We start from the raw sequence: 56,614 nt of genomic DNA on the forward strand, positions 1-56,614 counted from the left end.
AGCGCCGATGGTACTGCAGGGGGGACCCTGTGGGAGAGTAGGACGCCGCCGAACTCCTTTTGATAGAAGAGCTGGTCCCTGAACTTCGGTTCAGGGACCAGCTCTTTTTTGTTTTGCGTCACTTGCCGTTCACGTTGTGCAGCCAACATCCGCCGTATGGGGACAGTTGGAATGTTGCGCGCCGCGGGTGTCGGTACCGGTGACGAGGTCGTCGTGCCGGCCTACGGCAACGCCGAGGTCGCTGAAGCCGTCGTCGACGCGGGAGCCATGCCCGTCTTCGCCGACATCGAGCCGTCGACGTACTGCCTCGACCCGGACGCCGTTGCCGCCGTGGTGACCCCACGGACGGCGGCCGTCGTCGTGGTCCACCGCTTCGGGAACCAGGCCGATGTGGCCCGGCTGAGGGGCGTGGGGCAGCGGCATGGGCTTCTCGTCCTGGAGCAGGACGAGTTGGAGGTGCCCCCCGACGGGCAGGCCCGGCGGCGGGCGCACGCCGCGTACCTCAGCGGGCGGCTCAGTGGGGTCGTGACCCCGACCGGCGGTGCCGGGCACAGCTACCAGCAGTACGTAGTGCGGGTGCCCGGGAACGGGCGGCCCGACCGGGACGCGTTCGCACGCGCCGTACGGGCCAAGGGAGTTGACTGCCGGGTGCCCGTGAAGACGCCTGTGCACCGGATGCCGCGGTTCTGGCGGGACGTCGTGCTCCCTGAGACCGAGCGGGCCGCGGACGAGACGCTGGCGCTGCCGGTCGACGCGTCGCTGTCGCGGCGGGATCTGCAGCGCGTGGTCTCGGCGTGCAATGCGCTGGGCGGGCTTCTTCAGCCGGCGTTCTAGGGCTGAGGCGTCTTCTTGGGGTGGGTCTTGAAGAATTCCCACAGCAGGTCGGTCGCATTGATGCCCGCTGTCGGATCGGACATGGTGCCGCCCGCGCCGTCGGGCCAGGCGTGGCCCATGTCGGGCAGGCGGTAGACGACCACGTCCGAGCCGTCCCGGCACTTCGCCGTGGTCTTCTTGATTTTGTTCTTGAGTTTCTGGGGCGTGGCCGACTGGCAGTCCAGGCGTTTCTGCCAGTTCGTGATGCCTTCGTCCATACCGGAGTAGTACTTGTCGAGACCACCGATGAAGGTGATCACCGAGACCGGTGTCTTCGGCATGTACGACGCCCTTTCCGCGTCGGTGCCGAGATAGCCGCCGCTGACCGGGGCGATCGCCGCGAAGGTGTCGGGGAGTTCGACGGCGAGTTTGTACGCCATGTCGCCGCCGTTGGAGATGCCGGCCGCGTAGATGCGGTCCGGGTCGGCTTTCCAGGTGCCGGTCAATGTTTTCGTCATCGTACGAATGAAACCGACGTCGTCTGCGGTGCCGCAGCAGATGAGGGCGTTGAAGCCCTGGTTGAGGCCGTCGGGGTAGGCGACGAGGAAGTTCTCCTTGTCGGCCTTGGCGTTGAGGCCGCTGATCTCTGCGGCGGCCCGGCCGTTGCCCGGGTAGGGGTGCATGGCGATGACGAGGGGGAGTCGGGCGGAGGGCTTGTAGCCGGGTGGGGCGTGGACCGTGTAGACGCGTTTGTCGCCCTTCCAGGATGTGGTGATCTTCTGGTCGCCGGGGTGTGGGGTCTCGGTGGCCGGTGACTTCTTCGTGGGCTTCGTGTCGGGGCCGTCGGAGTCGTCGGATCCGCAGGCCGCGAGCGGCAGGAGGAGGGCGGTGAGCGCCGCTGACACGGCGTACCGCAAGGACGTGCCCGGTCGGGTCGGCATGCGCGCAGGCTGACAGCGCGGGTGCGGTCGGTCCAGAGGAACGGGCGGTTCGAGGCACCTTCGATTTCGGGTATGATCTATCTCGTTGCCGACGCGGGAAACCGCGAAGGACAACAGGCCCCTATAGCTCAGTCGGTAGAGCGTCTCCATGGTAAGGAGAAGGTCAGCGGTTCGATTCCGCTTGGGGGCTCAACTCATGAAGGCCCCCGCCCAGTTGGGCGGGGGCCTTTTGTGGTTCCTGGGCCCGGGCGCCCCTCGGCGCCCGGGGAGTGTCAGTCCTTCTGGAGGCCGGGGACGCGCATCGCGAGGATCGCCATGTCGTCGGAAGGGGCGTCCGTGGCGAAGCGCTCCACGGCGCGCATGATGCGGGCCGCGACCGCGCCGGCCGTCAGGCCCGTGCAGGTGGTGAGGACGTCCGCCAGGCCGTCGTCGCCGAGCATGCGGGTGCCCTCGCGGCGCTCGGTGACGCCGTCGGTCACGCACAGCAGGACGTCGCCCGGGTCGAGCGTCATCGTCTGTTCGTAGAGCTCGAGGTCGTCCATGACGCCGAGCAGGGGCTGCGGTTCCGCGTACGGCTCGACCGTGCCGTCCTGGCGCAGGCGGAGCGGGAGCGGATGTCCGGCACAGACGATCTTGAGGATGGCCGAGCCGTCCTCCTGGGGCCACAGCTCGCCGTACAGGAGGGTGAGGAAGCGGCTGCGGGCGCCCTCGTCGAGGATCGCCGCGTTCAGGCGCTCCAGGACGGCGGGGCCGCCGAAGCCCTCGCGGGCGAGCAGGCGCAGGGCGTGCCGGGCCAGGCCCGTGACGGCCGCCGCCTCCGGGCCCGTGCCGCAGACGTCGCCGATCGCGAAGCCGTACGCGCCGTCGCGGATGGGGAAGAGGTCGTAGAAGTCGCCGCCGACTTCGTTGCCCTCGCCCGCCGCGCGGTAGATGACCTCGACCTCGACGCCGGGGACCTGCGGGAGTCCTGGCGGCAGCAGGCTGCGCTGGAGGGACTGGCTGATGGCCATGCGCTCGGAGTAGAGGCGGGCGTTGTCGAGGGCGAGGGCCGCTCGGCGGGAGAGATCTTCGGCCAATTCGAGGATCTCTTGGCGGAAGTGTTCGTCGGAGGGCTTGCCGAGCGTGAGCATGCCGATGACGCGGTTGCGGGCGACCAGCGGCAGGACCACGGTCTCGCCGCCCACAGCCGATGCCGTGGAGAGCGTCGTGCCGATTCCGGAGCCCAGGGTCATGGGTTCGCCGAGGCCCAGGCTGCGCATGGAGGTGCGCAGGGCCGCCTGGTGCGCGGCTTCGGAGGGGGCCGCCCAGACGCGGGCGCCGGGGGTGGGCACCGGGTCGGGCGGGGCGATCTTGGAGAGGAGCGCCTTGAGGCCGTCGATGCGCTCCTCGTCCTCGTGCAGGACGTACGAGAGATAGGGCTCGGCCGACTGGTCCGCGATGGTGTAGACGGCGCACCAGGTGGCGAGCGTGGGGACCGTCATCTGGGCCATCAGGGCCAGGGTCTGGTCCCGGTCGAGGGTGCCCGCGAGCAGGTCGGAGGCCTCGACGAGGAAGGAGAGCGAGCCGCGGCGGAGTCGCTCCAGCTCGCCCAGGCGCGCGGATTCCACGGCCAGGGCGATGCGGTCGGCGGCGAACTGGAGGCGGAGCGCCTCCTCGTTCGAGTACCGGTCGGGGGACTCGGCGGCGACGCCGAGGGAGCCGGTGAGGCGGCCCTCGACCTTGAGGGGGACGGTGACGACGGAGCGCATGCCCGTGCCGCCGAGGAGCGGGACGGCGCCGGGGACGACGGTGAGGTCCTCGTGGACGGCGGGCATGCGGGCCGAGCCGTAGCGGCCGGGGCCCGCTTCCACGGGGACGCGGGCGAAGCGCTGGCGGGCCGACGGGAGGCCGGTGGAGGCGCGGACCTCCAGCTCGGTCTCGTCGTCGGTGGCGAGCAGCAGGAAGGCGGCGTCGCCGTCGAGCATGTCGCGGGCGCGTTCGACGGTGCGCTGGAGCAGTCCGTCGAGGTCGTCGGGGGCGGGGGAGCCGATGAAGACCTCGAAGGGGTCCGTGGCGTTCGGCTCGCTGAGCGTGCTCTGCTCGGGGTTCGCGCCGCGGATCGGGGTCTGGAGCACCGCGCGCTCCTCGTCGCGTACGAGGAGGCAGACGGTGGAGGGTTCGCCGTCGGTGTCGCGGACGCGCAGGTGCGAGGCGTAGACGGGGATCACGCAGCCGTTGGAGCCGCGGATTCCGTAACTGCCTTCCCAGCGGGAGAGTTGGAGGGCCTCGGCGATGCCGGTGCTGGTGCCCGGGGTGTGCGGCCAGGCCGCCAGGTCGTTGAGGGGTTTGCCCATGACCTGCTCGGCGACGTACCCGAAAAGTTCCTCGGCGTCCTCGTTCCAGGCCGAGATGGCGCCGACCCGGTCGATCTGGACGACGGCGACGCGGACGCGGCCGTCGGCGATCGGGAGGAGGTTGGCCGGCAGGGAGGGGCCCGCGGTGCGGGTGCCCACCGGGCGGTCGGGGAGGTCGAGTTGGAACCAGACCTGTTTGTGGGTGGGGGTGTAGTCGACGCCCCAGCGGGTGGCGAGTGCGGCGCAGAGCTGAAGGCCGCGGCCGCCCTCGCGGTCGGGGCTGCCCATGTTGACGGAGGACTGCTGGAGCGGGATCTCGCGTTCCGGATAGCGGTCGGAGACCTCGATGCGTACGGCGTCGTCGGAGCGCAGGCACAGGACGTCGGCGGCCGTGCCCGCGTGCACCACGGCATTGGTCACCAGCTCGCTGGTGAGGACGACGGCGTCGTCGACGATGTCCGTGAACCCCCAGCCCTGGAGGGTGTCGCGCACGAAGGAGCGGGCCGTCGCGACGGAACGTCCGACGGGGTCGAAGGTCGCAGCCGCGCGCGCGGTGATCACAGCACTCCTCGTACGAGTATCGACAGTATCGACGCCCAGGTCTCCCGAACTCATGGTGCGGCCGCCCCTCCGATGCCCGCTTGTTCGTGTACCACCGCCCTGGCCGGGCAGGACCGGGGTGGTTGGACAGCCGGATGCAAGGTTACTTACCTTCGCCGTCCATGCTGATGCCGGTCGTCAGTGTTTCCGCCCGGAGGGTGTGCGGACGGTGTGCGAAGCTGCCGAACTGTTATGGCCTGGTTCAGCCATGGTGAAACACTGGGCAAGCTTCATGAAGAGAGCCCAGAACAACCCGAGCAGTACCGGTCGACCCTTGCGGGAGGGACACAGTGGAGTCTGGCGCAGCGACGCGGGGCACTAAGACGCGCGCGAAAGACGGACAGTCCCTGAACAAACAGCGCAAACCACGCAATGGGGCGACCGCCTCCGTGGACGCGGCGGCGCTGAACAGGCTCCTGGCCGCCCTGGTGGCGATGCGGGACGGAAATTTCCGCAAGCGCCTGACGGTCTCCGGCGACGACGTGATGTCGGAGATCGCGGCTGTTTTCAATGAGGTCGCCGACCGGAATCTGCATCTGACCGGTGAGCTGTCGCGGGTGCGGCGCATGGTCGGACGTGAGGGAAAACTCACGGAACGTCTCGAGGGCGGAGCGAGCGAGGGCTCGTGGGCCGCCGCGATCGATGCCTCGAACGCGCTTGTCGACGATCTTGTACGTCCCGTCTCCGAGGTCGGCCGGGTCCTCTCCGCGGTGGCCGAGGGCGACCTGGAGCAGCGGATGGAGCTCCGGGCGCAGGCGGTGGACGGGAACGGCCATCCGCTGCGCGGCGAATTCCTGAAGGTCGGCAGGACCGTCAACAACCTCGTCGACCAGCTCTCCACGTTCACCGACGAGGTCACGCGCGTGGCCAGCGAGGTCGGCACCGAGGGCAAGCTCGGCGGGCAGGCCAGGGTGCGCGGGATGTCCGGGTCGTGGAAGGACCTCACGGACTCCGTGAACACCATGGCGTACCGCCTGACCGCTCAGGTGCGGGACATCGCGCTGGTGACGACGGCGGTCGCCAAGGGTGACCTGTCGCGGAAGGTCACCGTCCATGTCGCGGGCGAGATGCTGGAGCTGAAGAACACCGTCAACACGATGGTGGACCAGCTCTCCTCGTTCTCCTCCGAGGTGACCCGGGTGGCCCGCGAGGTGGGCACGGAGGGTGAGCTCGGCGGCCAGGCGCAGGTGCCCGGCGTGGCGGGCGTGTGGAAGGACCTCACCGACTCGGTGAACCTCATGGCCGGCAACCTCACCGCGCAGGTGCGGGGGATCGCCCAGGTCACGACGGCCGTCGCCAACGGCGATCTGTCGCGGAAGGTCACGGTGAGCGCACGCGGCGAGGTCGCCCAGCTCGCCGAGACGATCAACCAGATGACCGAGACGCTGCGGACGTTCGCGGACGAGGTCACGCGCGTGGCCAACGAGGTCGGTGCCGAGGGGCAGCTCGGCGGTCAGGCCAACGTGCCGGGTGCGGCAGGGACTTGGAAGGATCTGACCGACTCGGTCAACACGGTCTTCCGTAATCTCACCACGCAGGTGCGGGACATCGCGCAGGTGACGACGGCGGTCGCGAACGGTGATCTGTCGCAGAAGGTCACCGTCGACGTCTCCGGCGAGATGCTCCAGCTGAAGAACACCGTGAACACGATGGTGGACCAGCTGTCGTCCTTCGCCGACCAGGTCACGCGGATGGCGCGCGACGTGGGCACCGAGGGGCGCCTCGGCGGTCAGGCGCGCGTGCCGGGCGTCTCCGGTACGTGGAAGGACCTCACCGACTCCGTCAACTTCATGGCGGGGAACCTGACTTCGCAGGTACGTCAGATCGCCCAGGTGACGACGGCCGTGGCGCGCGGCGATCTCTCGCAGAAGATCGAGGTCGACGCGCGCGGCGAGATCCTGGAGCTGAAGAACACCATCAACACGATGGTCGACCAGCTCTCCGCCTTCGCCGACCAGGTGACCCGGGTGGCCCGCGAGGTGGGCACCGAGGGGCGCCTGGGCGGTCAGGCGCAGGTGCCCGGCGTGGCCGGTGTGTGGCGCGATCTGACGGACTCCGTGAACGGCATGGCCGGGAACCTCACCGCGCAGGTGCGCAACATCGCGCAGGTCGCGACGGCGGTGGCCCGCGGTGACCTGTCGCAGAAGATCGACGTGGACGCGCGCGGCGAGATCCTGGAGCTCAAGAACACCCTGAACACGATGGTGGACCAGCTGTCCGCCTTCGCCGAGCAGGTCACGCGGGTCGCCCGCGAGGTGGGCACGGACGGCATCCTCGGCGGTCAGGCCGAGGTCCAGGGCGTCTCGGGCACCTGGAAGGACCTCACGCAGTCCGTGAACGGCATGGCGAACAACCTCACCCTTCAGGTGCGGAACATCGCCGAGGTCACCACGGCCGTCGCCATGGGCGACCTCTCCAAGAAGATCACCGTCGACGCGAAGGGCGAGATCCTCGAACTCGTCACGACCGTCAACACGATGGTCGACCAGCTGTCGTCGTTCGCGGAGCAGGTCACGCGGGTGGCCCGCGAGGTGGGCACGGAAGGGCAGTTGGGCGGTCAGGCGCGGGTGCCGGGCGTCACCGGCATCTGGAAGGACCTGAGCGACAACGTCAACCTGATGGCCAACAACCTGACCAGCCAGGTGCGGAACATCTCCCAGGTCTCGGCGGCGGTCGCCAACGGAGACCTCACCAAGAAGGTCACGGTCGAGGCGCGCGGCGAGGTCGCGCAGCTCGCCGACACGGTCAACACGATGGTGACGACGCTGAGTTCGTTCGCCGACGAGGTCACGCGGGTGGCCCGCGAGGTGGGCACCGACGGCATCCTCGGCGGTCAGGCGCGCGTGCCGGGCGTCTCCGGTACGTGGAAGGACCTCACCGAGTCCGTGAACTCGATGGCGTCCAACCTGACCGGGCAGGTCCGCAACATCGCGATGGTCACCACCGCGATCGCCAAGGGTGATCTGACCAAGAAGATCGACATCGACGCGCGCGGCGAGATCCTGGAGCTCAAGACCACCATCAACACGATGGTCGACCAGCTGTCGTCGTTCGCCGAGCAGGTCACCCGGGTCGCTCGCGAGGTGGGCACGGAAGGGCAGCTGGGCGGCCAGGCACGCGTGCGTGACGTCGACGGCACCTGGCGCGACCTCACCGAGTCCGTGAACGAGATGGCCGGGAACCTGACCCGTCAGGTGCGTGCCATCGCCGAGGTCGCCACCGCGGTGACCCGCGGCGACCTGAACCTGAAGATCGACGTCGACGCGGCGGGCGAGATCCAGGTCCTGCAGGACAACATCAACTCCATGATCGCCAACCTGCGCGACACCACCCTGGCCAACAAGGAACAGGACTGGCTCAAGGGCAACCTCGCCCGGATCTCCGGTCTGATGCAGGGCCGGCGCGACCTGGAGGACGTCGCCTCGCTGATCATGAGCGAGCTGACGCCCGTGGTCTCCGCGCAGCACGGCGCCTTCTTCCTTGCGATGCCCACGGACGACGGCAACGATCTCGGGGGCGACCACGAGGACGCGTACGAGCTGCGCATGCTGGGCAGCTACGGATACTCCATGGGGTCCATGCCGACGTCGTTCCGGCCCGGCGAGACCCTGATCGGCACGGCCGCCAAGGAGCGGCGCACGATCCTCGTGGAGAACGCGCCGTCCGGCTATCTGCGGATCGCCTCCGGCCTCGGCGAAGCGCCGCCCGCACAGGTCATCGTGCTTCCGGTGCTCTTCGAAGGGACCGTGCTCGGCGTGATCGAGCTGGCCGCCTTCCAGCCCTTCACGCAGATCCAGAAGGACTTCCTCAGCCAGATCGCCGAGATGATCGCGACGAGCGTCAACACCATCAGCGTCAATACGAAGACCGAGGTCCTGCTCAAGCAGTCGCAGGAGCTCACCGAGCAACTGCGGGAGCGCTCGGCCGAGTTGGAGAACCGGCAGAAGGCACTGCAGGACTCGAACGCGGAGCTGGAGGAGAAGGCCGAACTCCTCGCCCAGCAGAACCGTGACATCGAGGTCAAGAACACCGAGATCGAAGAGGCGCGGCAGGTCCTGGAGGAGCGCGCCGAGCAGCTCGCGGTCTCGATGCGCTACAAGTCCGAGTTCCTCGCGAACATGTCGCACGAGCTGCGCACCCCGCTCAACTCCCTGCTGATCCTCGCCAAGTTGCTCGCCGACAACGCCGATGCGAACCTCACCCCCAAGCAGGTCGAGTTCGCCGAAACGATCCATGGCGCGGGATCGGACCTGTTGCAGCTCATCAACGACATCCTCGATCTGTCGAAGGTCGAGGCGGGCAAGATGGACGTCTCCCCGACGCGCATCGCCCTGGTCCAACTCGTCGACTACGTAGAGGCCACTTTCCGCCCGCTGACCGCAGAGAAGGGCCTCGATTTCTCCGTACGCGTCTCCCCGGAGCTGCCCGCGACGCTGCACACGGACGAACAGCGCCTGCTCCAGGTGCTGCGCAACCTCCTCTCCAACGCGGTGAAGTTCACCGACTCCGGAGCGGTCGAGCTGGTCATCAGGCACGCCAACAACGACGTGCCCAACGCGATCCGCGAGCAGCTCCTCGAGGCGGGTTCGCTGCGGGACGCGGACGCCGATCTGATCGCCTTCTCGGTGACCGACACCGGCATCGGCATCGCGGCCAGCAAGATGCGGGTCATCTTCGAGGCGTTCAAGCAGGCGGACGGCACGACCAGCAGGAAGTACGGCGGCACCGGCCTCGGTCTCTCCATCAGCCGGGAGATCGCGCGGCTGCTCGGCGGCGAGATCCACGCCCAGAGCGAGCCGGGCCGCGGCTCGACCTTCACGCTCTATTTGCCGCTGCACCCGAGCGAACTGCCGCCCCAGGGCTACACGCAGCTCGCGCCCGCGCCCGGACCGCGCGAACTGCCCGCCCTGGAGGAGGCCCCGGCCACCGAGGACGTGGTGCGGCCCGACAGCGCTCCGGTGCACCAGGAGGCGGCCACGGGGCCCGCGGCGCTCTTCCGCAGGCGACGCCGTCCCGCGCCCGCACAGGAGCCGCCGGCCCTGCCGGGACAGCCGGTGGCGGGAGCCCAGGACCAGCGGCCGCAGGAGCAGTGGCCGTCCGCGACGGGGCAGACTCCGTCCGCGCGGCCCGGTATCCACTTCGGCGGCGAGAAGGTGCTGATCGTCGACGACGACATCCGCAACGTCTTCGCGCTCACCAGCGTCCTGGAACAGCACGGCCTGTCGGTGCTGTACGCGGAGAACGGCCGCGAGGGCATCGAAGTCCTGGAACAGCACGACGACGTGACGGTTGTTCTGATGGACATCATGATGCCGGAGATGGACGGGTACGCGACGACGACGGCGATCCGCAGGATGCCGCAGTTCGCCGGGCTCCCGATCATCGCGCTCACCGCGAAGGCGATGAAGGGCGACCGGGAGAAGGCGATCGACTCCGGCGCTTCCGACTACGTCACCAAGCCGGTCGACCCGGACCACCTGTTGTCGGTGATGGAGCAGTGGATGCGCGCGCAGTGACCGAGAACCGGCTTGGTCACACGGAGTTGCTGACAGAGTGTGGCCGAGGCCGTGTAGAACCACGGTATTCGGGGAACCTTCTGGTCTCCCACTGCGTTTCTGCTACGTGCACAGTGACATCGCGGTGACAGGGTGTGGCGACAGGCGGGGTGCGGCTACCATGACCGGCACAAGGACGGACGGCGCAAGGGAGTCGTCCTCTGGGGCGGCGCCCGGTGTACCGCCGGGGCGAGGAGGGCGGGCCATGGTGCAGAAGGCCAAGATCCTCCTGGTCGATGACCGGCCGGAGAATCTGCTGGCGCTGGAGGCCATCCTCTCTGCGCTCGATCAGACACTGGTGCGGGCATCGTCCGGGGAGGAAGCGCTCAAAGCACTACTCACGGACGACTTCGCGGTCATTCTGCTGGACGTCCAGATGCCGGGAATGGACGGCTTCGAAACCGCCGCGCACATCAAGCGGCGGGAGCGGACCCGGGACATCCCGATCATCTTCCTCACCGCCATCAACCACGGGCCGCATCACACCTTCCGCGGCTATGCGGCGGGCGCGGTGGACTACATCTCCAAGCCGTTCGACCCGTGGGTGCTGCGCGCGAAGGTCTCGGTCTTCGTCGAGCTGTACATGAAGAACTGCCAACTGCGGGAGCAGGCAGCCCTGCTGCGGCTCCAGCTCGAGGGCGGCGGCAAGTCCGCGGCGGGCGACGCCAAGGAGCCCGCGGGTCTGCTCGCCGAGCTGTCGGCGCGTCTCGCGGCCGTCGAGGAGCAGGCCGAGGCGCTCTCCAAACAGCTGGACGACGAGTCGGCGGACGCGGCAGCGGTCGCCACCGCCGCCCATCTCGAACGCAAACTCACCGGACTGCGCCGGGCCCTTGACGCCCTGGAGCCGGGCACGGGAAGCGGCGCACCCTCGGTCCCTTCGCAGAACTGACGTGCCGTCGTGGCCCGCGGGCCCGTTGATTCCCCGTCAGTTGACGGCCCTCACAGGGGCGACACAAACGGGTGAAGCGGTGGGCACACGTGTCCGCAGTGGTCCGCACCGGTAACCTCACACCCATGGCCTCACGTCAGTCCGCAGCCAAGAAGACGCCCGCGAAGAAGGCGGCCGCGCCGACGAAGGCTCCGGCGAAGAAGGCCGCTGCCAAACCGCCCGCCAAGAAGGCGGCGGCAAAGAAGGCGCCCGCGAAGAAGGCACCGGCCAAGAAGTCCGCCGCGAAGAAGCCCGCGCCCAAGCCGGCGCCCAGCCCCACAGGGGGCGTGTACCGGCTCGTGCGCGCCGTCTGGCTCGGCATCGCGCACGGGGTCGGCGCGATGTTCCGCGGCATAGGGCGGGGCGCCAAGGGCCTCGACCCGGCCCACCGCAAGGACGGGCTCGCGCTGCTGCTGCTCGGCATCGCGCTGATCGTCGCCGCGGGCACCTGGTCGAATCTGCGCGGTCCCGTCGGTGATCTCGTCGAGGTCCTGGTGACCGGGGCGTTCGGCCGTCTCGACCTCCTGGTGCCGCTGCTGCTCGGCGCCATCGCCGTACGCCTGATCCGGCACCCGGAGAAGCCCGAGGCGAACGGCCGCATCGTGATCGGCCTGTCCGCCCTGGTCATCGGCGTGCTCGGCCAGGTCCACGTGGCCTGCGGATCGCCCGCCCGCAGCGACGGCATGCAGGCGATAAGAGACGCCGGAGGCCTGATCGGCTGGGGCGCCTCCACTCCGCTGATCTTCACCATGGGCGAGATCCTCGCCGTACCGCTCCTGGTGCTCCTCACTGTCTTCGGGCTGCTCGTCGTCACGGCGACGCCCGTCAACGCGATCCCGCAGCGGCTGCGGCTGCTCGGCGTGAAGCTCGGCGTGATCCAGGAGGAGCCCGAGGCCGACGCGTTCACGGACGACGACGAGCGCTACGAGGAGCAGTGGCGCGAGGCGCTGCCCGCGCGCTCCTCGCGGCGGCGCTCCGCCGCACCCGACGAGTACGCCCCCGAGCAGGCCGAGCAGGAGGCGCTCGCCAAGCGCCGCAGGCCGCGCAGGAATTCCGTACAGCCGGACATGGACCGCCCGATGGACGCCGTGGACGTGGCGGCCGCGGCGGCCGCCGCCCTGGACGGCGCCGTGCTGCACGGCATGCCGCCCTCCCCACTGGTCGCCGATCTGACGCAGGGCGTATCGGGGGAGCGGGAGGAGCGCGAACGGCGCGAGGAGCGGGAGCAGGCGGCCCCTGTGCCGACCGCGCGCGCCACGGACGCCCCCGTGCCCGGCAAGCTCAGGAAGAAGCCGGAGGAGCCCGCTGAGAGCCTCGTGCCGGACCTCACCAAGTCCGCGCCCGAGGCCCCGCGCGACCTTCCGCCGCGCGCCGAGCAGCTGCAGCTCGCCGGGGACATCACGTACTCGCTGCCCTCGCTCGACCTGCTGGAGCGCGGCGGTCCCGGCAAGTCCCGCAGCGCGGCCAATGACGCGGTCGTCGACTCGCTCTCGAACGTCTTCGCGGAGTTCAAGGTCGACGCGGACGTCACCGGCTTCACGCGCGGCCCGACGGTCACGCGGTACGAGATCGAGCTCGGCCCCGCCGTGAAGGTCGAGAAGATCACGGCGCTCGCCAAGAACATCGCGTACGCCGTCGCGTCCCCCGACGTCCGGATCATCTCGCCGATCCCCGGCAAGTCCGCGGTCGGCATCGAGATCCCGAACACCGACCGCGAGATGGTGAACGTCGGCGACGTGCTGCGCCTCGCGGACGCGGCCGAGGACGACCACCCGATGCTGGTCGCGCTCGGCAAGGACGTCGAGGGCGGTTACGTCATGGCCAACATGGCGAAGATGCCGCACATCCTGGTGGCCGGAGCGACCGGTTCCGGCAAGTCGTCCTGCATCAACTGCCTGATCACTTCGATCATGATAAGGGCGACGCCCGAGGACGTCCGGATGGTCCTCGTCGACCCCAAGCGCGTGGAGCTCACCGCGTACGAGGGCATTCCGCACCTGATCACGCCGATCATCACCAACCCCAAGCGGGCCGCCGAGGCCCTCCAGTGGGTCGTACGCGAGATGGACCTGCGCTACGACGACCTCGCGGCGTTCGGCTACCGGCACATCGACGACTTCAACCAGGCCATCCGCGACGGCAAGCTCAAGACGCCCGAGGGCAGCGAGCGGGAGCTGAAGACGTACCCGTATCTGCTGGTGATCGTCGACGAGCTCGCGGACCTGATGATGGTCGCGCCGCGCGACGTCGAGGACTCGATCGTGCGCATCACACAGCTCGCGCGCGCGGCGGGCATCCACCTGGTGCTCGCCACCCAGCGTCCCTCCGTGGACGTCGTGACCGGCCTGATCAAGGCGAACGTGCCGTCCAGGCTCGCCTTCGCGACCTCCTCGCTCGCCGACAGCCGCGTCATCCTCGACCAGCCGGGTGCGGAGAAGCTCATCGGAAAGGGTGACGGTCTGTTCCTGCCGATGGGCGCGAACAAGCCCACCCGTATGCAGGGCGCCTTCGTCACCGAGGACGAGATCCACGCGATCGTCCAGCACTGCAAGGACCAGATGGCGCCCGTCTTCCGGGACGATGTCACCGTCGGCACCAAGCAGAAGAAGGAGATCGACGAGGACATCGGCGACGACCTCGATCTGCTCTGCCAGGCCGCCGAGCTGGTGGTCTCCACCCAGTTCGGGTCCACGTCGATGCTCCAGCGCAAGCTGCGCGTCGGCTTCGCCAAGGCCGGGCGGCTGATGGACCTCATGGAGTCGCGCTCCATCGTCGGGCCGAGCGAGGGCTCCAAGGCACGTGACGTTCTTGTGAAGCCTGACGAGCTGGATGGCGTGCTGGCCGTGATCCGCGGGGAGGCTCAGCCATAAGGGTGGGTGACTCACCCGTAAGGGATCGGCAGGCAACCGTTTCCCTTCGGCACACGTCAAGTTGAGGGGAAGAACAGCACGATGTCCCACCATCAGGATGTCCGGCCATTCTGATGGCGTACAAACTCCGTCCGCCCGGTTGCCCCACCCTTTCCCGACCCCCCTAAACTGAACGTCCGGCAGGTGGCTACACGCTCGAAAGGCGCCCCCGTGTCCATCGGCAACTCCCCTGAAGACGACCGCCCTTCAGACGACCGCCCCGCAGACGAAGGCCCGGCGGGTGCTCACCAGGCCGACGACCGGCCCTCGATCGGTCACGTCCTGCAGCAGGCGCGTATCGATGCGGGCCTGACCGTCGACGAGGTCAGTTCGTCCACCCGTGTGCGCATCCCGATCGTGCACGCGATCGAACAGGACGACTTCTCGCGGTGCGGCGGCGATGTGTACGCGCGCGGGCACATCAGGACGCTGGCGCGTGCCGTCGGACTCGATCCCGCCCCGCTCCTCGCCCAGTACGACGAGGGGCACGGCGGACACCCGCCCGCTCCCACGCCGGCGGCGCCCCTCTTCGAGGCCGAGCGCATCCGCTCCGAACCGCGGCGCCCCAACTGGACCGCCGCCATGGTCGCCGCGATCGTCGCCGTGATCGGGTTCGTCGGGTTCACCGCGTTCAGCGGCGGGGACGACGGCGACGGCTCGAAGTCGGTCGCCGAGGGCTCCACGCCCACCCCCACCAAGCCCACCCAGAAGCCGAAGCCGAACAAGCCCGCCGACCCCAAGCCCGACCCCTCGGACAGCGCCATCGCCGGCGTCCCGCGCGACAAGGTCACGGTCAAGGTCGCCGCGGCGGACGGCCGCAGCTGGATCTCCGCCAAGGACCACAACGGCCGCACCCTCTTCGACGGCGTGCTGGAGCAGGGCCAGGACAAGACGTTCCAGGACAAGCAGAAGATCGACCTCGTCCTCGGCGACGCGGGCGCGATCGAGCTGTACGTGAACGGCAAGCAGGTCGACAACGAATTCGAACCCGGCCAGGTCGAGCGCCTCACGTACACCAAGGGCGACCCCGAGGTCGGCTGAGCAGCAGGTCACGGCGGGGCCGCGGTGACGGCCCGATGACGCCCCGGCGGCCGTGGGCCGACCGCCGGGTAACCCTGGCGGCGGGGGCCGAGGCGGGGACGAAGTAGTCTTGAGACCATGCCCGAACGCCGCACCGTCGCCCTTGTCACTCTTGGCTGCGCCCGTAACGAGGTGGACTCGGAGGAGCTCGCAGGCCGCTTGGAGGCGGACGGCTGGCAGCTCGTCGAGGACGCCGAGAACGCTGACGTCGCCGTCGTCAACACCTGTGGCTTCGTCGAGGCCGCCAAGAAGGACTCCGTCGACGCCCTCCTCGAAGCCAATGACCTCAAGGGGCACGGCAAGACGCAGGCCGTCGTCGCGGTCGGCTGCATGGCCGAGCGGTACGGCAAGGAACTCGCCGACGCACTGCCCGAGGCCGACGGCGTGCTCGGGTTCGACGACTACTCCGACATCTCCAACCGCCTGCAGACCATCCTGAACGGCGGCAGCGTCGAGGCCCACACCCCTCGTGACCGGCGCAAGCTCCTGCCGATCAGCCCGGCCGAGCGCCAGGGCGCCCAGGCGGACGTCGCGCTTCCGGGGCACGCCCCCGTGGAGCCCGCGGTGATCCCGCAGGACCTGCCCGAGGGTGTCGCGCCCGCGTCGGGGCCGCGCGCCCCGCTGCGCCGGCGCCTGGGCACCAACCCCGTCGCCTCCGTGAAGCTGGCCTCCGGATGCGACCGGCGGTGCTCCTTCTGCGCCATTCCCTCCTTCCGCGGCTCCTTCATCTCGCGCCGCCCCTCCGACGTCCTCGGCGAGACCCGCTGGCTCGCCGAGCAGGGCGTCAAGGAGGTCATGCTCGTCTCCGAGAACAACACCTCGTACGGCAAGGACCTCGGCGACATCCGGCTCCTGGAGACGCTGCTTCCCGAGCTCGCGGCCGTCGACGGGATCGAGCGGATCCGCGTCAGCTATCTGCAGCCCGCCGAGATGCGGCCCGGCCTCATCGACGTCCTCACGTCGACGGAGAAGGTCGCCCCCTACTTCGACCTGTCCTTCCAGCACTCCGCCCCCGGCGTGCTGCGCGCCATGCGGCGCTTCGGCGACACCGACCGCTTCCTGGAGCTCCTGGAGACCATCCGGTCCAAGGCGCCGCAGGCCGGTGCGCGGTCGAACTTCATCGTGGGCTTCCCCGGCGAGACCGAGGCGGACCTGGCGGAGCTCGAGCGGTTCCTGACGGGCGCGCGCCTGGATGCCATCGGCGTCTTCGGGTACTCCGACGAGGAGGGCACCGAGGCGGCCACGTACGACAAGAAGCTCGACCAGGACGTCGTCGACGAGCGGCTCGCGCACATCGCCAGGCTCGCGGAGGAGCTCACCTCGCAGCGCGCGGACGAGCGGCTCGGCGAGACCGTCGAGGTGCTCGTCGAGTCCCTCGACGAGGAGGAGGGCCCGCTCGGCAGGGCCGCTCACCAGGCCCCGGAGACCGACGGCCAGATCCGCTTGACGGGTGCCACGGGTGGGGCCGGCCTGGAGGTCGGTCGTATGGTCGTGGCAAAGGTCGTCGGCACGGAGGGCGTGGACTTGGTGGCTGAGTGTCTCGAGGAGGCCGGCAGATGACCGGAGTCCCGGCATCCGCGTCTGGCGGCTCCGGCGCGCAGCCGGTGCGCGGCGGGAAGCTGGGCGCCGCGGCCGTCAACCAGGCGAGCCTGTGGAACGTCGCGAATCTGCTGACGATGGTCCGGCTGCTGCTCGTGCCGGGCTTCGTGATGCTGCTCCTCGGCAATGGCGGGTACGACCCGGCCTGGCGGTCCTTCGCCTGGGCCGCCTTCGCCGTCGCCATGATCACCGACCTTTTCGACGGGCATCTGGCGCGCACGTACAACCTGGTCACGGACTTCGGGAAGATCGCTGACCCGATCGCCGACAAAGCGATCATGGGGTCCGCGCTGATCTGTCTGTCCTGGCTCGGGGACCTGCCGTGGTGGGTGACCGGGGTCATTCTCGGGCGCGAGCTCGGGATCACGCTGCTGCGGTTCTGGGTGATCCGTTATGGAGTCATTCCGGCCAGCCGCGGCGGCAAGATGAAGACGCTCGCGCAGGGCACGGCGGTCGGGATGTACGTCCTCGCGCTGACCGGCCCGCTCGCGACGCTGCGGTTCTGGGTGATGGCGGTCGCCGTCGTGCTGACCGTGGTGACCGGACTCGACTATGTGAAACAGGCCATCGTGCTGCGCAGGCAGGGCATGGCCAGGGAGAGCGAGTCCGCCGACGAGGCGGCCCGGGAGGACGCGAAGTGACGTCCCCGGGGCCCTCGGCCGCCGCGGTGTCGGCGAGCAGGCTGCTGCGCCTCCTCGCGGCGCGCGGCGAGACCCTCGCGGTCGCCGAGTCGCTGACCGGGGGCCTGGTGGCCGCCGAGATCACGGCGGCGCCCGGGGCGTCGAAGGTCTTCCGGGGGTCCGTCACCGCGTACGCCACTGACCTCAAGCGGGATGTGCTCGGTGTCGACGGCGCCCTGCTGGCCGAGCGCGGAGCCGTGGATCCCGAGGTCGCGCGGCAGATGGCGGCCGGTGTGCGCAAGGCGCTCGGCGCGGACTGGGGGATCGCGACCACCGGTGTCGCGGGCCCGGATCCGCAGGACGGACAGGCCGTCGGGACCGTGTACGTCGCGGTCTCGGGTCCGGATTTCGAAGGCATGCGCGGTTACGCCGACGGCGGACCCGACGGGAAAGTGACCGCTCCGCGGTTGAACGGGGACCGTTCGGAAATTCGTATGGAGAGTGTACGGAGCGTGCTCATACTGCTTCTCGAGCGGCTCTCCGGCGAACGTGCCGAGAATGGGCGGGCACAGGATACGGAACAGAACGGGGGGAATTGATGTTTGCAGCCCTGAGTGAACACGACATCGCTCCCCGCACGGCCGCCGCGCAAGGCGGTACGGTGGGGCGTGAAGGATGCGGCTACGCGGTCCGAGGAGGGAGCCACCGATGATTCTGCTCCGTCGCCTGCTGGGTGACGTGCTGCGTCGGCAGCGCCAGCGCCAGGGCCGTACTCTGCGCGAAGTCTCCTCGTCCGCCCGAGTCTCGCTCGGCTATCTCTCCGAGGTGGAGCGGGGGCAGAAGGAGGCTTCCTCCGAGCTGCTTTCCGCGATCTGCGACGCGCTTGACGTACGGATGTCCGAGCTCATGCGTGAAGTGAGCGATGAACTGTCGCTCGCTGAGCTGGCTGAGTCTGCAGCAGTCACGGAACCGGTGCGCACGCCGGTTCGCCCGATGCTCAATTCCGTCTCCGTGGCAGGTGTGCCACCGGAACGGGTGACGATCAAGGCGCCAGCGGAGGCGGTGGACGTCGTCGCCGCGTGATGCCGCGCTGATGGTGTTCGCTGTCTGAGCGCTCATGCTTGTGAAAGCCCCGGCCGGGTACCCGGCCGGGGCTTTCGTGTTCCTGGACGGGGTGAAGCGCCCCGAAGTGACCTATATGGCTCTTATATGCCATGGTTGATGGGGATTTCTCTTGTTCACAGATGAGTTGGAGGAGACAGATGTACGTCGTGAAGAGCCCGCTGTCCGATGCGGATCTGAAGACGGTCTCGGACGCCCTGCAAGGTGCTCTCGTGGACCTGGTCGACCTGTCCCTGGTGGCCAAGCAGATCCACTGGAACGTGGTCGGCCCGCGCTTCCGCTCCGTCCATCTGCAGCTCGACGAGGTCGTGGACACGGCCCGGCAGCACTCCGACACGGTGGCGGAGCGCGCCTCGACCCTCGGCGTCTCGCCCGACGGGCGTGCGGCGACCGTGGCGCAGAGCAGCGGGATCGGCAAGGTCGCGGAAGGCTGGGTCAAGGACGCGGACGCGGTGGGGACGCTCGTGGACGCGCTCGGTGCCGTGATCACGCGGATGCGTGAGCGGGTCGAGGCGACCGGCGACGCGGATCCCGTCAGCCAGGACATCTTCATCGGGATCACGGCCGATCTCGAGAAGCACCACTGGATGTTCCAGGCGGAGAACAGCTGACGGCCGTTGTGGGTCCCCTCGGGTGCGGGAGTGACCCGAGGGCGGCCAGGGAGTGCGGGGGCGCCCTCGCGCGGTACGGGGGTGTCCCCGTGTCGTGCGGGGGCGCTTCTGTGCGCTGTGGTGCTTCCGGTGCGCTCGGTGCGCCCTCCCGCTGGGTGAACCGGGACGTTTAGCGTCGATTCCACGTCGGGCGGGAGGTGACAGCCGTGGCAGCAGCCGTGAGCGGGGCAGCGGCCGTGACGTGGCGGGTCGTGCGCTGGCTGCCGGCCCTGGGGCTCGGTGCGCTCTGGTGGTGGGGCGTGCTGAGGCTCGCCCTCGCGCCCGACGCGGGGGTCCTTGAAGGTGCGGTCGCGGCTGGGGGATGGGGCCTGAGCGTACTGCCGGTGCACTGTGTGCCGAAGATGCGGGCGAGCGGTGTGGCAGGGGCCGGGCGGCGTGCCCGGCGGCCGGACGGGGCGCTGCGCTGGCCCGGGGAGCGTACGGCCGCGGCGTGGTGGGCCCGTGCGGGCGCGGCGGCGGGGCGGGCGAGGGTGTGGGTGCGAGGGCAGGGCCGGGGGCGGCTGTGGGGGCGGGTCACCACGGCATGGCGACGCCGCCGTTCGGGCGGAGGATCTGGCCGGTCGTGAAGGACGAGGCGTCCGACGCCAGATGCAGCACGGCGTGCGCGATGTCGTCCGGTTCGCCGACGCGGCCCAGGGGCGACCTGCGTGCCATGACGCTCTCGGTGTGGGTCTGCGCCTCGGCGTCGTGGCGGTGCGTCATGGGGGTGCGGATCCAGCCCGGCGCGACGGCGTTGACGCGGATGCCGTGCGGACCCACCTCGGTGGCGAGGGTCTTGGTGAGCTGGACGACGGCTGCCTTCGCGGCGCCGTAGCAGAGGAGACCGGGGCCGCCGGTGTCCACGGCTCCGGAGGCCATGGTGATGATGCTGCCCTGGGGGAGGCGGCTTTCGGTGGCTGGGGTGCGGGGGGTGTTCTGCACTGCGGTACCGGCCGCTTCGATCATGATGCGGGCCGCGGCCTGGCAGGCGTACAGAACGCCCTTGAAGTTGATGCTCAGGACGCGGTCGAGGTCCTCGTCGCGGGTCTCCAGGACCGGGCTGCTGTGCATGATCCCGGCGATGGCCGCCATGATGTCGAGGCGGCCGTCGGACGCCGCGGCCGCGGCGGACACGGCCTCGTCGACCTGCGCCTTGTCGGCGACGTCCAGCGGATGGACGTGGGCGGTGCCGCCGGCCGCCTTGATGAGGGTCGCGGTCTCGTGGAGTCCCTGGGCGTCGCGGTCGGCGCAGTGGACGGTGGCGCCCGCCTCCGCGAGGAGCAGGGCCGACGCCCGGCCGATGCCGCTGGCGGCGCCCGTGAGGAAGGCGACGCGTCCGGTGAGGTCGTACGCCGTGAGGGGCATGACGGGACGGTACGGCGGGATCTGACGGGTCGTCAACTGGTGGGCCGGGGTGGGCTTCAGGGAGTGGGGCCCCGCTGGCAGGTGGGGCACCAGTACGTGGGGCGGCTGCGGGAGCCGTCGCCCTGCTCGGCCGTCCGGAGCGGGGTCGCGCAGCGCAGGCAGGGGCGGGGTGCGCGGCCGTAGACGTACAGGCGCTGGTCGGGGCGGGGGCGGCCGGTGGTGGTGCGGGCGGGGCGGTCGCGGTTGGCTTCCAGGAGCTTGTGGGCGAGGGCGGGCAGGCGGGCCGCCGTCTCATCGGGGAGCTCGCCCACGGGGAGCCACGGGGTGACGCCGAGGAGAAAGCAGAGCTCGCTCTTGTAGATGTTGCCGATGCCCGCGAGGTTGCGCTGGTCCAGGAGGGCTTCCCCGACGGCGCGTTCCGGACTCGCCAGGAGGTTGGCGAGGGCCCGTTCGGGATCCCAGTCGGGGCCGAGGAGGTCGGGGCCCAGATGGCCCACGGCCTTGTCCTCGTCGGTGGTGCGCAGCAGTTCCAGGACGGGCAGGCGGTAGCCGACGGCGGTGCGGTCGGCGGTGCCGATGATCGCCCGGATCTGGTGCCCGGGACCGCCCCGCCAGCGCTCACCGGGGGCGTACACGCGCCAGGAGCCGTCCATGCGGAGGTGGGAGTGGAGGGTGAGGCCGCCCTCGATGCGGGTGAGGAGGTGCTTGCCGCGCGGGGTCACGTCCAGGACGGTGCGCCCGGTCAGGTCGACCGTCGCGAGCTTGGGCACACGCAGGTCGGAGCGGGTGATGCTGCTCCCGGCGAGCGCGACGTGCAGCCGCCGGGCCGCCTGGTGGACGGTGTCTCCTTCGGGCATGGGTTCCAGGGTGGCATGGCGGGCGTCGTGCGGGTGACGCCCGCGCGGTGCCCGGGTCAGGCGCGGAGGCGCAGGCCGCGTGGGGTGGCGTGGAAACCGGCTCCTTCCAGGAGGGGTGCGAAGGGGGAGGTCAGGGCCGATGTGCCGTTGACGCGCTCGACGGTGACCGTGCCGAGCGAGCCCGCGCGGGCCGCCGTGGCCAGGGATTTTGCGGCGGCGTGCAGGCGGGGGTCCTCGGTGATCGGGCTCTCCGGAGCGGCGGGCCAGGCCAGGAGGGTCTTGCCGCCGCGCTCCATGTAGAGGGTCAGCTCTCCGTCGACCAGGACGACCAGGGAACCGGCCTTGCGCCCGGGCTTGTGTCCCGCGTCGTTCGGCGGCTCGGGCCAGGGCAGCGCGGCCCCGTACGCGTTGGCCGGGTCGGCGGCGGCGAGGACGACGGCCGCCTGGGCGTCGGAGGGGCGCGAACCGTCCGTCCGCTCCCGGGAGTTCGCCGTGGCGCGCAGGCGGTCCACCGCGCCGTCCATCGCGAACTGGGCGGCGCCGAGACCCTCGACGACATAGCCGCGGCGTGCCTGGCCGCTGTCCTCGAAGGCCGACAGGATGCGGTACGTCGCCGAGAAGCCGCCCTCGACGCCTTCGGCGGCCACCGCGCCACGGGTGACCACGCCGTGCCGGTCGAGGAGGGTGCGGGCCAGGGCGTGGGCGCGCAGGGTCGGGTCGGGCTCGCGGAGGGGGAGCAGGGACCAGCGGCCCGCGACCGTCGGGGGGCCGGTGCGGGAGGCGGGGCGGGCGGCGGCGGTCAGGCTTCCGTAGCGCCCGCGCGGGATGCTGCGTTTGGCGCGGTGGGCCGTGGCGCCCGCGGTGCGGCCCGAGCCCAGGAGCGAACGCATCGGGGCGAGCGTGTCGTTCGTGAGCCGGCCCGACCAGGCCAGGTCCCAGACCACGTCGGCCAGTTGGGGATCGGTGGCGTCCGGGTGGGTGGTGGCGCGGACCTGGTCGGCGATCTGGCGGAAGAAGAGGCCGTAGCCCCCGGAGAGGGCGTCCAGGACGGACTGGTGCAGCGCGGTGAGCTCCAGGGGGTGCGGGGGCGGGAGCAGCAGGGGAGCGGCGTCTGCCAGGTAGAGGGAGACCCAGCCGTCCTTCCCGGGGAGGGATCCCGCGCCGGCCCAGACCACCTCTCCTGCGGCGGTGAGTTCGTCGAGCATCGCGGGGGCGTACCCCGAGACCCGGGAGGGCAGGACGAGCTTCTCCAGGGCGGAGGCGGGGACAGTCGCGCCCTGGAGCTGCTCGATGGCCCGCACCAGGCCGTCGACACCGCGCAGGCCGTGCCCGCTCAAGTGCTGCCACTGGGGCAGGAACTGGGCGAGTGCGGCCGGTGGCACAGGCTCCAGCTCGTGCCGCAGGGCCGCCAGGGAACGGCGGCGCAGTCGGCGCAGGACGGCCGCGTCGCACCACTCCTGGCCGATGCCCGCGGGATGGAACTCTCCTTGTACGACACGGCCGTTCGCCGCGAGGCGGTGCAGCGCGCCTTCCGTGACCGCCGCTCCGAGTCCGAAGCGGGCGGCGGCGGAAGCGGACGTGAACGGGCCGTGGGTGCGCGCGAACCGGGCGAGGAGGTCGCCGAGCGGGTCCTTGACCGGCTCCGTGAACGCCTCGGGCACGCCCACCGGCAGGGCCGTGCCGAGGGCGTCGCGCAGGCGGCCCGCGTCCTCGATCGCCGCCCAGTGGTCGGCCCCGGCGATCCTGACCCGGATGGCCCGGCGGGCGGACGCGAGCTCCGCGGCCCACTCCGGCTCGGCGCCGCGCTCGGCCAACTCGCCCTCGGTGAGCGGTCCGAGGAGTCGCAGCAGGTCGGCGACGCCCTCGGCGTCCTTGACGCGGCGGTCCTCCGTGCGCCACTGGAGCTCCTGCTCCAGCTCCGTCAGGACGTCCGCGTCGAGCAGCTCGCGCAGCTCGGCCTGGCCGAGCAGCTCGGCGAGCAGCCGGGAGTCCAGGGAGAGGGCCGCCGCGCGCCGCTCGGCCAGGGGCGAGTCCCCCTCGTACAGGAACTGCGCCACGTATCCGAAGAGCAGCGAGCGGGCGAACGGGGAGGGCTCGGGGGTGGTGACCTCGACGAGGCGGACGCGGCGGGACTCGATGTCACCCATCAGTTCCGTGAGGCCCGGTACGTCGAAGACGTCCTGAAGGCACTCCCTGACGGCTTCGAGGACGATCGGGAACGAACCGAACTCGCTGGCCACCTGGAGCAGTTGGGCGGCGCGCTGGCGCTGCTGCCACAGCGGGGTGCGCTTGCCGGGGCTGCGGCGCGGCAGCAGCAGCGCGCGGGCGGCGCACTCGCGGAAGCGCGAGGCGAACAGGGCCGAGCCGCCCACCTGGTCGGTGACGATCTGGTTGACCTCGCCCTTGTCGAAGGCGACATCGCCCGCGCCGATCGGGGCCTTCTCGGCGTCGTACTCCATGGAGGGCGCGGCGGGATCCTGGTCGAGCAGGTCGAGGCCCATCAGATCGGCGTCGGGCAGCCGCAGCACGATGCCGTCGTCGGCGTGCATGACCTGTGCGTCCATGCCGTACCGCTCGGTGAGGCGGGCGCCGAGTGCGAGCGCCCAGGGGGCGTGCACCTGGGCGCCGAAGGGCGAGTGCACGACGACCCGCCAGTCGCCCAGCTCGTCACGGAACCGCTCGACGACGATCGTGCGGTCGTCCGGGATGTGGCCGCAGGCCTCGCGCTGTTCGGTGAGGTACGTCAGGACGTTGTCGGCGGCCCAGGCGTCGAGGCCCGCGGCGAGCAGACGCGCGCGTGCCTGCTCCTGCGGCAGCGCGCCGACCTCCCGGAGGAACGCGCCGAGCGCCCGGCCCAGTTCGAGCGGGCGGCCCAGCTGGTCGCCCTTCCAGAAGGGGAGCCTGCCCGGGACGCCGGGGGCGGGGGAGACGAGCACGCGGTCGCGCGTGATGTCCTCGATGCGCCAGGAACTCGTGCCGAGCGTGAAGACGTCGCCCACCCGCGACTCGTAGACCATCTCCTCGTCGAGCTCTCCGACGCGGCCGCCGCCCTTCTTCGGGTCGGCGCCCGCGAGGAACACTCCGAAGAGGCCGCGGTCGGGGATCGTGCCCCCGGAGGTGACCGCGAGGCGCTGCGCCCCGGGCCTGCCGGTGACCGTGCCCGCGACGCGGTCCCAGACCACGCGCGGGCGCAACTCCGCGAAGGCGTCGGAGGGATAGCGGCCCGCCAGCATGTCCAGGACGGCCGTGAACGCGGACTCCGGGAGCGAGGCGAAGGACGCGGCCCTGCGGACGGTGGCCAGCAGGTCGTCGACCTGCCAGGTGTCGAGCGCGACCATCGCGACGAGCTGCTGGGCCAGTACGTCCAGGGGGTTGGCCGGGATGCGCAGCGACTCGATGGCGCCGGTGCGCATGCGTTCGGTGACGACCGCGGCCTGGACCAGGTCGCCCCGGTACTTGGGGAAGACGACCCCCGTGGAGACCGCGCCCACCTGGTGGCCCGCCCGGCCCACGCGCTGCAGCCCGGAGGCGACGGACGGCGGCGACTCGACCTGCACGACCAGGTCGACCGCGCCCATGTCGATGCCCAGCTCCAGGCTGGACGTGGCGACCACGGCCGGCAGCCTGCCCGCCTTGAGGTCCTCCTCGACCTGCGCCCGCTGCTCCTTGGAGACCGAGCCGTGGTGGGCACGGGCCAGGACGGGCGGGGCGCCCTTGGCGGCACCCGCCTCGGCCATCAGCTCCGCGGGGGAGTGGTCCTCGGGGAGGGTCTCGCCGGTCGCTCGCTCGTACGCGATCTCGTTCAGGCGGTTGCACAGACGCTCCGCCAGGCGGCGGGAGTTGGCGAAGACGATCGTCGAGCGATGCGCCTGGACGAGGTCCGTGATGCGCTCCTCGACATGCGGCCAGATCGAGGGGCGCTCGGCGCCCTCTTCGGAGTCGGCGACCGGGGAACCGCCCAGCTCGCCGAGGTCCTCCACCGGGACGACCACCGACAGGTCGAACTCCTTGCCGGACGGCGGCTGAACGATCTCCACCTTGCGCTGCGGGGAGAGATAGCGCGCCACCTCGTCGACGGGCCGCACCGTCGCCGACAGGCCGATGCGGCGCGCGGGCCGCGGCAGCAGTTCGTCGAGCCGCTCCAAGGAGAGCGCGAGATGGGCGCCGCGCTTGGTGCCCGCGACCGCGTGCACCTCGTCCAGGATGATCGTCTCGATGCCCGTCAGCGCGTCCCGCGCGGCGGAGGTGAGCATCAAGAACAGTGATTCGGGGGTCGTGATCAGGATGTCCGGCGGGCGGGTCGACAGGGAGCGGCGCTCGGCCGCCGGGGTGTCGCCCGAGCGGATGCCGACCCGCACCTCGGGCTCAGGAAGACCCAGCCGCACCGATTCCTGACGGATGCCGGTCAGCGGACTGCGCAGATTGCGCTCCACGTCGACCGCGAGGGCCTTGAGCGGCGACACGTACAGCACCCGGCAGCGCTTCTTGGGGTCGGCGGGCGGCGGGGTCGAGGCCAGCTGGTCGAGCGCGGCGAGGAACGCGGCCAGGGTCTTGCCGGAGCCGGTGGGCGCGACGACCAGCACGTCCGAGCCCTCGGCGATCGCCTGCCACGCCCCTGCCTGGGCGTCGGTGGGCGCGGAGAAGGCTCCCGTGAACCAGCCGCGGGTCGCGGGGGAGAACCCGTCAAGGGCGCGGTGGGCGCCATGGGCGCTGGGTGCAGACCTGACCATGACCCCATCGTGCACCCCGCCACTGACAACCGCGTCGACCTGCGGAATTACCGAGAGGAGGCGGGCGCGGACGGCGCAGAATGGGGGCATGGCGGGTTCGGCGGAGCAGGCGCGGCACTGGCGGTACGCCGCGCTGCCCGGCGTCGACCTGCTGCAGGCCCGCTACATCCACAAGACGTTCGTACGGCACACCCACGAGCACTTCGTGATCGCCGCGATCGCCGAGGGCGTCGACGTCTTCCAGCACGGCGGCGCCGAGCAGGCCGCGGGACCGGGTGCCCTCGCCCTGATCAACCCCGACACCCCGCACACGGGCCGGGCCGGTGTTCCCGAGGGCTGGCGGTACGGAGCGGTCTATCCGGCGCCGGAGCTGGTCGCCGCCATCGCCGCGGAGACCACGGGCATCCGCGGCACACCCGGCTTCGTACGTCCGGTGCTCGACGACCCGTACGCCGTGGCCCTCGTCCACCGGGTGCTGCGGGCCGCGGAGGAGGGCAACGCGCTCGCAGCCGACACCCTGCTGCGGGTCGCGGTGACCCGGCTGCTGCGGCAGAACGGCGGGCGCCTGCCGCAGCGGACCGTGCGCACGGCGGGCGGGCGGACGGCGGCACGCGCGCGTGCCGTCCTGGAGGAACGGCTCGCCGACCCGCCGAGCCTCGAACAGCTCGCGACCGACCTCGGAGCCAGCCCCTTCGCCCTGCTGCGCGCCTTTCGCGACGCCTACGGAATGCCGCCGCACGCATGGCTCACGGACGCGCGCGTGCGCAGGGCCCGCGGCCTCCTGGACGCGGGCACGTCGCCCGCCGAAGCGGCCGTCGCCGTGGGCTTCACCGACCAGCCGCACCTCAACCGGCACTTCACCCGGATCGTGGGGGTGCCCCCGGGGGCGTACCAACGGGAGCGCAAGAACGTACAAGACCTGGCTTCCGTCCCCCTCGTAGCGTCCGAGGCGTGGCAGAACAGACGATCCCTCTAGGCGCGGGCGGACAGTCGGCCGGGCGGGCAGACGAGCAAGGCGGCGGACACGCGGCCGGGCAGGCGGACGAGCAAGGCGGCGGACACGCGGCCGAGAAGTCGGCCTCGGCCGTCGTCCGTGACGGGCTCGGTGTCGGGGTCGCCGTCGGGCTCTCCGGCTTCGCCTTCGGAGTGACCTCCGCGGGCAGCGGCCTCACCGTGCTGCAGACCTGCGCCCTCAGCCTGCTGGTGTTCACCGGGGCCTCGCAGTTCGCCCTGGTCGGCGCGCTCGCGGGAGGCGGGAACCCGTTCACGGCCGCCGCGGGAGCCTTCTTCCTCGGTGTGCGCAACGCCTTCTACGGGCTGCGGCTCTCGCAACTCCTCGCCCTCCCTCGCGCGGTACGGCCGTTCGCCGCGCACTGGGTCATCGACGAGACCACGGCCGTCACCCTCGCCCAGCCCACCCGCCGCAGCGCCCGCATCGGCTTCACCGTCACCGGGATCAGCCTCTACGTGCTGTGGAACCTCACCACACTGCTCGGCGCGCTGGGCGCCGAGGCGATCGGCGACACCGACGTGTGGGGGCTCGACGCGGCGGGCCCCGCGGTCTTTCTCGCGCTGCTCGCACCGATGCTGCGTACGACGAGGGAGCGCGCGACGGCGGCCGTCGCCGTCGTCCTGGGGCTCGGCCTGCTGCCCGTGCTGCCCGGCGGCGTGCCGGTCCTGGTGGCCGCACTCGCGGCGCCGACCGTGCTCTACGTAGAGGGCCGCAAGGCCCGCGGGAGCGCAAGTAGGGCACGGGCCGACGAGGGCACGCGGACCGGCAGCGCGCTACGGAACGCTCCACGAACCGGCAACGCTCGACAAACCGGCAACGTCCCGCAAACCGGCAGCGCCCCACAGAACGACCCACAGAGGGAATCCCGTTGAGCATCTGGATCGCGATCGGTCTGACCTTCGTCGGCTGCTACCTCGTCAAGCTCGCCGGTCTGCTGGTGCCAGCGGGCGCGCTGGAGCGGCCGCTCGTCGGACGGCTTGCCGCCCTGCTCCCCGTGGCCCTGCTGGCGGCGCTCACGGCCCAGCAGGCCTTCGCGGACGGGCGGGAGCTCGTCCTGGACGCCAAGGCCGCGGGGCTCGCGGCGGCGGCCGTGGCGCTGCTGCTGCGCGCGCCGTTCCTCGTCGTCATCGCGGCGGCCGTGGCCGTCACGGCGGGGCTGCGGGCGCTGGCGGGCTGACGCGGGCACGAGCAGCCCCGCGGACGTCGTGCGGACACCCCGTCAGAGGTCAGGCGGACGCCCTGTCCGTGGCCGTCAGTCGATGGACCGCCCGTACGCCCGCAGCGTGCGCAGCGCCTCGATGGTCACGATCGGACGTGCCTCCAGAGCCGTGCCCGGTGCCCACTGCCGCCAGCGCACGGGCCAGCCGCCGTCCGCCTGCTGATCCCCTTCGAGGAAGTCCAGGGAGCGCTCCATCTCGTCGTCGGTGAACCACGCGCGCGCGAGCGACTCGGGAACCTTCGCGAAGTCGTGTGCGAAGTGGTGCTCGCCGGGCGCGTAGCCGGGCGACACCGGGTAGGCGTCCAGGTCCGCCGGATCCAGGGCCGCGAGGCGCTGCTCGCGCACGAGGCGGCCGATACGGTCGGCGGCCGCCTGCGCGCGTGGGCGGTCGGGTGCGCTGTCGAGAAAGGCGACGGCCGCCTGCACTTCGTACGGGTGCGACTTCTCGAGCGATTCGACGGCCGCCCAGCAGAAGTCCGTGGCGCGGAACAGCCAGGCGTGCCAGACCTCGTTGCGGTGCAACAGGCCCACTACGGGACCGGTGGCGAGCAGTTCGCTGGGGGGATCGTCCACGATCGGCACGAAGGGCGCCGAGGGGTAGCCGCGCTGGCTGGGATGAATCGCAGGAAGCGCGCCGTCCGGTGTCGACACGGAGGTCAGATAACGGCAGACGCGCTCCACCCGCTGCCCGCCGCAGCGCCGGATCGAGTCCAGGACGCGCAGCGCGTGCCCGGTGTGCAGCGGCTGGCTGACGGGACCGCGCAGGTCGGGCTCCAGCGCGTAGCCGTACCCGCCGTCACCAGTGGCGTATGCGGCCAGCGCGGCCTCGACCGCGTCCGCGGCCTGGTCGCCGCCGGTGCCTGCGGCGCCTGTGGTGCCTTCCATGAAGTGGTACGCGAACCGTCGCTGCTCGAGGACGCGCGCGGTGAGCCAGACGAAGTGCTCGGCGCGGGCGACCGGGGAGAGCGCCGCGTCGGGGGAGGGCACGGGGTCGGTTGATGCTCCGGTTTCGGCCATGTTCCGACCGTAGGACGGAAAGCGTTCTCGGCAAGCCCCCTGGGCACGGCTGCACTCTCAGGGGCGCGATACTGAAGGCATGCGGTTGACGGTCTTCTGGCAGCGGGGGAGTTGCTGATCCGCGAAGGCTTCTGCCCATTGGTGCCACGACCTGGGCTGTTGTGCGGCACCGCCACAGGTGAACCGGCAGGTCAGGACTGCGACTGAAGGCGCGCCGCAGCTTCCTCCGGGGTGTCGTAATAGCCGGGGCGGGCCACAAGCACCGAGTTGAAGAAGTAACCCTGCTCCTCGTCCGGCTCGTCGTCGGCGGCGAACGGACGCCAGAGACTCAGGAGCAGATCCGGCGCAATGAACGAGGCGGGGTCCTCTGGATCCTCATGGATCGCGGTGTGTTCGCCCAGACGCCGCGCGACGTGAGTCGCCGGCAGCCCGAATACGTCGACATCGCGGAAACGCACGATGTCAGTGGCAGTCGTGGGGCGACCCAACTCGATCGCCTCCAGACAGCCACCAGCGCAGTGGATGCTGATCATCAATCCGCTGGGGCGGACGATGTGCTGCCCCGGCCGGTCCGAGTCCGAGACCGAGGACGGATCGCGCAACGCAAGCAGGGCCGCGTCCGCTTGTTCGCGGGGCATTCCGACAGCCAGCGGACCGATACCCAGGGGTGGATCAAGCATGAACTCCATCTCGGAATGATCTCAGGGGCACCTCACGCGCGGGGCAGTGCCCCTTCCCGAGGGTGTCTCTGGGGCCTCTCCGGAGAGCGGGGATTGGGCGACGCGACGACGGATGTCAGGATGAGGCCCATGCAGAACGTCTATTTCGACATCACCATTGACGACAAGGACGCCGGGCGCATCGTCTTCCGGCTCTTCGACGACGTCGTCCCCGAGACCGCGCGCAACTTCCGCGAGCTCGCCACCGGCCAGAACGGCTACGGCTACGCCGGTTCGGCCTTCCACCGCGTCATCCCGGAGTTCATGCTCCAGGGCGGCGACTTCACGCACGGCACCGGCACCGGCGGCAAGAGCATCTTCGGCGCCACCTTCGCCGACGAGAACTTCTCCCTCAAGCACGACCGGCCGTTCCTGCTGTCGATGGCCAACCGCGGCCCGAACACCAACAGCTCCCAGTTCTTCGTGACGACCGTCGTCACCCCCTGGCTGGACGGCAAGCACGTCGTCTTCGGCGAGGTCGTCGAGGGCGAGAACCTCGTGAAGCAGATCGAGGCCCTCGGCTCCCACAGCGGCGCCCCGAGCGCCAAGGTCGTCATCAAGGAAAGCGGCATCGTCGCCTGACGCCCACCTTCACCACAGATTCACCGAGTGCGGTGCCCCCGAGGGTCCGGGGGCACCGCATGCGTGTACTCGGTCGGCGCGAACACGAACCGGTATCGGGGCGGTGGTCCTCATCAACGTCGAGGATCGACGTGTGAGTGTGAAGGGCAAAGAATTTGCAGGTCGGAGCGAGTGTGGAGCAGGTTTCATGCGGTTGACGGTCTTCTGGGAGCGGATGGCGGATCACTTCGGGGCGGGGTATGCCGATTCCTTCGCGCGTGATCATGTGATGGCGGAGCTCGGGGGGCGCACCGTCAACGAGGCGCTGGATGCCGAGTGGGAGGCCAAGGACGTCTGGCGTGCGGTGTGCACGGCGATGGACGTACCGGCTGAAAAGCGTTGACTACGGGGCGGCCTGCCCCGGTATGACGGCCTCCCGCGCGCGTGGGCGGGTGCCAACAGACGGGGGTGGCGGCTGAATGTCGGCGGAGTGGGCGAGACTGGCACCGTGGCACCCACAGACGAGACCGTGCAGGTCACTCAGGACACCGCTCCGCTCGGCACGACGCCGCCCGCTCAGCCTCCCGCCGGGGACGATGCGGGCCGTGGCGCCCGCATGCCGCGCTGGCTGCCGCGTGCCATGGTGCTGGCCCTCGCGCTCATCGCCTGCTTCCAGCTGGGCAGTTGGGCCTTCCATCAGCTGACCGGCCTGCTGATCAACGTACTGATCGCGTTCTTCCTGGCGCTCGCGGTCGAGCCCGCGGTGAGCTGGATGGCCGCGCGAGGACTGCGCAGGGGCTTCGCCACCTTCCTCGTCTTCCTGGGCGTCGTGATCGCGAGCGCCGGCTTCATCACGCTGATGGGGTCGATGCTCGCGGGCCAGATCGTGGACATGGTCGAGGACTTCCCCGACTACCTCGACAAGGTCATCAGCTGGATCAACCAGACCTTCCACACGGACCTCTCCCGCGTCGAGGTCCAGGACAGCCTGGTCCACTCCGACTGGCTGCAGAAGTACGTGCAGAACAGCGCCAGCGGCGTCCTGGACGTCTCCGCGCAGGTCCTCGGGGGTCTCTTCCAGCTCCTGACGATCCTGCTCTTCTCGTTCTACTTCGCGGCCGACGGCCCCCGGCTGCGGCGCGCCCTCTGCTCGGTGCTGCCGCCCGCCAAGCAGGCCGAGGTGCTGCGGGCCTGGGAGATCGCGGTCGACAAGACCGGCGGCTATCTGTACTCGCGCGGGCTGATGGCGCTGATCTCCGGAATCGCGCACTACATCCTGCTCCAGGCGCTGGGTGTGCCCTACGCTCCCGTGCTGGCCGTCTGGGTGGGTCTGGTCTCCCAGTTCATCCCGACCATCGGCACGTATCTGGCGGGCGCCCTGCCGATGCTGATCGCCTTCACGGTCGACCCCTGGTACGCGCTCTGGGTGCTGATCTTCGTAGTGGTCTATCAGCAGTTCGAGAACTACGTGCTGCAGCCCAAGCTCACCGCCAAGAGCGTGGACATCCACCCGGCGGTCGCCTTCGGGTCGGTCATCGCGGGCACCGCTCTCCTCGGTGCGGTCGGCGCGCTGATCGCCATCCCTGCCGTCGCGACGCTGCAGGCGTTCCTCGGGGCGTACGTGAAGCGGTACGACGTCACGGACGACCCGCGGGTGCACGGCCACCGGCGCCGGGGCGGAGTGCCCCTCCTCGCGCGCGTACGGCGTGCGTTGCGCGGTCCCAACCATCCGGCGGCGCCCGCGGATTCCGAGGCCGGTCCCAAGACGGACGGGCGTCGGCAGGAGAAGCCGGACAGCGGTCAGTAGGAGACGATCCCCCACACTCCGGAACCGAGAACGGCCACTACGTAGCAGCCGACCGCCGCGGTCATCAGTCGCTGCCGTGTGCGGTCGCTCCAGGAGGTGCGGGACAGCAGCCAGGCGAGGGCGGGCAGCACCAGGACGGCGTGCAGGCTCACTCCGTGCAGCGACTTGAGCGGCGCGGTGGAGGCGTACGCGTCCTCCTGGTGGCCGGTCCGGGTCAGATACACCCCGCGGGCGATCATCGCGGCGCCCGAGGCGAGGGCGACGAGCAGGATCGCGAATCCGGCCCGCAGCGCGAGCGGCATCCCCAGGGGCCCTTCGGGTCGCCTCCTGAACGAGACGACGGCGAACGCCGAGAGCAGGACGACCAGGATCCCGCCGCCCACCGCGAGGGACATGGACACCGCGGAGTCGAAGCCGGTCTCCATGTTGAGGTGCGAGGGCACCCGGCGCCACGCCTGCACGGTGATTCCGCCGACCTCGAGGACGCAGTCGGTGGCGAAAAGGACCAGGAGCGCGCTCCGCACGCGGCCGCTCATCCGCAGATACGAGGTCACCCAGACGACCGCGATCAGCGTCAGCCCGAAGGAGAGGCCGAACGTGACGGGCTTGCGCCAGGAGACGGGCCCCTCCCACGGGCCGCCGTCGACCGCGAAGACCACGAGATGCACGAGGCCCGAGAGGACCAGGGCGGCGCCGATCGCGTAGCAGAGGCGTTCGGCGGGCCGTATGGACGGGCGGGAAGCGCCGTCTTCGGAGAGGGCACGATCTTCGGCGAGAGCGCGGATTCCGGAAACGGCGCGCCCTTCGGAGAGGGCCCGGCGAGGTGTCCCGCTGCGAGATTCCATGAGGACAAGCCTGGCGAGAAGACGCCGGGCGGTCGTCGTCCGCCCGAAGACACCGGCCGTACGCCCGGGGGAGTAGCGGCTCGGGGCGGGAGCGTGCCACTACGAAGCGGACGCAGTGCCCCGCCTGCCCCGACGAGTGGCACCTGTCAGGGCGGTGTCCGCGGCCTTGAGGATGTTGCCGAAGGTGCGGGTGATGATCGGCCGCGCGAGGCGCCGGGTGAGGAAGGTACCGAGCAACGGGACGGGGATCTCCGCGCGCGTGGTCCAGCGCACCTGGGTGCCGCCCTCGACCTCGGTGAACGTCATGCGGCCGAGTTCGTGCCGGGACGGCGGCAGGCTGCGCTCGACGACGTACTCCGTGGCGTACGGCGGCTCGTACTGGGTGATGCGCTCCCGGAACCAGCCGATCAGCCAGAGGTGGCTGCGGACCGCGCCGACTCCGTAGGGCGCGCCTTCGCCGTGCCGGGTCAGGCGGCAGCGCACCACCAGGGGCGAGCTCGTGTAGTGGGTGGTTGTGGTGAGCCAGTCGAAGACGTCCTCGATCGGAGCGGCGATGACGCGTTCAACCGTCATGGTTTCCATGGCTGATGACCTCCTCTGTCGAGCGGGAGCACCGTTTCGGAGCGGTGCAGTTTGTCGGGGTTGCGTACGCCGTAGAGGCCGGCGATCCGTCCGTCGTGGATCTCGAAGGCGACCAGCCAGTCGAGTGCCCCGTCGGTGACGAACCGGGCTGCGGGCATGCCGTTGTACGTGGCGTGTTCGACGTGGGTCGACGTGGTGACGGTGCGGAGCACGCCGAGGACGAACCGCGCGACATCGGCGCGTCCCGTGATCGGACGGCGGGCGGCGACGACCTTCCCGCCGCCGTCGGAGATCTGCACGACATCGGGCGCCAGCAGGTCCATCAGCGACTGGATCTCACCGGTGGACGCCGCGCGCAGGAACCGCTCGACGATCTCCCGGCCGGCATCGGAGTCGGGCTCGAAACGGCGGCGCCGCGCGTGGACGTGCCGACGGGCACGATGGGCGATCTGCCGGACGCTGACCTCGTTCCTGCCGACCGACGCCGCGATCTCGCCGTGGGTGTAGCCGAAGACGTCGTGCAGCACGAACACCGCGCGCTCGGTCGGATTCAGCGTCTCCAGGACGAGCATCATGGCCATCGACACCGACTCGGCAAGGATCGCGTCGTCGCTGACCTCGGGAGCGGTCCGGATCGGCTCGGGCAGCCAGGCGCCGACGTACTCCTCGCGCCGTGCCCGGACCGTGCGCAGGTGGTTGAGGGCCTGCCGGGTCACCACACGGACCAGGTACGCGCGCGCGTGCTCGATGTCGGCCTGATCGACCGCGCTCCACCGCAGATAGCTCTCCTGCAGCACGTCCTCGGCGTCGGCGGCGCTGCCCAGCATCTCGTACGCGATGGTGAACAGCAGCGGACGGTGCTCCGTGAAGGCGTCCTCAGCCATGGCCCGCACCTCCCGTACCTCCCGCGCCTTCGCGGCGGTATCCCGGCATCACACCCGGCTCCTCTCGTCGGCCGCCCATCGAGACACCGTGCACCGGAGAACCGTGACAGTCCGGCGCTGTGATTCAGTTCACAGCGCGACTTCGGGGGAGCCTTTGCGCCAGACGAAGGCCTCGGTGCTCGGCCGGCGTTCGGAGAAGCGGCCCGATGCGGATGCCGACCGCAGCAGGCGCCGCAGGTCCGTCTCGAAGGCGTCGAGGCGCGTGCCGAACAGGTGCGGGGCCGAGGACGACATCGAGAACACCGAGGCGACGACGTCGTCGAAGGTCCGTTCCAGCGCCTGCCCCGCGGGCACGACGAGGCGCTGGGGGCCGAGAAGGCCCGCCCGGGTGTACACCGCCGCCTCGCCGCCCGGTGTGCCGTGCGGGAGTACGCCCTGACCGGCCCGCCGGACGGGGCCCAGGTAGCGCCTCACCAGGTCGTCGATCGCGTCCTGGGGGACCGGCGGATATGGAAGGCCTTCTACGGAGAGGTCCTCTGCCTTCAGGTCCGAGATGTGCACCAGTGCTCCGCCGGACCGGAGCATGTCCCTGACCGTCGCGGCCACCAGGTCGCGGTCCATCCAGTGGAAGGACTGGGCGAAGGTCGCGACGGTGAAGGTGCCCAGACCCGCGGGCAGGTCCTCGGCCCGGAGCCGCACCCATCGCGCCTTCCCGGCGACTCCGGCCTCTGCGGCGTCGCGCCCGGCTTCGGCGATCATCCCGCTGTCCGGGTCCACGCCGACGATCTCGCCGAACGAGTGCGCGAGGCTCAGCGCGACGGTGCCGGGGCCGCATCCCACGTCGAGGAGGCGCCCTCGCCCGTCGAGCCGCAGGGCCTCGGTGAGCGCGTCCGCCAGACCGGGCGCGTAGGGGAGCCGCCCGCGCCGGTAGTAGCCCGCCGCGCCCGCGAAGAGAGTGTCGTCCCACTCCCAGTCGGTGTCCACGTCCATTCACCACCCTTCAAGCAAGTCTTCAGGCCTTCAAGTCTTCGGACCCTGGGGTCCTTTGGGTCAGCCGTTGTCGGAGGGGAGCGGCTCGCCCGTCTCCAGCAGGCTCTTGAGGCTGGAGACGATGGCGGGCCAGCCCTGGCTGCACATCGCGTACAGGGCGCCGGCCGGGTCGAATTCGTGGGTGACCGTCAACTTGACCTGATCGCCGTGGGGTTCGATGTCGAAGGTCACCTGGGAGCGGCGCTCGGCGGCGAGCCGGGCGCGTGTCTCCTCGGGGATGCCGTTGGCCTTGGCCCACTGCGGGGTGAAGGTGTGCCACGTGTAGGACAGGCGGCGGTGGGGCTCGTGGGCGAGGACGATCTGCTCGGGGTCTTCGGTGACGCTGCCGTCGGCCTCGGTCCAGGCCATGGGGGAGCCCTCGGCCCAGTCGGTCCGGAAGCTGACGCCCCAGTAGCGGTCGGTGAAGGCCGGGTCGGTCAGGGCCTGCCAGAGCCGCTCGGGGGTGGTGCGGATGTACGTCACGTAGACGAAGGTCTTGTTGTCCATGGGAGGTTGCTCCAGTGCTCTCTTCAGGTCCGCGAGCGCGTTGACCCGCTCACGGTCGAATTGGCTGATCCATCGCTCCGCGATGGCGTTGAGGGGAGCGGCGTTCAGGTAGTGCAGCTTCTCCCGCCCCTGCCGCACCGTGGTCACCAGCTCGGCGGACTCCAGGACCGCCAGGTGCTTGCTGACGGACTGCCGGGCCATGTCCAGCTCGGCACACAGCTCCCGCAGGGTCTGTCCGTTGCGGGACCGGAGCCGGTCCAGCAGCCGACGCCGGCTGGGATCCGCCAGCGCCTTGAACACCACGTCCATTGCCTGCCACCCCCAGTCGTGCAGCCGGGCGGCTGCGCTTTCCAGTTAGGCAGCCGATCGGCTGCCAGTCAATCGGAAGGGGCGCCGGATCGCGGCGTGGTGCGCTTGACACTAAAATCGAACATCCATTCTCATGGGGTGTCCGGCGGCGATTTTCCGGGGGTCGGCGGGGGGATCCCTGGGAGGCTCCGGAGGATTTCGGTGAGGGATTGCCTCGAGTTATCCACAGGCTGGACGGGCGTCGGGGCGGATTGTCAGTGGCAGGCGTTAGCGTCTTTGACGTGAAGCGATCGACTCAAGCAAATCGGGTGGAACCCATGGCAGGAACCGACCGCGAGAAGGCGCTCGACGCCGCGCTCGCACAGATTGAACGGCAATTCGGCAAGGGCGCAGTGATGCGCATGGGCGAGCGGCCGAACGAGCCCATCGAGGTCATCCCCACCGGGTCGACCGCACTCGACGTCGCGCTCGGCGTCGGCGGCATCCCCCGCGGCCGTGTGGTGGAGGTGTACGGCCCGGAGTCCTCCGGTAAGACGACCCTCACGCTGCACGCCGTGGCCAACGCCCAGCGGGCCGGCGGCGCGGTGGCCTTCGTGGACGCGGAGCACGCCCTCGACCCCGAGTACGCGAAGAAGCTCGGCGTCGACATCGACAACCTCATCCTGTCCCAGCCGGACAACGGCGAGCAGGCGCTCGAGATCGTCGACATGCTCGTCCGCTCCGGCGCCCTCGACCTGATCGTCATCGACTCCGTCGCCGCCCTGGTGCCGCGCGCGGAGATCGAGGGCGAGATGGGTGACTCGCACGTGGGTCTGCAGGCCCGCCTGATGAGCCAGGCGCTCCGGAAGATCACCAGCGCGCTCAACCAGTCCAAGACCACCGCGATCTTCATCAACCAGCTCCGCGAGAAGATCGGCGTGATGTTCGGCTCCCCGGAGACCACGACCGGTGGCCGCGCGCTGAAGTTCTACGCCTCGGTGCGCATGGACATCCGCCGCATCGAGACCCTCAAGGACGGCACGGACGCGGTCGGCAACCGCACCCGCGTCAAGGTCGTCAAGAACAAGGTCGCGCCGCCCTTCAAGCAGGCCGAGTTCGACATCCTCTACGGCCAGGGCATCAGCCGCGAGGGCGGCCTGATCGACATGGGCGTGGAGCACGGCTTCGTCCGCAAGGCCGGCGCCTGGTACACGTACGAGGGCGACCAGCTCGGCCAGGGCAAGGAGAACGCCCGCAACTTCCTGAAGGACAACCCCGACCTCGCCAACGAGATCGAGAAGAAGATCAAGGAGAAGCTGGGCGTCGGTGTGAAGCCGGAAGCCCCGGCGGCCGAGCCGGGTGCGGACGCGGCGGGCACGGCCCCGGCCGAGGACGCCGCCAAGACGGTGCCCGCACCGGCGGCCAAGGCCACCAAGTCCAAGGCCGCGGCGGCCAAGAGCTAGTCCGTGACGCGACGAACCGACTGGGCGGACCACACCGCCCCCGAAAGCCGCCCCGGCACCGCGGGGCGGGGCCACGGGGACGGTGCGGATCAGGGCGGCCACGGCCAGGACGGCGCAGGCGACGGCTTCCGGGACGGGGGGCACCGGAAGGACGGCTGCGGGGGCGACGGCTTCGGAGACGGCGGTTACGGAGGCGACGGCTTCGGGGACGGCGGTGGTCGCGGAGGCGGCCGTCGACGTCGGCGGCGCGGCGGCTTCGACGGCCACCAGGACAGCGGCCCCCCTTCCTCGTCGAGGGCCGAGAAGGGGGAGCCGCCGACGGGGGATCCGGCTGAGCGGGCGAGGGCGATCTGCCTGCGCCTGCTCACCGGAACCCCTCGTACGCGCAAGCAGTTGGCGGACGCACTGCGCAAGCGGGAGATCCCCGATGACGTGGCGGAAGAAGTGCTCTCCCGCTTCGAAGAGGTCGGCCTGATCAATGACAGCGCCTTCGCGGACGCCTGGGTGGAGTCCCGGCACCACGGCCGGGGTCTGGCCCGCCGGGCGCTCGCGCGGGAGCTGCGCACCAAGGGCGTGGACTCCACGCTGATCGACGAGGCCGTGGGGCAGCTCGACTCCGAGCAGGAGGAGGAGACCGCGCGCGAGCTGGTCGCCCGCAAGCTCCGCTCCACGCGCGGCCTCGACCGCGACAAGCGTCTGCGCCGCCTCGCGGGCATGCTCGCCCGCAAGGGCTATGCGGAGGGCATGGCGCTCCGCGTGGTCCGACAGGCCCTGGAGGAAGAGGGCGAGGAAACCGAGGGCTTGGGATACGAGGCGTTCTGAACGGGCCGCTCCCACGGGGGTGGGGCGGCCCGCGAGGCGGCGCGTATCCCAACCAGCTCAGCGCACAGGGGGGTTACCCCCCCTGTGAAGACGCCGGGTCACCGCAGTGCACAGGAAGCTGTGCACAGACGACTGTGTACGCATGGCACAGGAACCCGGCACAACTGACGCGGCGACGTCCGGCGCTCCGGCGCCGGACCCGCTGCCGTCCTCCACGACCGGCCCGCGGCGGAGCCCGGTCGCCGACCGGCCGTCGGCCGCGACGCCGGGCCCGGCGCAGGCCCCCGCACCGGAAGAGCTGAGCGACCTCCGCGTCCTCAAGGCGCTCGCGCAGCCGCGCAGGCAGCAGATGCTGCAGCACCTCACCGTGCACGGCCCCGCCACCTCGGCGACGCTCGCGAGGGCCCTCGGTCTCAACACCGGAGCCACCAGCTACCACCTGCGCGAACTGGCCCGCTACGGCTTCGTCGAGGAGACGCCGAACCCGGGGCGAGGGCGGCGTGAGCGCTGGTGGCGGGCCATCCCCGGCGACCGGCGCTTCCCGCCGCGCAGTCGGCAGAGCCCCGAAGTGCGGCTCGTCATGGACGAGCTCGACCACCTCTCGTACGCCGCCGATCTCGAGCTCTTCGAAGAGCTGCGGCAGCAGGGCAGTGCCGAACTCGGCGAGTGGGCCGACGCGTTCCCGTACTCGCGCGGCACGATCCGGCTGACCCTCCCCGAGCTCCGCGCGTTCTTCGAGGAGTACATCGCACTGCTCAACCGCTACAAGCGGCCCGATGCCGACACCCCGGCCGACGCCCGCACCGTGCTCACCCGGCTCCTGGCCTTCCCCGCGCCGACGGCATCCCATCCCTCCGCCGAAGCGCCCGCCTCCGACAACCGAAAAGGGACCGAGACCTCATGATGCTGCGCTACGCCCTGCAGACCGTCAGGGACCGCAAGGGCGGATTCCTCGGTGCCTTCCTCGCGTTGATGTGCGCCGCCGCCCTCATCACGGCCTGCGGCACCCTGCTGGAGACCGGCCTGCGCGGCACCATCAAGACCGAGCGCTACGCCGCCGCCCCCGTGATCGTCTCCGGGGATCAGAACGTCCACCAGACCACGGTCAAGCACAAGAAGGGCAAGACCAAGGTCAAGCACAAGGCGAAACCGATCGCTGAACGGGCCTGGCTGCCCGCGAGCATCGGGGACCGGCTGAAGAGAGCGCCGGGGGTCGGCGCGGTCGTGCCCGAACTCACCTTCCTGGCCGAGCCGTTGACGCCCGCCGGTGCGGCTGACGCCGACCGGCCTTCGTACGGCCACGCCTGGCAGTCCGCGGCCCTGACCCCCTTCCGTCTCGTGGACGGCAAGGCCCCGCGCGCGGACCACGACCTCGTCGTCGACCGTGACCTCGCCGACCGCGCGGGGCTGAAGCCCGGCGACCGTCTCACCGTCCAGTCGACGCAGAGCCCGCGCAGCTACCGCATCACCGGAATCGCCGCGCCCGAGCGGGGCACCCTCGCCCACCAGACCTCGCTGTTCTTCTCCTCGGCAGAGGCCGAACGGCTCGCGGCGCACCCGGGCAAGGTCACCGCCTTCGGTGTCGTACCGGCGGACGGCACCAGCACCGATGACCTCAAGCAGGCCGTCGAGCACGCCGTCGACGGCACGTCGGCGCAGGTCAGTTCCGGCGCGGAACGCGGCCCTGTCGAGTTCCTCGACGCGGCGTCCGCCCGCGTCAAGCTCGTCAGCATGGGCGGCGCCATGGGCGGCACGTCCCTTCTCGTCGCGATCCTCGTGGTCGTCGGTACCTTCGCCCTCTCCGTCCAGCAGCGCCACCGCGAGCTGGCCCTGCTGCGTGCCATCGCCGCCACGCCGCGGCAGATCCGCAGGCTCCTCGGCCGCGAGGCGCTGCTGGTCGGCGCCGTCGCGGGTGTCGCAGGCGCGCTCGCCGGAATCCCGCTCGGCGGCTGGCTGCACGGCAGGTTCGTCGAGATGGGTGCCGTGCCCGCCACCCTGGAACGCGCCGTCAGCGTCTTCCCGCCCTTCGCCGCCCTCGCCGCGACCCTGCTCGGCGCCTGGGCCGCCGCCCGTATCGCGGGGCGCCGGATCGTGCGGATCCGCCCGGCCGAGGCACTCGCGGAGGCGCGGGTCGAGCGTGCCAGGCCCGCCTGGAGCCGGATCGTCGCCGGTCTCGCCCTGCTCGTCGGAGGCATCGTCCTGGTCGCCGTGCTGAGCGTCCTGCGTACCGAGGCCGCGTCGACTCCCGTGACGTTCCTGGCCGTTGTCGTCTTCGCCTGTGCCATCGCGCTCCTCGGGCCGCTCGTCGTCCGGGCGGCGGCGGCCCTGCTGCGCGGCCCGCTCCGGCTGACCGGACCCGGCGGCAAGCTCGCCCACGCCAACCTGCGCGGCAATGCGGCCCGGATGGCGGCCGTCGTCACGCCGCTCGCCCTCCTCACCGGCATGACCTGCACCGTTCTCTTCGTGCAGCCCACCCTTGGCGACGCCGCCCGCGCGCAGGCCCGCGACGGCATCCACGCGAACTGGGCGCTCGCCGCGCAGGGCCCCGGCGTTCCGGGTGAGGCCGCGCGGAAGCTGCGTACGACCGAAGGCGTCGAGGCCGCCACCGAGGTCGTCCGCACCACCGTGCGCGTCGGGCTCGACAAGTACCCGGCGCAGGGCGTCACTCCCGAAGGGCTCACCCGGACCTGGGACCCGGACGTCACCGCCGGATCCCTGAAGGGCTTCGGCGAGGGCAGTGTCGCCGTGAGCGAACTGGCCGCCGACCGGCTCGGCCTGAAGCCGGGCGGCACGCTCAAGTTCACCCTCGGGGACGGCACGAAGACCGAGCTCACGGTGCGCGCCGTCTACGCACGCGGGCTCGGGTTCGGTGACCTGACCATGGCGCACGACCTGGTCGCCCGCCACGTCGACAACCCCCTCGCCGCCACGGTCCTCGTCAAGAGCGACCGTACGCAGGAACAACTCTCGGCGGCCGTCGAGAAGTTCCCGGGCGTGCGGGTTCTCGCCCCGGCCGCCGTCGACGATCTGCAGGCGGCGCAACAGCAGCAGAACGCCGAGGTGAACTACCTCGCCATGGGGCTCGTCCTGGCCTTCACCGCCATCGCCGTCGTCAACACCCTGGCCATGTCCGTCTCCGAGCGCATCCGCGAGTTCGCGATGCTGCGACTCGCGGGCGCCACGCGCCGCCAGGTCCTGCGGATGCTGCGTACGGAGGCGCTGTCGGTCCTGTTCATCGGCACGGCGCTCGGCAGCGGTGTGGCGCTCGCCGTGCTCACCGCCTTCAGCGTCGGCATGACGGGCGAGGCGGCACCGACGGTCACTCCTCTGGTGTACATCTGCGTGCTCGCCGTCGCCGGACTGCTGGCCCTGGCCGCGACCGCGCTGCCCGGCCGCGCGGCGCTGAAGCCACTCCCCGTCACGGTCGCAACTGCCAAGGAGTAAGGGGCAGTACGCAATGGTGGGCGCCCCTTACCGAAGCGGAGGGGCGCCCCTTCCTGCGGTTGCGCCGTGAGCATGGCCGTTATGCCGTGAGCGTCGCCGTTACGCCGTGAGCATCGCCGTTACACCGTGACCGGAAGCCCTGCCGCCCGCCATGCCTGGAAGCCGCCGATCAGGTCAGTCGCGTGGCGCAGGCCCAACTGCCGCAAGGAGGCGGCCGCGAGGCTCGACGCGTACCCCTCGTTGCAGATCACGACGACCCGCAGATCGTGACCTATGGCCTCCGGTGCGCGATGGCTGCCCTGCGGATCGAGGCGCCACTCCAGTTCGTTGCGCTCGACGACCAGCGCCCCGGGGATCAGTCCGTCCCGCTCGCGCAACGCCGCGTACCGGATGTCGACCAGTATCCCGCCGGCCTCCGCGGTGTCGTACGCCTCCCGGGGCGTGACCCGGTCGAGGTCGACGCGGACACGCTCCAGCAACTCGTCGATGCCGACCGGCTGTTGCCCGCTCACTGCCAGTCCTCCGGGCGCTCCACGGACTCCAGACGGAGCACCTCGCCGGTACGGCTGTAGCGGCGGATCTGCGGCAGCGGCGGGTAGTAGGCGTGCACCGAGATCGCGTGCTCGGTCGTGGACTCGTTCAGCACCTCGTGCACATGGTTGCGGCCGAAGGCGCGGCCCTGGCCCGTCGTCAACTCCCGCTCCCGGTCCACCCCTTCGGAGAGTTCCAGGGTCTTCCAGCCGTCGGTGGGCAGGCGTACGGCGAGCGAGTTCTCCCGGAGCGTGCCCGCCGCGGTGAGGAAGGCGCCGACCGACTCCGCGTGGTCGTGCCAGCCGGTGCCGGTGCCCGGCGGCCAGCCGATCAGCCAGGCCTCGCTGCCCCCGGGGCCGTCGAGCCGCACCCACGTGCGGCCCTCCGGATCGAGCGGCAGGGAGGCGATGAGGGCGGGGTCGGCCGCGCTGCGGCGGACGAAGTCGAGGAGATCGGCGGAGGTGGGCGTCGTCTTGTGCGCGGGCGCGGCGCAGGAGACGGCGGAGGCAGGGACAGAAGCAGACAAGGTGACCGTCCTGGAAGTTCGCGGAAGCGCGCGCGGACGGGTCGGCAGACCGCGGCCCGGCGCGAAGGGAAAAGATTGCGAATTCAGCAGGACGGGTGACACACGCAGCCCGCATAGCGGACGAGGTCCATGTGGACCCTCCGCCACAGGCGCACATCGGTGTCGGTCACGATCCGGAGTAGACCACGGGGGTGGGGGCCGGTCAACTCCGGCTCAGCATGCGGTCGGCTGAGCCCGGGATCCGGTCGGCCGAACCGGGGAGCCGGGGAAGTGGGCACGGCCGGGCCGGGGACGCGGGAGGCCCGGCCGCCGTACGTCGAGGCGCGGGACGAGACGCCACCGGGCCCGGCCCGCGGCGAGCCGGGCCCGGCGGACCGTCACTTGGCGGGTCGCGCGGCCCCTGCGGCGCTCGCCCGGCCGCCCACGCGATCCGGCTGTCCCGAGCGCTCCGCCGGGTCGGGTTCGGCCGCCGAGCCCCGTGCCCGCGGAGCGCCGCCCAGGGCCGCCTCGGCCGCCGCGTATAGCTCGGCGGGGCGCACCCCGGACAGCGCGGTGACCAGGTGCCCGTCGGGCCGTACGAGGAGCACGGAGTGGGCGGGAGCGCCCGGATAGCTCTCCGCGACGAGCAGTTCGGCGGGGTGCGGCAGTGCCGTGACGGCAGCGGCGAGGCGCGGCATGATCCCGGCCGTGACCCAGTGCCGCCGCTCCCACACCACGGTGCCTGGTGCGACGAGGACGACGAGGAGATGGCCGAGCCCGAGCCGGTCCCGCAGCTGCACGAAGGACCCGTCCGGCGCGGTGACCTGCACATCGACGATCGGCGCACCGGGCTCCGTGCCGATCGCGACCGCCGACTCGGACGGTTCGGGTGCCAGGGGCGACTCGGCGTACGAGACGGGTGCACCGAGCGGTCCGCGCCCCACATGGCCGTCCGTGAGGAGTGTGTCGTGGCCACGCGCGGCCCCCGGCACGTACGAGCGCAGGCCTCCGCCGCCGCGCAGTATCGGCAGCGACTGGTCGGCCGCGCGCAGCCGTGCGGCCACACCGGCCCGCCGCTCGGCCTGATAGCTGTCGAGCAGCGATTCGTGCGCGCCGTGGTGCCAGGCGAGGGCCAGCTTCCAGGCGAGGTTGTCCGCGTCCCGCAGTCCCTCGTCGAGCCCCTGGGTGCCGAGTGCGCCGAGCAGATGGGCGGCGTCCCCGGCCAGGAAGGCACGGCCGACCCGCCACCGGCGGGCGAGCCGGTGGTGGACGGTGTGCACGCCCGTGTCGAGCAGTTCGTACGGCGGTGTGGAACCCCCGCACCAGCCCGCGAGGGTCTCCCTGATCCGCACGACGAGGGCGTCGGGTGTCACCAGTTCGCCGCGCGGCGGCAGGAGCCAGTCGAGCCGCCACACCCCGTCGGCGAGCGGACGGCCCGTCACCTCGGTGCCTCCGCCGCGCCACGGGGGCATCCGATGCAACAACGCCTCACCGGGCCACGGAAGTTCCGTGCGCAGCGCGGCCACGGCGTGTCGTTCGACGGCGGTGCGTCCGGGGAAGCGGATGTCGAGGAGTTTGCGCACGGTCGAGCGGGAGCCGTCGCAGCCCACCAGGTAACTGCCGCGCCACCAGGTGTCCTTGGGTCCGCGCGTGTGGGCCGTCAGCCCGCCCGCGTCCTGCTCCAGGGAGTCGAGCTTGCTCTCGACGGCGACCTTGACCAGGCGCTCGTCGGCGATGGCCGCGCGCAGGGCGCCGGTCAGGACGTGCTGCGGCACGTGCAGGGGGGCCGGCGCCTCCTCACTGAACGTGATCTCCCGCATCAGCTGCTTGCGCCGCAGGGACCGCCAGCCGGTCCACCGCGCGCCGGACTCCTGGTCACCGAACGAGTGACCGGCGAGGCGCTCCATGAGGGCCGAGGTGTCATCCCGCAGGACGACGGTCCGCGCGGGCCGCTGCTCGTCCTTGCCGGGCCCCTCGTCGAGCACGACCGTGGGCACGGAGTGACGCGCGAGAGCCAGCGCGAGCGTGAGCCCCACGGGGCCCGCGCCGACGACGATCACCGGGTCCACGGTGCGCGCCCTTCCACCGCAAGGGCTCGGGAGGGCTGGACGTACGTACAGGAACTGGCAGTTGGAGCCCGGTGCACGATCACAGAACGTATGCAACCCATTGCCGGTGCTTGCGTCAAGTGACGACGTGGCGAGCAGGTGGCGCAAATGCAAGAGGCAGCGGCGCCGGGGCCGCTGCCTCTCGTGCTGTGTGGCTGTGGTGCTGGTGGAGCCGATGGCCGCCGCGGGCTGAGTCAGCCCCCGGCCCCGGTGTTGTCACCGTAACCGTGATCCGGAGCCTTCACCGTCTTGGGACCGATCGTCTCCAGCTCGTCGAGCGCGCCGGGGCCCACCACGGCCCCCGTGCTCTTCTTGGACCGGCGCATCCTGCGCTCGAGCCAGGACGCCAGGCTGGTGAGGATCAGGTTCAGCACGATGTAGATCACCGCGACGACGATGAAGCTGGGGATGACGCTCGCGTAGTACGAAGCCGCCGTCTTCCGCGCGTTGAGCAGCTCGGTGAAGCTGAGCAGCGCGCCGCCGAGTGCGGTGTCCTTCACGATGACGACGAGCTGGCTGACGAGCGCGGGCAGCATCGCGGTGACGGACTGCGGAAGGAGCACGCTCGTCATCGTCTGGCCCTTGCGCAGGCCGATCGCCTTGGCCGCCTCCGTCTGGCCCTTGGGGAGCGACAGGATGCCCGCCCGGACGATCTCGGCGAGCACCGAGGCGTTGTAGAGCACCAGGCCAGTGACCACCGCGTACATCGGGCGCGCGTCGACGCTGATGTCGGTGGAGTCCGAGTAGAACTGGTTGGCGAAGACCATCAGGATCAGGACCGGGATCGCGCGGAAGAACTCGACGATCACGGCGGCGGGGACCCTGATCCACACGTGGTCGGAGAGCCGTGCGATGCCGAAGATCGCGCCCAGCGGAAGGGCGATCACCATGGCGAGGCCCGCGGCCTTCAGCGTGTTCCCGAGTCCCGGCAGCAGATACGTCGTCCAGGACTCGGTGTCCGCGAGCCAGGGGCGCCACTTGGCCCACTCCAGCTGATCCTTGTCGGACATGGCGGACCATGCCCACCAGAGGCCCAGGAGCAGGAGGGCGAGGAAGAGCACGGACAGCAGGAGGTTGCGACGTTTGGCGCGGGGGCCGGGGGCGTCGTACAGGACGGAGGTCATCGCTTCACCGCCAGGCGCTTGCCGAGCCACCCGAGTATGAGGCCGGTCGGCAGGGTCAGTACCACGAACCCGAAGGCGAATATCGCGGTGATGAGGAGCAACTGCGCCTCGTTCTCGATCATTTCCTTCATCAGCAGAGCCGCCTCGCCGACCCCGATGGCCGCCGCGACCGTGGTGTTCTTGGTCAGGGCGATCAGTACGTTGGTCAGCGGGCCGATCACGGAACGGAAGGCCTGCGGCAGCACGATGAGACCGAGTACCTGGCGGAAGTTGAGGCCGAGGGCGCGGGCCGCTTCGGCCTGGCCGAGCGGCACCGTGTTGATGCCGGAGCGCACCGCTTCGCACACGAAGGCCGCCGTGTAGGCCCCGAGGCCGAGCACCGAGAGACGGAAGCTCAGGAGGTCGAAGTCGTTGGCCGCGCCCAGGGTGATGCCGAAGACGTCGGCGAGCCCGAGCGAGCTGAACACGATGATGACGGTCAGCGGGATGTTCCGCACGATGTTGACGTAGGCCGTGCCGAACCAGCGCATGACCGGAACGGGGCTGACGCGCAAGGCGGCCAGTATGGTGCCCCAGACCAAGGAGCCTATGCCTGCGAAGACGGTGAGTTTCACCGTTACCCAGAAGGCCCCGAGCAAGTCGTAGTCTTCAAGAAAGTCGAACACGATCTCCCGCGCTCTCGCATGTGGTGATGGCGAGGTACGCCGCCGCGTTCGTACGGCGGCGTACCGGCGTGTGCCCGGTCAGGGGGCCGACCTCAACGGTCGGCCCCACAGGGTCACTTGACGATGTCGCCGATCTTCGGCGCGGGGTCGTTCTTGTAGTTGGCCGGGCCGAAGTTGTCCTTCACGGCCTTGTCCCAGGACTTGTCCTTGACCATCTTCTCGAGGGCCTTGTTGATCTTGTCCTTGAGCTTGGTGTCGCCCTTCTTGATGCCGATCCCGTAGTTCTCGTTGGTCAGCTTCAGTCCGGCGAGCTTGAACTTGCCCTTGTACTGCTCCTGCGCCGCGTACCCGGCGAGGATCGAGTCGTCGGTGGTCAGCGCGTCGACGGCGCCGCTGCTCAGTCCGTCGATGCACTCGGAGTACGTGCCGTACTCGCGCAGCTGGGCCTTGGGCGCGATGTCCTTCTTGACGTTCTGCGCCGAGGTCGAACCGGTCACCGAGCAGAGCTTCTTGCCGTTGAGGTCCGTGCCCTTGCTGATCTTGTCGTCGGACCGGACGAGCAGGTCCTGGTGGGCAAGGAGGTACGGGCCCGCGAAGTCGACCTTCTTCTGACGCTCGTCGTTGATGGAGTACGACGCAGCGATGAACTTCACGTCACCGCGCTGCAGCGCGGTCTCGCGGTCCGCGCTGGGCGTTTCCTTCCACTGGATGTCGTCGGCGGAGTAGCCGAGCTCCTTGGCGACGTAGGTCGCGACGTCGACGTCGAAGCCGGTGTAGCCGTCCGGCGTCTTCAGGCCCACACCGGGCTGGTCGAACTTGATGCCGATGGTGATCTTCTTGCCCCCACCGGAGCCGTTGTCGTCCTTGTCGTCCCCGCCGCAAGCGGTGGCGGTGACGGAGAGGGCGAGCGCGACGGCGGCCGCCGCGGTGACCTTGCGAACCTTCATGGTGAACATCCTTTGTGTCTGCGGAAGAGAGGTGAGACGCAGGGGGCGTCGCGCGTCAGTGGTGCAGGATCTTCGAGAGGAAGTCCTTGGCCCGGTCGCTGCGCGGGTTGCTGAAGAACTGATCCGGCACGGCCTCTTCCACGATCCGGCCGTCCGCCATGAATACGACGCGGTTGGCGGCGGAGCGGGCGAAACCCATCTCATGGGTGACCACGACCATGGTCATGCCGTCACGCGCCAGCTGCTGCATGACCTCGAGGACCTCGTTGATCATCTCCGGGTCGAGCGCGGAGGTGGGCTCGTCGAAGAGCATCACCTTCGGGTCCATCGCCAACGCGCGGGCGATCGCCACGCGTTGCTGCTGGCCGCCGGAGAGCTGCGCCGGGTACTTGTCGGCCTGCGAGGCGACTCCCACGCGGTCCAGAAGACCGCGTGCCTTTGTCTCAGCTTCCGCCTTGGACGTCTTGCGCACCTTGATCTGGCCCAGCATCACGTTCTCGAGCACGGTCTTGTGCGCGAAAAGGTTGAAGGACTGGAAGACCATGCCCACGTCCGCACGGAGACGGGCGAGCTCCTTGCCCTCCTGGGGCAGCGGCTTGCCGTCGATCGAGATCTCTCCCGACTCGACCGTCTCCAGGCGGTTGATGGCGCGGCACAGCGTCGACTTGCCCGACCCGGAGGGGCCGATCACGACGACGACCTCGCCACGGGCGATGGTCAGGTCGATGTCCTGGAGGACGTGCAGAGCGCCGAAGTGCTTGTTGACGTTCTTCAGCACGACCAGGTCGTCCGCCCCGGGCGGTATGGCGTCCTTGGTCACCGATACTTCGGTCACGGCTTGTTGCTCCATCCTCCTCGGTTGGGAGGACAGTAATAACCCAGTGCGACCAGCGTCATTACATCTGAGGGGAAATTGAGCATAACGATCCGGCCGCAACCGGACACTCCGTGTGAAGAGGGTGCACGGCGTGCGTACCGGCTGGGTAACGGAACGTGCCCGCGCCCCGAACCCTCTTGACGCGGTCCTTATCCATCGGCGTGGATGCCTTGGTGCGTGTGCCCGGATATCGGCCGCGACGGAACGACGGATGAACTGGAGGGGGCCCGCATGAGACTGCTTCTCGTCGAGGACGACGACCACGTGGCCGCCGCCCTGTCCGCGGTCCTGGCCCGGCACGGCTTCGACGTCGTGCACGCACGCAACGGCGAAGAGGCACTGCAGGCCCTCCTGCCCGCGGAAACCCCTCCCTTCGGAGTGGTGCTTCTCGACCTGGGGCTGCCCGATCAGGACGGCTACGAGGTGTGCGGGAAGATCCGCAAGCGCGGCTCGATCCCGGTCATCATGGTGACGGCCCGCTCGGACGTCCGCTCGCGGATCCACGGCCTCAACCTCGGGGCCGACGACTACGTAGTGAAGCCGTACGACACCGGGGAACTCATCGCCCGTATCCATGCGGTCATCCGGCGGCCCACGTCCGGTGGTGCGACGACCCCCGAGGACAGCGATCTGCGACTCGGCCCCGTGCGCATCGAACTGCCCACCCGACAGGTCAGCGTGGACGGTTCGGTTGTCCAACTGACCCGCAAGGAGTTCGACTTGCTCGCACTCCTCGCCCAGCGGCCCGGAGTGGTGTTCCGCCGCGAACAGATCATCAGCGAGGTGTGGCGCACCAGTTGGGAAGGGACGGGCCGCACGCTGGAAGTGCATGTGGCGTCCCTGCGGTCCAAGCTGCACATGCCGGCCCTGATCGAGACCGTCCGCGGCGTCGGCTACCGCCTCGTCGCCCCGGCGACGTAGCGCGGGCGAGGACAGGTGCGTTCCCGCCTCCTCCCGCTGCTCATCATCCTCATGGCGGGCGTCCTGCTCGCGCTCGGCTTCCCACTCGCGGTGAGCGTCGCGGCGGCCCAGCAGCAGAAGGTGGTCGTCGACCGGATCGACGACACGGCGCGCTTCGCCTCGCTCGCCCAGTTCGTCACGAAACGCGTCACCGGTTCACGGGTAGTGCGGGACAAGGACGAACGCCGCGAAACGCTCCAGAAGGAGCTGGACTTCTACAACGAGGTCTACGGCATCGACGCGGGCGTCTTCTACCGCGACGGCGGCCCGATGGCGCACGCTCCGGAGGACTGGTTCCTGCCCACGGACGGTCAGGTGCGGGACGCCTTCGAGGAAGCGCTCCGGTCCCGCGGCAGCCACGACCCCGAGCAGGTGTGGCCGTGGCAGCGCGGCCGCCTGGCCGTCGCGACCCCGGTGATCAGGGACGGCGACGTCGTCGCCGTCGTCGTCACCGACTCGCCCACCGGCCGCATGCGGTCGAAGACGCTGCAGGGCTGGCTGCTCATCGCCGCGGGCGAGTCCGCGGCGATGCTCCTGGCGGTCGGCGCCGCCCTGCGGCTCACCGGCTGGGTGCTGCGCCCCGTGCGCATCCTCGACGCGACCACGCACGACATAGCGACAGGAAGCCTCAAGTCCAGGGTCGCGGCCGCGGGTGGGCCGCCGGAACTCCAGCGCCTCGCCCGGTCGTTCAACGAGATGGCGGACAACGTCCAGGACGTGCTCGAGCAGCAGCGCGCCTTCGTCGCCGACGCCTCCCACCAGCTGCGCAACCCCCTCTCCGCCCTGCTCCTGCGCATCGAACTCCTCGCCCTCGAACTCCCCGAGGGCAACGAAGAGGTGGCGTCGGTGCGCACCGAGGGCAAGCGCCTGGCCCAAGTCCTCGACGACCTCCTCGACCTGGCCCTCGCCGAGCACGCCGCGGCGGACCTGGGCCTCACCGACATCGGCGAACTGGCGGCCGAACGGGTCGCCGCCTGGCGGCCGCTGGCCGAGGAACGCGGTGTGCGGCTGACCAGCGAGTGCCCGGCGACCACGGGCTGGGCCGACCCGGTCGCCCTCTCCAGCGCGCTGGACGCGGTGATCGACAACGCGCTGAAGTTCACACCCGAGGGAGAGCGGGTGCACGTCGCCGTCTCCTCCTGCGCCACCACGACGACCGTCGTGATCACCGACGGCGGCCCCGGCCTCACCGAGGACGAGCTGACCCGCGTCGGCGACCGCTTCTGGCGCAGCAACCGCCATCAGAACGTGCGGGGTTCGGGCCTTGGCCTGTCGATCTCGCGGGCCCTGCTCGCGGCGGGCGGCGGCTCGATCTCGTACGCCCGTCATGAGCCGCGTGGACTGAAGGTGACCGTCAGCGTGCCGCGGAGCGGGCCGGTGTAGCCGATGGCGGCTGAGCCACGGCCGTCAGCCTCTCAGGGCTTGACCGACTGGTAGTAGCGGCGCGCGCCCTCGTGCAGGGCGAGCGGGTCCGTGTAGAGGGCGGTACGCAGGTCCACCAGCTGGGCCGCGTGCACCTCCGCGCCGATGTGGTCGCGGCTGTCGATCACCGAGCGGGTCAGCCCCTCGGTCAGCTCCGGATCGGTCCGGTCGGTGGTGACCAGGAGGTTCGCCACGGCGAGCGTCGGCACGGCGGAACCCTGCTGGGCGCTGGGGTAGGCGTCCGCCGGCATCGTCGCTGCCCGGTAGTAGCGCGAGGCGCCGCCCTGCTCGTGCAGCTCGTTCACGAGGCCGCCGAGCTTGACGAGCCGGATGGGCATCTCTTCGGAGAGGATGCGCACGGAGTCGGTCGGCAGTCCGCCCGACCAGAAGAACGCGTCGATCTTGTCCTTCTTGAGGAGCTCGGGCATGGTGTCGATGCCCGCCGCCACCGGCTTGATGTCCTTCGCCGGATCGAGGCCCGCGGCTTCCAGGACCCGGTCCGCTATCAGCCGCACGCCCGAGCGGTCCTGCCCCACGGCCACCCGCAGGTTCCGCAGGTCCTTCACCGAGTCGACGTCGGACGACCTGGGCACGACCAGCTGGACATAGTCGTCGTACAGCCGTGCGCAGCCGCGCAGCCGGTCCGCGCCCGGCGCCCCCGCCAGGCGGTACTTCTCGACGGCGTCGGCGGCCGCGATGGTGAAGTCGGCCTTGCCGGTCGCCACCCGCTCGACGTTCTGCTGCGATCCCTGGCTGTTGAGCAGGTTTACGTCGACCTTCGGCATGTCCCGGGAGATCGCCGTCCGCAGGAGCTTGCCGTACCGCTCGTAGACGCCGTTCTGCACGCCCGTGCTGAAGGCCACCCGGCCGCTCGGCGAGCTCTCGCCCGAGGGCAGCAGCCACCACAGCAGCAGCCCGAACACCACGAGCGCCGCGGCCGCGCCCTGCAGGGCCCTGCGCCTGCCGATGTGGGGGAGTGCCTGGAACATGCGCGCGATCCTGCCAGCTCGGCTGCCGCTGGTCCATGGCTGAAATAGACTCCCGGGGTGAACGATGAACTGCCTCCCTGCCCCGAGTGTTCGGGTACGTACGCCTACGAGATGGGCGCCCTCCTTGTCTGCCCCGAATGCGGGCACGAGTGGTCGCCGCCCGCCGCCGAGCCCACGGGCGGAGCCGAGGACGGGGCGATCAGGGACGCGGTCGGCAACGTCCTCACGGACGGTGACACCGTCACGGTCGTCAAGAGCCTCAAGGTCAAGGGCAGCCCGAGCGGGATCAAGGCGGGCACCAAGGTGCGCAACATCCGCCTCGTGGACGGCGTGGACGGCCACGACATCGACTGCAAGATCGACGGGTTCGGCTCGATGCAGCTGAAGTCCAGCGTGGTCAAGAAGGTCTGAGAGGGGCGGGCCGCCCCTTGGGCCGGACGGGTCGGAGACGACGTCCGGCACCGCCTACCCTTGTTCCATGACCAGCAGCGACCGGAGCCAGGCAGTGGACGTCAATCGAACGTATGAGGTGCGCACCTACGGGTGCCAGATGAACGTCCACGACTCCGAGAGGCTTTCCGGTCTTCTTGAGGACGCCGGTTATGTGCGTGCTCCGGAGAATGCGGACGGCGACGCCGACGTCGTCGTCTTCAACACCTGCGCGGTGCGTGAGAACGCCGACAACCGCCTGTACGGCAACCTCGGCCGCCTCGCCCCGATGAAGACCAAGCGCCCCGGGATGCAGATCGCCGTGGGCGGCTGTCTGGCCCAGAAGGACCGCGACACCATCGTCAAGAAGGCGCCCTGGGTGGACGTCGTCTTCGGCACGCACAACATCGGCAAGCTGCCGGTCCTCCTGGAGCGCGCCCGCGTCCAGGAAGAGGCACAGGTCGAGATCGCCGAGTCGCTCGAAGCCTTCCCGTCGACGCTGCCGACTCGCCGCGAGAGCGCGTACGCGGCCTGGGTCTCCATCTCGGTCGGCTGCAACAACACCTGCACCTTCTGCATCGTCCCCGCGCTGCGCGGCAAGGAGAAGGACCGCAGGACCGGCGACATCCTCGCCGAGATCGAGGCGCTCGTCGGCGAGGGCGTCTCCGAGATCACCCTCCTCGGGCAGAACGTGAACGCGTACGGCTCGGACATCGGCGACCGCGAGGCCTTCAGCAAGCTGCTGCGCGCCTGCGGACAGATCGAGGGTCTGGAGCGGGTGCGGTTCACTTCCCCGCACCCGCGCGACTTCACCGACGACGTGATCGCCGCCATGGCCGAGACGCCGAACGTGATGCCGCAGCTCCACATGCCGCTGCAGTCGGGATCGGACCCGGTCCTGAAGGCGATGCGCCGCTCGTACCGCCAGGACCGCTTCCTGGGGATCATCGAGAAGGTCCGCGCCGCCATGCCGGACGCGGCGATCTCCACCGACATCATCGTGGGCTTCCCCGGCGAGACCGAGGAGGACTTCGAGCAGACGATGCACGTGGTCCGCGAGGCCCGCTTCGCCAACGCCTTCACCTTCCAGTACTCCAAGCGCCCCGGGACCCCGGCGGCGACCATGGAGGGGCAGATCCCCAAGGAGGTCGTCCAGTCGCGTTACGAGCGTCTGGTGGCCCTCCAGGAGGAGATCTCCTGGGACGAGAACAAGAAGCAGGTCGGCCGCACCCTGGACCTGATGGTCGCCGAGGGAGAGGGCCGCAAGGACGGCGCCACGCACCGCCTCTCGGGCCGCGCCCCCGACAACCGTCTCGTGCACTTCACCAAGCCGGACACCGAGGTGCGCCCCGGCGATGTGGTCACGGTCGAGATCACCTACGCCGCCCCGCACCACCTGCTCGCCGAGGGCGCCGTGCTGAACGTGCGCCCCACGCGCGCGGGCGACGCCTGGGAGAAGCGGAACGCCGAGGCGGCCGCCAAGCCCGCGGGCGTGATGCTGGGCCTGCCGAAGATCGGCGTTCCCGCGCCGCTCCCGGTGGCCGCGGGCAGCGGCTGCGGCTGCGACTGACCCGACGAGCGGACTCCGGTCCGCTCGCGCAGGGGCGGGCGTTACGCTGCGGATCATGCTTGTCGCCGCAGCCGTCTGCCCCTGTCCGCCCCTGCTCGTTCCGGAGGTCGCCGCGGGCGCCGCTCCCGAACTGGACGCCGCGCGCGCGGCCTGCACCGACGCCATCGGGGTCCTGGCCGCCGCCAGGCCCGACCGGCTCGTCGTGATCGGCCCCGCCGAGCAGGCCGGGCGCGGACCGCACGTCCAGGGGGCCCGCGGCTCGTTCCGGGGCTTCGGTGTGGACCTCGACGTACGGCTCGGGACTGCCGACCCCGCGGACGAGGCCACGGACGGCGCCGCCGACGCGGGCGCGGAGCGTGAACTTCCGCCCTCGCTCGCCGTCGCGGGCTGGCTGCTCGGGCGTACGGGCTGGTCGACCGCCCCGCTGGAAGGTCTCGGAGTGGGGGAACCGCTGGCCGCCGAGCGGTGCATCCAGGTCGGCGGGGACATCGCGGCGCGGGCGGACCGGGTGGCCCTGCTGGTGATGGGCGACGCCAGCGCGTGCCGCACGCTGAAGGCGCCGGGCTATCTGGACGAGCGGGCGGCCGGTTTCGACGCGGAGGTCGGGCGTGCCCTCGCCGCGGCCGACGTGGCCGCGCTCAAGGCGCTGGACACGGAGCTCGCGTACGAACTGAAGGCGGCGGGCCGTGCCCCTTGGCAGGTGCTCGCCGGTGCGGCGGACGGCGCAGGGCTGAGCGGCGAGCTGCTGTACGAGGACGCGCCGTACGGCGTGGGGTACGTGGTGGCGGCCTGGTCCTAGCCGGGCCGTACAAGCCGTACGCGCCGTGTGCGGCGCGCACGCGGCGACGGCCGCGAAGCGGGGGGTGCTTCACGGCCGTCCGCCGATGCGGTTCAGGATGCCGGAGGGGGTGGCGGAGGCGACGGCGGAGTGGCGCCGCCGCCCGCGTCCTTGCCCTCGTCCGTCCCGGCGAGGCGGTCGACGGCGTCCTTCGCCTTGCCCGTACCCGACTGGATCTTGTCGCTGTACTTGCCCTTGGTCTTCTCGTCGACGACCTTCGCGGCCCTGTCCAGGCCCTGGTCGATCTTGTCCCCGTGCTGTTGCGCGAGGCCCGAGACCTTGTCCTTGGCCGGGGCGAGCTTGTCCTTCAACTGCTGCAGGAAGCCCATCGGTTCACCTTCCCTCGCCGGGGAGCTACTTGCGGGCGCCCTCACCGGCCTCGTTGTCGGCGGCCTCCTCGGCGGACTGCTGCTTCGGGATCTCCACGCCCTCGGCGGCGGCCGCCTCGGCGGTCTCCGCCGGCTTGTCCTCGGCATCGTTCTCGGCGTCGGCAGCGGCCTCAGCGGCGGGCTTCGAGTCCTCGGAGGTGGCCTCCGAGGACTCCTTCGCGGACTCCTCGGCGGACTCCGGCTCGGCCGTCAGCGTGGCGGCAGCCGCATCGGTCGTTGACGCCTCGTCGGTGTCCTTGGACTTCCGGCGAAACCGTGCAAAAACGCCCATATCTACTCCATACGTTACTCGTGTGGGCGAAATCCCGCGCCGCCCGGTGCGTCCCATTGCGTCGCCCGGGTCATCGGTCCTCGAAACCGGCGGCCGGAACCTCGCAACAGGCAACGACCCCGGAGCCGTGCCGTCACGTAGCTCGTTCGGGAAGAGCGCGCGGTGTTTGCGAGACTGGGGCGGTGAGTAGTGCAGCTCCCGCCCCGCGGGTCATCGCCGTCGTCGGTCCGACCGCGGCAGGAAAGTCCGATCTGGGCGTTTTCCTCGCCCAGCGCCTCGGCGGCGAAGTCGTCAACGCCGACTCCATGCAGCTCTACCGAGGGATGGATATCGGCACCGCCAAGCTGACGCCCGAGGAGCGCGGCGGAGTGCCCCATCGGCTCCTCGACATCTGGGACGTCACGGAGGCCGCCAGCGTCGCCGAGTACCAGAAGCTGGCGCGTGCGGAGATCGACCGCCTCCTCGCCGACGGGCGCTGGCCGATCCTGGTCGGCGGCTCCGGCCTGTACGTCAGGGGGGCGGTGGACAACCTGGAGTTCCCCGGCACCGACCCCGCCGTCCGCGCCCGCCTGGAGGAGGAGCTCGCGCTGCGCGGCCCCGGCGCGCTGCATGCCCGCCTCGCCGCCGCCGATCCCGGGGCCGCCCAGGCGATCCTGCCCAGCAACGGCCGGCGGATCGTCCGCGCCCT

At 70.7% G+C, this 56,614-nt stretch carries 49 protein-coding genes and 1 tRNA gene (1 of these 50 cut by a window edge); 27 read left to right on the forward strand and 23 right to left on the reverse strand.

Annotation, left to right across the window (positions count from 1 at the left end):
- Positions 1 to 171 precede the first annotated feature (171 nt).
- Positions 172 to 834, forward strand: coding sequence for a DegT/DnrJ/EryC1/StrS family aminotransferase (locus tag ACFWZ2_RS34320; RefSeq protein WP_384552556.1), 663 nt, complete (start codon positions 172 to 174; stop codon positions 832 to 834).
- Here ACFWZ2_RS34320 and ACFWZ2_RS34325 read toward each other — a convergent pair.
- Positions 831 to 1,754, reverse strand: a complete 924-nt coding sequence (locus ACFWZ2_RS34325) for an alpha/beta hydrolase family esterase (protein WP_384552455.1) — start codon at positions 1,752 to 1,754, stop codon at positions 831 to 833. The two genes, ACFWZ2_RS34320 and ACFWZ2_RS34325, sit on opposite strands and share 4 nt — an antisense overlap.
- A 117-nt stretch (positions 1,755 to 1,871) precedes the next feature.
- Here ACFWZ2_RS34325 and ACFWZ2_RS34330 point away from each other — a divergent pair.
- A tRNA-Thr gene (locus tag ACFWZ2_RS34330) sits at positions 1,872 to 1,944 on the forward strand.
- Between the two features lie 82 nt (positions 1,945 to 2,026).
- On the opposite strand, the gene ACFWZ2_RS34335 is transcribed toward ACFWZ2_RS34330, so the two are convergent.
- Positions 2,027 to 4,702: a SpoIIE family protein phosphatase gene (locus tag ACFWZ2_RS34335; RefSeq protein WP_384552457.1), complete on the reverse strand. Its 2,676-nt coding sequence runs from the start codon at positions 4,700 to 4,702 to the stop codon at positions 2,027 to 2,029.
- 374 nt (positions 4,703 to 5,076) lie between these two features.
- Here ACFWZ2_RS34335 and ACFWZ2_RS34340 point away from each other — a divergent pair, with 374 nt between their 5' ends.
- From ACFWZ2_RS34340 to ACFWZ2_RS34380, 9 genes are all read left to right on the forward strand, one after another.
- Entirely contained in the window at positions 5,077 to 10,203 is a 5,127-nt protein-coding gene (locus tag ACFWZ2_RS34340) for a HAMP domain-containing protein (protein ID WP_384552459.1), read from the forward strand.
- A 244-nt stretch (positions 10,204 to 10,447) separates the two neighbouring features.
- Entirely contained in the window at positions 10,448 to 11,131 is a 684-nt protein-coding gene (locus ACFWZ2_RS34345; RefSeq protein ID WP_384552461.1) for a two-component system response regulator, read from the forward strand.
- Positions 11,132 to 11,256: 125 nt separating this feature from the next.
- Positions 11,257 to 14,040 (forward strand): DNA translocase FtsK, encoded by a 2,784-nt coding sequence (locus ACFWZ2_RS34350; protein ID WP_384552463.1) that lies wholly within the window; start codon positions 11,257 to 11,259, stop codon positions 14,038 to 14,040.
- A 210-nt stretch (positions 14,041 to 14,250) separates the two neighbouring features.
- A complete protein-coding gene (locus ACFWZ2_RS34355; protein WP_384552466.1) occupies positions 14,251 to 15,120 on the forward strand; it encodes a helix-turn-helix domain-containing protein in 870 nt (289 codons plus the stop codon).
- 117 nt (positions 15,121 to 15,237) lie between these two features.
- A complete protein-coding gene (gene rimO / locus ACFWZ2_RS34360; protein WP_384552468.1) occupies positions 15,238 to 16,719 on the forward strand; it encodes a 30S ribosomal protein S12 methylthiotransferase RimO in 1,482 nt (493 codons plus the stop codon).
- Positions 16,716 to 17,399 (forward strand): CDP-diacylglycerol--glycerol-3-phosphate 3-phosphatidyltransferase, encoded by a 684-nt coding sequence (gene pgsA, locus ACFWZ2_RS34365; protein WP_384552470.1) that lies wholly within the window; start codon positions 16,716 to 16,718, stop codon positions 17,397 to 17,399. Before rimO ends, pgsA begins: the two co-directional genes overlap by 4 nt.
- Positions 17,396 to 17,977 carry a CinA family protein gene (locus ACFWZ2_RS34370; RefSeq protein WP_384552472.1) on the forward strand — a complete coding sequence of 194 codons (582 nt, stop codon included), beginning with the start codon at positions 17,396 to 17,398 and terminating at the stop codon, positions 17,975 to 17,977. Before pgsA ends, ACFWZ2_RS34370 begins: the two co-directional genes overlap by 4 nt.
- A 109-nt stretch (positions 17,978 to 18,086) precedes the next feature.
- Positions 18,087 to 18,461 (forward strand): helix-turn-helix domain-containing protein, encoded by a 375-nt coding sequence (locus ACFWZ2_RS34375; protein ID WP_384552474.1) that lies wholly within the window; start codon positions 18,087 to 18,089, stop codon positions 18,459 to 18,461.
- A 179-nt stretch (positions 18,462 to 18,640) separates the two neighbouring features.
- Entirely contained in the window at positions 18,641 to 19,111 is a 471-nt protein-coding gene (locus ACFWZ2_RS34380; RefSeq protein WP_384552476.1) for a Dps family protein, read from the forward strand.
- A 573-nt stretch (positions 19,112 to 19,684) separates the two neighbouring features.
- Here ACFWZ2_RS34380 and ACFWZ2_RS34385 read toward each other — a convergent pair.
- The 3 genes from ACFWZ2_RS34385 to ACFWZ2_RS34395 are packed head-to-tail and all read right to left on the reverse strand — an operon-like array spanning position 19,685 to position 26,102.
- Positions 19,685 to 20,515 carry an SDR family NAD(P)-dependent oxidoreductase gene (locus ACFWZ2_RS34385; protein ID WP_384552478.1) on the reverse strand — a complete coding sequence of 277 codons (831 nt, stop codon included), beginning with the start codon at positions 20,513 to 20,515 and terminating at the stop codon, positions 19,685 to 19,687.
- Between the two features lie 56 nt (positions 20,516 to 20,571).
- Complete coding sequence (locus ACFWZ2_RS34390) at positions 20,572 to 21,372, reverse strand: DNA-formamidopyrimidine glycosylase family protein (protein WP_384552480.1); 801 nt, start codon at positions 21,370 to 21,372, stop codon at positions 20,572 to 20,574.
- Between the two features lie 56 nt (positions 21,373 to 21,428).
- Positions 21,429 to 26,102: an ATP-dependent helicase gene (locus tag ACFWZ2_RS34395; RefSeq protein WP_384552482.1), complete on the reverse strand. Its 4,674-nt coding sequence runs from the start codon at positions 26,100 to 26,102 to the stop codon at positions 21,429 to 21,431.
- A gap of 88 nt (positions 26,103 to 26,190) precedes the next feature.
- On the opposite strand from ACFWZ2_RS34395, the gene ACFWZ2_RS34400 reads away from it, so the two are divergent.
- Genes ACFWZ2_RS34400 through ACFWZ2_RS34410 form a run of 3 tightly spaced genes read left to right on the forward strand, consistent with a single transcriptional unit; the run spans position 26,191 to position 28,291 of the window.
- Positions 26,191 to 27,078 (forward strand): AraC family ligand binding domain-containing protein, encoded by an 888-nt coding sequence (locus ACFWZ2_RS34400; protein ID WP_384552484.1) that lies wholly within the window; start codon positions 26,191 to 26,193, stop codon positions 27,076 to 27,078.
- A complete protein-coding gene (locus tag ACFWZ2_RS34405) occupies positions 27,054 to 27,986 on the forward strand; it encodes an AzlC family ABC transporter permease (protein ID WP_384552486.1) in 933 nt (310 codons plus the stop codon). The genes ACFWZ2_RS34400 and ACFWZ2_RS34405 overlap by 25 nt, the downstream gene beginning before the upstream one ends.
- Positions 27,983 to 28,291, forward strand: a complete 309-nt coding sequence (locus ACFWZ2_RS34410) for an AzlD domain-containing protein (protein ID WP_384552488.1) — start codon at positions 27,983 to 27,985, stop codon at positions 28,289 to 28,291. The genes ACFWZ2_RS34405 and ACFWZ2_RS34410 overlap by 4 nt, the downstream gene beginning before the upstream one ends.
- 75 nt (positions 28,292 to 28,366) lie before the next feature.
- On the opposite strand, the gene ACFWZ2_RS34415 is transcribed toward ACFWZ2_RS34410, so the two are convergent.
- Complete coding sequence (locus tag ACFWZ2_RS34415; RefSeq protein WP_384552490.1) at positions 28,367 to 29,350, reverse strand: hypothetical protein; 984 nt, start codon at positions 29,348 to 29,350, stop codon at positions 28,367 to 28,369.
- A 191-nt stretch (positions 29,351 to 29,541) separates the two neighbouring features.
- Complete coding sequence (locus tag ACFWZ2_RS34420; RefSeq protein ID WP_384552492.1) at positions 29,542 to 30,039, reverse strand: hypothetical protein; 498 nt, start codon at positions 30,037 to 30,039, stop codon at positions 29,542 to 29,544.
- A 120-nt stretch (positions 30,040 to 30,159) separates the two neighbouring features.
- On the opposite strand from ACFWZ2_RS34420, the gene ACFWZ2_RS34425 reads away from it, so the two are divergent.
- The 3 genes from ACFWZ2_RS34425 (at position 30,160) to ACFWZ2_RS34435 (ending at position 32,437) form a co-directional block, all read left to right on the forward strand.
- Positions 30,160 to 30,651: a peptidylprolyl isomerase gene (locus ACFWZ2_RS34425; protein ID WP_384552494.1), complete on the forward strand. Its 492-nt coding sequence runs from the start codon at positions 30,160 to 30,162 to the stop codon at positions 30,649 to 30,651.
- A 187-nt stretch (positions 30,652 to 30,838) separates the two neighbouring features.
- Positions 30,839 to 31,033, forward strand: a complete 195-nt coding sequence (locus ACFWZ2_RS34430; RefSeq protein WP_384552496.1) for a DUF3046 domain-containing protein — start codon at positions 30,839 to 30,841, stop codon at positions 31,031 to 31,033.
- 105 nt (positions 31,034 to 31,138) lie between these two features.
- Positions 31,139 to 32,437 carry an AI-2E family transporter gene (locus tag ACFWZ2_RS34435; RefSeq protein ID WP_384552498.1) on the forward strand — a complete coding sequence of 433 codons (1,299 nt, stop codon included), beginning with the start codon at positions 31,139 to 31,141 and terminating at the stop codon, positions 32,435 to 32,437.
- On the opposite strand, the gene ACFWZ2_RS34440 is transcribed toward ACFWZ2_RS34435, so the two are convergent.
- The 5 genes from ACFWZ2_RS34440 to ACFWZ2_RS34460 form a co-directional block, all read right to left on the reverse strand.
- Positions 32,431 to 33,282, reverse strand: coding sequence for a hypothetical protein (locus ACFWZ2_RS34440; protein ID WP_384552500.1), 852 nt, complete (start codon positions 33,280 to 33,282; stop codon positions 32,431 to 32,433). The genes ACFWZ2_RS34435 and ACFWZ2_RS34440 overlap by 7 nt on opposite strands.
- 99 nt (positions 33,283 to 33,381) lie before the next feature.
- Positions 33,382 to 33,864 carry an SRPBCC family protein gene (locus ACFWZ2_RS34445; protein ID WP_384552502.1) on the reverse strand — a complete coding sequence of 161 codons (483 nt, stop codon included), beginning with the start codon at positions 33,862 to 33,864 and terminating at the stop codon, positions 33,382 to 33,384.
- Positions 33,852 to 34,748, reverse strand: coding sequence for an RNA polymerase sigma-70 factor (locus ACFWZ2_RS34450; RefSeq protein ID WP_384552504.1), 897 nt, complete (start codon positions 34,746 to 34,748; stop codon positions 33,852 to 33,854). Before ACFWZ2_RS34450 ends, ACFWZ2_RS34445 begins: the two co-directional genes overlap by 13 nt.
- 129 nt (positions 34,749 to 34,877) lie before the next feature.
- On the reverse strand, positions 34,878 to 35,738 hold the full coding sequence (locus ACFWZ2_RS34455; protein WP_384552506.1) for a class I SAM-dependent methyltransferase: 861 nt from the start codon (positions 35,736 to 35,738) through the stop codon (positions 34,878 to 34,880).
- Positions 35,739 to 35,798: 60 nt separating this feature from the next.
- Positions 35,799 to 36,593: an ArsR/SmtB family transcription factor gene (locus ACFWZ2_RS34460; RefSeq protein WP_384552508.1), complete on the reverse strand. Its 795-nt coding sequence runs from the start codon at positions 36,591 to 36,593 to the stop codon at positions 35,799 to 35,801.
- Between the two features lie 317 nt (positions 36,594 to 36,910).
- Between ACFWZ2_RS34460 and recA the strand changes: the two genes are divergently transcribed.
- From recA to ACFWZ2_RS34480, 4 genes are all read left to right on the forward strand, one after another.
- On the forward strand, positions 36,911 to 38,035 hold the full coding sequence (recA, locus tag ACFWZ2_RS34465; RefSeq protein ID WP_384552509.1) for a recombinase RecA: 1,125 nt from the start codon (positions 36,911 to 36,913) through the stop codon (positions 38,033 to 38,035).
- 3 nt (positions 38,036 to 38,038) lie between these two features.
- Positions 38,039 to 38,857 carry a recombination regulator RecX gene (recX, locus tag ACFWZ2_RS34470; RefSeq protein ID WP_384552511.1) on the forward strand — a complete coding sequence of 273 codons (819 nt, stop codon included), beginning with the start codon at positions 38,039 to 38,041 and terminating at the stop codon, positions 38,855 to 38,857.
- A gap of 142 nt (positions 38,858 to 38,999) precedes the next feature.
- Positions 39,000 to 39,761 (forward strand): ArsR/SmtB family transcription factor, encoded by a 762-nt coding sequence (locus tag ACFWZ2_RS34475; RefSeq protein WP_384552513.1) that lies wholly within the window; start codon positions 39,000 to 39,002, stop codon positions 39,759 to 39,761.
- Complete coding sequence (locus ACFWZ2_RS34480; protein WP_384552515.1) at positions 39,758 to 42,301, forward strand: FtsX-like permease family protein; 2,544 nt, start codon at positions 39,758 to 39,760, stop codon at positions 42,299 to 42,301. The genes ACFWZ2_RS34475 and ACFWZ2_RS34480 overlap by 4 nt, the downstream gene beginning before the upstream one ends.
- 119 nt (positions 42,302 to 42,420) lie before the next feature.
- On the opposite strand, the gene ACFWZ2_RS34485 is transcribed toward ACFWZ2_RS34480, so the two are convergent.
- The 8 genes from ACFWZ2_RS34485 to ACFWZ2_RS34520 form a co-directional block, all read right to left on the reverse strand.
- Positions 42,421 to 42,813 (reverse strand): rhodanese-like domain-containing protein, encoded by a 393-nt coding sequence (locus ACFWZ2_RS34485; RefSeq protein ID WP_384552517.1) that lies wholly within the window; start codon positions 42,811 to 42,813, stop codon positions 42,421 to 42,423.
- Positions 42,810 to 43,358 carry a cysteine dioxygenase gene (locus ACFWZ2_RS34490; RefSeq protein WP_384552518.1) on the reverse strand — a complete coding sequence of 183 codons (549 nt, stop codon included), beginning with the start codon at positions 43,356 to 43,358 and terminating at the stop codon, positions 42,810 to 42,812. Before ACFWZ2_RS34490 ends, ACFWZ2_RS34485 begins: the two co-directional genes overlap by 4 nt.
- 83 nt (positions 43,359 to 43,441) lie before the next feature.
- Positions 43,442 to 43,636 carry a putative leader peptide gene (locus ACFWZ2_RS34495; RefSeq protein ID WP_384552520.1) on the reverse strand — a complete coding sequence of 65 codons (195 nt, stop codon included), beginning with the start codon at positions 43,634 to 43,636 and terminating at the stop codon, positions 43,442 to 43,444.
- A gap of 99 nt (positions 43,637 to 43,735) precedes the next feature.
- Positions 43,736 to 45,406, reverse strand: coding sequence for an FAD-dependent monooxygenase (locus tag ACFWZ2_RS34500; RefSeq protein ID WP_384552522.1), 1,671 nt, complete (start codon positions 45,404 to 45,406; stop codon positions 43,736 to 43,738).
- Positions 45,407 to 45,639: 233 nt separating this feature from the next.
- Positions 45,640 to 46,569, reverse strand: coding sequence for an amino acid ABC transporter permease (locus ACFWZ2_RS34505; RefSeq protein ID WP_384552524.1), 930 nt, complete (start codon positions 46,567 to 46,569; stop codon positions 45,640 to 45,642).
- On the reverse strand, positions 46,566 to 47,234 hold the full coding sequence (locus tag ACFWZ2_RS34510; protein WP_384552526.1) for an amino acid ABC transporter permease: 669 nt from the start codon (positions 47,232 to 47,234) through the stop codon (positions 46,566 to 46,568). Before ACFWZ2_RS34510 ends, ACFWZ2_RS34505 begins: the two co-directional genes overlap by 4 nt.
- 113 nt (positions 47,235 to 47,347) lie before the next feature.
- The gene (locus ACFWZ2_RS34515; RefSeq protein WP_384552528.1) at positions 47,348 to 48,181 is read right to left on the reverse strand and encodes a glutamate ABC transporter substrate-binding protein; all 834 of its coding nucleotides are present in this window, start codon (positions 48,179 to 48,181) and stop codon (positions 47,348 to 47,350) included.
- A 55-nt stretch (positions 48,182 to 48,236) separates the two neighbouring features.
- Entirely contained in the window at positions 48,237 to 49,016 is a 780-nt protein-coding gene (locus tag ACFWZ2_RS34520) for an amino acid ABC transporter ATP-binding protein (protein ID WP_055543637.1), read from the reverse strand.
- Positions 49,017 to 49,289: 273 nt separating this feature from the next.
- On the opposite strand from ACFWZ2_RS34520, the gene ACFWZ2_RS34525 reads away from it, so the two are divergent.
- Positions 49,290 to 49,979: a response regulator transcription factor gene (locus ACFWZ2_RS34525; RefSeq protein WP_384552530.1), complete on the forward strand. Its 690-nt coding sequence runs from the start codon at positions 49,290 to 49,292 to the stop codon at positions 49,977 to 49,979.
- Positions 49,980 to 49,994: 15 nt separating this feature from the next.
- On the forward strand, positions 49,995 to 51,401 hold the full coding sequence (locus ACFWZ2_RS34530; protein WP_384552532.1) for a sensor histidine kinase: 1,407 nt from the start codon (positions 49,995 to 49,997) through the stop codon (positions 51,399 to 51,401).
- Positions 51,402 to 51,433: 32 nt separating this feature from the next.
- Here ACFWZ2_RS34530 and ACFWZ2_RS34535 read toward each other — a convergent pair whose 3' ends face one another.
- Entirely contained in the window at positions 51,434 to 52,429 is a 996-nt protein-coding gene (locus ACFWZ2_RS34535; RefSeq protein ID WP_384552534.1) for a TAXI family TRAP transporter solute-binding subunit, read from the reverse strand.
- A 57-nt stretch (positions 52,430 to 52,486) separates the two neighbouring features.
- On the opposite strand from ACFWZ2_RS34535, the gene ACFWZ2_RS34540 reads away from it, so the two are divergent.
- The 3 genes from ACFWZ2_RS34540 (at position 52,487) to ACFWZ2_RS34550 (ending at position 55,227) form a co-directional block, all read left to right on the forward strand.
- A complete protein-coding gene (locus ACFWZ2_RS34540; RefSeq protein WP_384552536.1) occupies positions 52,487 to 52,840 on the forward strand; it encodes a zinc ribbon domain-containing protein YjdM in 354 nt (117 codons plus the stop codon).
- Between the two features lie 67 nt (positions 52,841 to 52,907).
- Entirely contained in the window at positions 52,908 to 54,428 is a 1,521-nt protein-coding gene (gene miaB, locus ACFWZ2_RS34545; RefSeq protein ID WP_384552538.1) for a tRNA (N6-isopentenyl adenosine(37)-C2)-methylthiotransferase MiaB, read from the forward strand.
- A gap of 55 nt (positions 54,429 to 54,483) precedes the next feature.
- A complete protein-coding gene (locus ACFWZ2_RS34550; RefSeq protein ID WP_384552540.1) occupies positions 54,484 to 55,227 on the forward strand; it encodes a class III extradiol dioxygenase subunit B-like domain-containing protein in 744 nt (247 codons plus the stop codon).
- A 92-nt stretch (positions 55,228 to 55,319) separates the two neighbouring features.
- Here ACFWZ2_RS34550 and ACFWZ2_RS34555 read toward each other — a convergent pair whose 3' ends face one another.
- Together ACFWZ2_RS34555 and ACFWZ2_RS34560 are read right to left on the reverse strand one after the other, a co-directional pair.
- Positions 55,320 to 55,595, reverse strand: coding sequence for an antitoxin (locus ACFWZ2_RS34555; RefSeq protein WP_384552542.1), 276 nt, complete (start codon positions 55,593 to 55,595; stop codon positions 55,320 to 55,322).
- Positions 55,596 to 55,620: 25 nt separating this feature from the next.
- The gene (locus tag ACFWZ2_RS34560) at positions 55,621 to 55,926 is read right to left on the reverse strand and encodes a hypothetical protein (protein ID WP_384552544.1); all 306 of its coding nucleotides are present in this window, start codon (positions 55,924 to 55,926) and stop codon (positions 55,621 to 55,623) included.
- 182 nt (positions 55,927 to 56,108) lie between these two features.
- Here ACFWZ2_RS34560 and miaA point away from each other — a divergent pair, with 182 nt between their 5' ends.
- Positions 56,109 to 56,614: the 5' portion of a tRNA (adenosine(37)-N6)-dimethylallyltransferase MiaA gene (gene miaA, locus ACFWZ2_RS34565; RefSeq protein WP_384552546.1), read on the forward strand. The gene runs 433 nt beyond the window's last position; 506 of the gene's 939 nt are visible here — the first part of the coding sequence; the start codon lies at positions 56,109 to 56,111; its stop codon lies off the right edge, out of view.

Source organism: Streptomyces sp. NPDC059002 (genome assembly GCF_042740435.1).
Lineage (GTDB): Bacteria > Actinomycetota > Actinomycetes > Streptomycetales > Streptomycetaceae > Streptomyces.

Excerpts from the sequence above, each read along its gene's own strand:
- ACFWZ2_RS34475 (WP_384552513.1), top strand. The coding sequence starts at position 39,000 with ATGGCACAGGAACCCGGCACAACTGACGCGGCGACGTCCGGCGCTCCG.
- recA (WP_384552509.1), top strand. The coding sequence starts at position 36,911 with ATGGCAGGAACCGACCGCGAGAAGGCGCTCGACGCCGCGCTCGCACAG.
- rimO (WP_384552468.1), top strand. The coding sequence starts at position 15,238 with ATGCCCGAACGCCGCACCGTCGCCCTTGTCACTCTTGGCTGCGCCCGT.
- pgsA (WP_384552470.1), top strand. The coding sequence starts at position 16,716 with ATGACCGGAGTCCCGGCATCCGCGTCTGGCGGCTCCGGCGCGCAGCCG.
- ACFWZ2_RS34440 (WP_384552500.1), bottom strand. The coding sequence starts at position 33,282 with ATGGAATCTCGCAGCGGGACACCTCGCCGGGCCCTCTCCGAAGGGCGC.
- ACFWZ2_RS34320 (WP_384552556.1), top strand. The coding sequence starts at position 172 with ATGTTGCGCGCCGCGGGTGTCGGTACCGGTGACGAGGTCGTCGTGCCG.
- ACFWZ2_RS34395 (WP_384552482.1), bottom strand. The coding sequence starts at position 26,102 with ATGGTCAGGTCTGCACCCAGCGCCCATGGCGCCCACCGCGCCCTTGAC.
- ACFWZ2_RS34335 (WP_384552457.1), bottom strand. The coding sequence starts at position 4,702 with ATGAGTTCGGGAGACCTGGGCGTCGATACTGTCGATACTCGTACGAGG.
- ACFWZ2_RS34420 (WP_384552492.1), bottom strand. The coding sequence starts at position 30,039 with ATGGAGTTCATGCTTGATCCACCCCTGGGTATCGGTCCGCTGGCTGTC.
- ACFWZ2_RS34385 (WP_384552478.1), bottom strand. The coding sequence starts at position 20,515 with ATGCCCCTCACGGCGTACGACCTCACCGGACGCGTCGCCTTCCTCACG.
- ACFWZ2_RS34375 (WP_384552474.1), top strand. The coding sequence starts at position 18,087 with ATGATTCTGCTCCGTCGCCTGCTGGGTGACGTGCTGCGTCGGCAGCGC.
- ACFWZ2_RS34525 (WP_384552530.1), top strand. The coding sequence starts at position 49,290 with ATGAGACTGCTTCTCGTCGAGGACGACGACCACGTGGCCGCCGCCCTG.
- ACFWZ2_RS34325 (WP_384552455.1), bottom strand. The coding sequence starts at position 1,754 with ATGCCGACCCGACCGGGCACGTCCTTGCGGTACGCCGTGTCAGCGGCG.
- ACFWZ2_RS34415 (WP_384552490.1), bottom strand. The coding sequence starts at position 29,350 with ATGGCCGAAACCGGAGCATCAACCGACCCCGTGCCCTCCCCCGACGCG.
- ACFWZ2_RS34515 (WP_384552528.1), bottom strand. The coding sequence starts at position 48,181 with ATGAAGGTTCGCAAGGTCACCGCGGCGGCCGCCGTCGCGCTCGCCCTC.
- ACFWZ2_RS34480 (WP_384552515.1), top strand. The coding sequence starts at position 39,758 with ATGATGCTGCGCTACGCCCTGCAGACCGTCAGGGACCGCAAGGGCGGA.
- ACFWZ2_RS34455 (WP_384552506.1), bottom strand. The coding sequence starts at position 35,738 with ATGGACGTGGACACCGACTGGGAGTGGGACGACACTCTCTTCGCGGGC.
- ACFWZ2_RS34350 (WP_384552463.1), top strand. The coding sequence starts at position 11,257 with ATGGCCTCACGTCAGTCCGCAGCCAAGAAGACGCCCGCGAAGAAGGCG.
- ACFWZ2_RS34550 (WP_384552540.1), top strand. The coding sequence starts at position 54,484 with ATGCTTGTCGCCGCAGCCGTCTGCCCCTGTCCGCCCCTGCTCGTTCCG.
- ACFWZ2_RS34425 (WP_384552494.1), top strand. The coding sequence starts at position 30,160 with ATGCAGAACGTCTATTTCGACATCACCATTGACGACAAGGACGCCGGG.
- ACFWZ2_RS34505 (WP_384552524.1), bottom strand. The coding sequence starts at position 46,569 with ATGACCTCCGTCCTGTACGACGCCCCCGGCCCCCGCGCCAAACGTCGC.
- ACFWZ2_RS34430 (WP_384552496.1), top strand. The coding sequence starts at position 30,839 with ATGCGGTTGACGGTCTTCTGGGAGCGGATGGCGGATCACTTCGGGGCG.
- ACFWZ2_RS34390 (WP_384552480.1), bottom strand. The coding sequence starts at position 21,372 with ATGCCCGAAGGAGACACCGTCCACCAGGCGGCCCGGCGGCTGCACGTC.
- ACFWZ2_RS34380 (WP_384552476.1), top strand. The coding sequence starts at position 18,641 with ATGTACGTCGTGAAGAGCCCGCTGTCCGATGCGGATCTGAAGACGGTC.
- ACFWZ2_RS34400 (WP_384552484.1), top strand. The coding sequence starts at position 26,191 with ATGGCGGGTTCGGCGGAGCAGGCGCGGCACTGGCGGTACGCCGCGCTG.
- ACFWZ2_RS34535 (WP_384552534.1), bottom strand. The coding sequence starts at position 52,429 with ATGTTCCAGGCACTCCCCCACATCGGCAGGCGCAGGGCCCTGCAGGGC.
- ACFWZ2_RS34445 (WP_384552502.1), bottom strand. The coding sequence starts at position 33,864 with ATGGAAACCATGACGGTTGAACGCGTCATCGCCGCTCCGATCGAGGAC.
- ACFWZ2_RS34560 (WP_384552544.1), bottom strand. The coding sequence starts at position 55,926 with ATGGGCGTTTTTGCACGGTTTCGCCGGAAGTCCAAGGACACCGACGAG.
- ACFWZ2_RS34555 (WP_384552542.1), bottom strand. The coding sequence starts at position 55,595 with ATGGGCTTCCTGCAGCAGTTGAAGGACAAGCTCGCCCCGGCCAAGGAC.
- ACFWZ2_RS34450 (WP_384552504.1), bottom strand. The coding sequence starts at position 34,748 with ATGGCTGAGGACGCCTTCACGGAGCACCGTCCGCTGCTGTTCACCATC.
- ACFWZ2_RS34345 (WP_384552461.1), top strand. The coding sequence starts at position 10,448 with ATGGTGCAGAAGGCCAAGATCCTCCTGGTCGATGACCGGCCGGAGAAT.
- ACFWZ2_RS34460 (WP_384552508.1), bottom strand. The coding sequence starts at position 36,593 with ATGGACGTGGTGTTCAAGGCGCTGGCGGATCCCAGCCGGCGTCGGCTG.
- miaB (WP_384552538.1), top strand. The coding sequence starts at position 52,908 with ATGACCAGCAGCGACCGGAGCCAGGCAGTGGACGTCAATCGAACGTAT.